The 57,671-nt window shown below is 51.0% G+C and carries 40 protein-coding genes (2 of these 40 only partly in view); 27 read left to right on the top strand and 13 right to left on the bottom strand.

Annotation, left to right across the window (positions count from 1 at the left end; genetic code table 11):
* From FJM74_RS04605 to FJM74_RS04585, 6 genes are all read right to left on the bottom strand, one after another.
* Nucleotides 1-299, bottom strand: the 5' portion of a protein-coding gene (locus tag FJM74_RS04605) for a hypothetical protein (protein ID WP_187261391.1). Its footprint begins 391 nt before the window's first position; 299 of the gene's 690 nt are visible here — the first part of the coding sequence; it begins with the start codon at nucleotides 297-299; its stop codon lies beyond the left edge, outside the window.
* A gap of 713 nt (nucleotides 300-1,012) precedes the next feature.
* The gene (locus FJM74_RS04600; protein ID WP_187261390.1) at nucleotides 1,013-1,744 is read right to left on the bottom strand and encodes a hypothetical protein; all 732 of its coding nucleotides are present in this window, start codon (nucleotides 1,742-1,744) and stop codon (nucleotides 1,013-1,015) included.
* A gap of 177 nt (nucleotides 1,745-1,921) precedes the next feature.
* Complete coding sequence (locus FJM74_RS22320; RefSeq protein ID WP_013631656.1) at nucleotides 1,922-2,128, bottom strand: GDCCVxC domain-containing (seleno)protein; 207 nt, start codon at nucleotides 2,126-2,128, stop codon at nucleotides 1,922-1,924.
* On the bottom strand, nucleotides 2,125-2,724 hold the full coding sequence (merTP, locus tag FJM74_RS04595) for a mercuric transport protein MerTP (protein WP_013631655.1): 600 nt from the start codon (nucleotides 2,722-2,724) through the stop codon (nucleotides 2,125-2,127). Before merTP ends, FJM74_RS22320 begins: the two co-directional genes overlap by 4 nt.
* Before the next feature lie 421 nt (nucleotides 2,725-3,145).
* Nucleotides 3,146-7,255, bottom strand: a complete 4,110-nt coding sequence (locus FJM74_RS04590) for a chemotaxis protein CheB (RefSeq protein ID WP_187261389.1) — start codon at nucleotides 7,253-7,255, stop codon at nucleotides 3,146-3,148.
* A gap of 214 nt (nucleotides 7,256-7,469) precedes the next feature.
* Nucleotides 7,470-9,005 carry a GAF domain-containing protein gene (locus FJM74_RS04585; RefSeq protein ID WP_187261388.1) on the bottom strand — a complete coding sequence of 512 codons (1,536 nt, stop codon included), beginning with the start codon at nucleotides 9,003-9,005 and terminating at the stop codon, nucleotides 7,470-7,472.
* A 944-nt stretch (nucleotides 9,006-9,949) separates the two neighbouring features.
* Here FJM74_RS04585 and FJM74_RS04580 point away from each other — a divergent pair.
* The 14 genes from FJM74_RS04580 (at nucleotide 9,950) to FJM74_RS04515 (ending at nucleotide 26,420) form a co-directional block, all read left to right on the top strand.
* Complete coding sequence (locus FJM74_RS04580; RefSeq protein ID WP_187261387.1) at nucleotides 9,950-10,381, top strand: CBS domain-containing protein; 432 nt, start codon at nucleotides 9,950-9,952, stop codon at nucleotides 10,379-10,381.
* Nucleotides 10,382-10,651: 270 nt separating this feature from the next.
* Nucleotides 10,652-11,086: an NADH-quinone oxidoreductase subunit A gene (locus FJM74_RS04575; protein WP_317175536.1), complete on the top strand. Its 435-nt coding sequence runs from the start codon at nucleotides 10,652-10,654 to the stop codon at nucleotides 11,084-11,086.
* 316 nt (nucleotides 11,087-11,402) lie between these two features.
* The gene (locus FJM74_RS04570; protein WP_187261386.1) at nucleotides 11,403-12,041 is read left to right on the top strand and encodes an NADH-quinone oxidoreductase subunit B; all 639 of its coding nucleotides are present in this window, start codon (nucleotides 11,403-11,405) and stop codon (nucleotides 12,039-12,041) included.
* Nucleotides 12,042-12,243: 202 nt separating this feature from the next.
* Complete coding sequence (gene nuoC, locus FJM74_RS04565) at nucleotides 12,244-13,986, top strand: NADH-quinone oxidoreductase subunit C/D (RefSeq protein ID WP_187261385.1); 1,743 nt, start codon at nucleotides 12,244-12,246, stop codon at nucleotides 13,984-13,986.
* A 291-nt stretch (nucleotides 13,987-14,277) separates the two neighbouring features.
* The gene (gene nuoE, locus FJM74_RS04560) at nucleotides 14,278-14,742 is read left to right on the top strand and encodes an NADH-quinone oxidoreductase subunit NuoE (RefSeq protein WP_187261384.1); all 465 of its coding nucleotides are present in this window, start codon (nucleotides 14,278-14,280) and stop codon (nucleotides 14,740-14,742) included.
* An 18-nt stretch (nucleotides 14,743-14,760) separates the two neighbouring features.
* Nucleotides 14,761-16,056, top strand: coding sequence for an NADH-quinone oxidoreductase subunit NuoF (gene nuoF / locus FJM74_RS04555; protein WP_187261383.1), 1,296 nt, complete (start codon nucleotides 14,761-14,763; stop codon nucleotides 16,054-16,056).
* Nucleotides 16,038-18,773: an NADH-quinone oxidoreductase subunit NuoG gene (gene nuoG, locus FJM74_RS04550; protein ID WP_187261382.1), complete on the top strand. Its 2,736-nt coding sequence runs from the start codon at nucleotides 16,038-16,040 to the stop codon at nucleotides 18,771-18,773. The genes nuoF and nuoG overlap by 19 nt, the downstream gene beginning before the upstream one ends.
* Entirely contained in the window at nucleotides 18,743-19,705 is a 963-nt protein-coding gene (gene nuoH / locus FJM74_RS04545; protein WP_187261381.1) for an NADH-quinone oxidoreductase subunit NuoH, read from the top strand. Before nuoG ends, nuoH begins: the two co-directional genes overlap by 31 nt.
* A gap of 446 nt (nucleotides 19,706-20,151) precedes the next feature.
* On the top strand, nucleotides 20,152-20,667 hold the full coding sequence (nuoI, locus tag FJM74_RS04540; protein ID WP_187261380.1) for an NADH-quinone oxidoreductase subunit NuoI: 516 nt from the start codon (nucleotides 20,152-20,154) through the stop codon (nucleotides 20,665-20,667).
* Nucleotides 20,668-20,671: 4 nt separating this feature from the next.
* The gene (gene nuoJ, locus FJM74_RS04535) at nucleotides 20,672-21,202 is read left to right on the top strand and encodes an NADH-quinone oxidoreductase subunit J (protein ID WP_187261379.1); all 531 of its coding nucleotides are present in this window, start codon (nucleotides 20,672-20,674) and stop codon (nucleotides 21,200-21,202) included.
* The gene (gene nuoK / locus FJM74_RS04530; protein WP_187261378.1) at nucleotides 21,199-21,507 is read left to right on the top strand and encodes an NADH-quinone oxidoreductase subunit NuoK; all 309 of its coding nucleotides are present in this window, start codon (nucleotides 21,199-21,201) and stop codon (nucleotides 21,505-21,507) included. Before nuoJ ends, nuoK begins: the two co-directional genes overlap by 4 nt.
* A gap of 5 nt (nucleotides 21,508-21,512) precedes the next feature.
* Complete coding sequence (gene nuoL, locus FJM74_RS04525; RefSeq protein ID WP_187261377.1) at nucleotides 21,513-23,399, top strand: NADH-quinone oxidoreductase subunit L; 1,887 nt, start codon at nucleotides 21,513-21,515, stop codon at nucleotides 23,397-23,399.
* Nucleotides 23,396-24,973 carry an NADH-quinone oxidoreductase subunit M gene (nuoM, locus tag FJM74_RS04520; protein WP_187261376.1) on the top strand — a complete coding sequence of 526 codons (1,578 nt, stop codon included), beginning with the start codon at nucleotides 23,396-23,398 and terminating at the stop codon, nucleotides 24,971-24,973. The genes nuoL and nuoM overlap by 4 nt, the downstream gene beginning before the upstream one ends.
* A complete protein-coding gene (locus tag FJM74_RS04515; RefSeq protein ID WP_187261375.1) occupies nucleotides 24,960-26,420 on the top strand; it encodes an NADH-quinone oxidoreductase subunit N in 1,461 nt (486 codons plus the stop codon). The genes nuoM and FJM74_RS04515 overlap by 14 nt, the downstream gene beginning before the upstream one ends.
* Before the next feature lie 376 nt (nucleotides 26,421-26,796).
* Here FJM74_RS04515 and FJM74_RS04510 read toward each other — a convergent pair whose 3' ends face one another.
* Nucleotides 26,797-29,826: a PA14 domain-containing protein gene (locus tag FJM74_RS04510; RefSeq protein WP_187261374.1), complete on the bottom strand. Its 3,030-nt coding sequence runs from the start codon at nucleotides 29,824-29,826 to the stop codon at nucleotides 26,797-26,799.
* Between the two features lie 766 nt (nucleotides 29,827-30,592).
* Between FJM74_RS04510 and FJM74_RS04505 the strand changes: the two genes are divergently transcribed.
* Nucleotides 30,593-32,029: a M48 family metalloprotease gene (locus tag FJM74_RS04505; protein ID WP_394353895.1), complete on the top strand. Its 1,437-nt coding sequence runs from the start codon at nucleotides 30,593-30,595 to the stop codon at nucleotides 32,027-32,029.
* A gap of 176 nt (nucleotides 32,030-32,205) precedes the next feature.
* Here the strand turns inward: FJM74_RS04505 and yiaK are convergent, their stop codons facing one another.
* Entirely contained in the window at nucleotides 32,206-33,192 is a 987-nt protein-coding gene (gene yiaK, locus FJM74_RS04500; protein WP_241738946.1) for a 3-dehydro-L-gulonate 2-dehydrogenase, read from the bottom strand.
* 435 nt (nucleotides 33,193-33,627) lie between these two features.
* Here yiaK and FJM74_RS04495 point away from each other — a divergent pair, with 435 nt between their 5' ends.
* On the top strand, nucleotides 33,628-36,204 hold the full coding sequence (locus tag FJM74_RS04495) for a phosphoenolpyruvate carboxylase (protein ID WP_187261372.1): 2,577 nt from the start codon (nucleotides 33,628-33,630) through the stop codon (nucleotides 36,202-36,204).
* A gap of 179 nt (nucleotides 36,205-36,383) precedes the next feature.
* On the opposite strand, the gene FJM74_RS04490 is transcribed toward FJM74_RS04495, so the two are convergent.
* Nucleotides 36,384-39,350, bottom strand: coding sequence for a PAS domain S-box protein (locus tag FJM74_RS04490; RefSeq protein ID WP_187261371.1), 2,967 nt, complete (start codon nucleotides 39,348-39,350; stop codon nucleotides 36,384-36,386).
* A 781-nt stretch (nucleotides 39,351-40,131) separates the two neighbouring features.
* Here FJM74_RS04490 and FJM74_RS04485 point away from each other — a divergent pair.
* From FJM74_RS04485 to FJM74_RS04470, 4 genes are all read left to right on the top strand, one after another.
* Nucleotides 40,132-40,746 (top strand): DUF3347 domain-containing protein, encoded by a 615-nt coding sequence (locus tag FJM74_RS04485; protein WP_187261370.1) that lies wholly within the window; start codon nucleotides 40,132-40,134, stop codon nucleotides 40,744-40,746.
* A gap of 403 nt (nucleotides 40,747-41,149) precedes the next feature.
* Nucleotides 41,150-42,037, top strand: coding sequence for a prephenate dehydrogenase (locus tag FJM74_RS04480; RefSeq protein ID WP_187261369.1), 888 nt, complete (start codon nucleotides 41,150-41,152; stop codon nucleotides 42,035-42,037).
* 490 nt (nucleotides 42,038-42,527) lie between these two features.
* On the top strand, nucleotides 42,528-43,412 hold the full coding sequence (locus FJM74_RS04475) for a T9SS type A sorting domain-containing protein (protein ID WP_187261368.1): 885 nt from the start codon (nucleotides 42,528-42,530) through the stop codon (nucleotides 43,410-43,412).
* A gap of 251 nt (nucleotides 43,413-43,663) precedes the next feature.
* Nucleotides 43,664-44,377, top strand: a complete 714-nt coding sequence (locus FJM74_RS04470; RefSeq protein WP_187261367.1) for a T9SS type A sorting domain-containing protein — start codon at nucleotides 43,664-43,666, stop codon at nucleotides 44,375-44,377.
* 227 nt (nucleotides 44,378-44,604) lie between these two features.
* Here the strand turns inward: FJM74_RS04470 and thrA are convergent, their stop codons facing one another.
* Nucleotides 44,605-47,055, bottom strand: a complete 2,451-nt coding sequence (thrA, locus tag FJM74_RS04465; RefSeq protein ID WP_187261366.1) for a bifunctional aspartate kinase/homoserine dehydrogenase I — start codon at nucleotides 47,053-47,055, stop codon at nucleotides 44,605-44,607.
* A gap of 661 nt (nucleotides 47,056-47,716) precedes the next feature.
* On the opposite strand from thrA, the gene purU reads away from it, so the two are divergent.
* Nucleotides 47,717-48,553, top strand: coding sequence for a formyltetrahydrofolate deformylase (gene purU / locus FJM74_RS04460; RefSeq protein WP_187261365.1), 837 nt, complete (start codon nucleotides 47,717-47,719; stop codon nucleotides 48,551-48,553).
* 133 nt (nucleotides 48,554-48,686) lie between these two features.
* Here the strand turns inward: purU and FJM74_RS04455 are convergent, their stop codons facing one another.
* Entirely contained in the window at nucleotides 48,687-50,336 is a 1,650-nt protein-coding gene (locus FJM74_RS04455; protein ID WP_187261364.1) for an ABC transporter substrate-binding protein, read from the bottom strand.
* 88 nt (nucleotides 50,337-50,424) lie between these two features.
* On the opposite strand from FJM74_RS04455, the gene FJM74_RS04450 reads away from it, so the two are divergent.
* The 6 genes from FJM74_RS04450 (at nucleotide 50,425) to lepB (ending at nucleotide 55,312) form a co-directional block, all read left to right on the top strand.
* Nucleotides 50,425-51,105 (top strand): metal-dependent hydrolase, encoded by a 681-nt coding sequence (locus FJM74_RS04450; RefSeq protein ID WP_187261465.1) that lies wholly within the window; start codon nucleotides 50,425-50,427, stop codon nucleotides 51,103-51,105.
* A 7-nt stretch (nucleotides 51,106-51,112) separates the two neighbouring features.
* Nucleotides 51,113-51,895 carry a ParA family protein gene (locus FJM74_RS04445; RefSeq protein WP_187261363.1) on the top strand — a complete coding sequence of 261 codons (783 nt, stop codon included), beginning with the start codon at nucleotides 51,113-51,115 and terminating at the stop codon, nucleotides 51,893-51,895.
* 12 nt (nucleotides 51,896-51,907) lie between these two features.
* On the top strand, nucleotides 51,908-52,822 hold the full coding sequence (locus FJM74_RS04440) for a ParB/RepB/Spo0J family partition protein (protein ID WP_187261362.1): 915 nt from the start codon (nucleotides 51,908-51,910) through the stop codon (nucleotides 52,820-52,822).
* Nucleotides 52,823-52,900: 78 nt separating this feature from the next.
* Entirely contained in the window at nucleotides 52,901-53,476 is a 576-nt protein-coding gene (locus FJM74_RS04435; protein WP_317175535.1) for a DUF5683 domain-containing protein, read from the top strand.
* A gap of 1 nt (nucleotide 53,477) precedes the next feature.
* Nucleotides 53,478-54,191, top strand: coding sequence for a 4-hydroxy-tetrahydrodipicolinate reductase (gene dapB / locus FJM74_RS04430; protein ID WP_187261360.1), 714 nt, complete (start codon nucleotides 53,478-53,480; stop codon nucleotides 54,189-54,191).
* A gap of 14 nt (nucleotides 54,192-54,205) precedes the next feature.
* A complete protein-coding gene (gene lepB, locus FJM74_RS04425; protein WP_187261359.1) occupies nucleotides 54,206-55,312 on the top strand; it encodes a signal peptidase I in 1,107 nt (368 codons plus the stop codon).
* A gap of 744 nt (nucleotides 55,313-56,056) precedes the next feature.
* Here the strand turns inward: lepB and leuB are convergent.
* A complete protein-coding gene (gene leuB / locus FJM74_RS04420; protein ID WP_187261358.1) occupies nucleotides 56,057-57,181 on the bottom strand; it encodes a 3-isopropylmalate dehydrogenase in 1,125 nt (374 codons plus the stop codon).
* Nucleotides 57,169-57,671: the 3' portion of a 3-isopropylmalate dehydratase small subunit gene (gene leuD, locus FJM74_RS04415; RefSeq protein ID WP_187261357.1), read on the bottom strand. Its footprint extends 94 nt past the window's final position; only the last 503 of its 597 coding nucleotides appear in the window; its start codon lies off the right edge, out of view; its stop codon occupies nucleotides 57,169-57,171. Before leuD ends, leuB begins: the two co-directional genes overlap by 13 nt.

The raw sequence follows: 57,671 nt of genomic DNA, 5'->3' as shown, positions 1-57,671 counted from the left end.
TTCCTCAACTCAACCTGTGCTTCTTTCAATGTCGCTTCATCCTGATTCTCCCGTCCTGTCAAATAATAAGTTAAATAGTTCCGCTTAGGATAAGGTCTAATAGGGTCTAAACCATAGAAGTGACTTAAAGTATCCGATACAATTATATTCCCAAACTCGGGAGTATTCATGTTAAGCTCAATGACTGCTTTCTCTTTTGCTTTAATTCGATTTTTTAAATAAATGAAGCAAATAGGAAAAAGCACTATCAATGATAATAGCCCAGGTGTATACAGAAGCCTTCTTTTAACTTTACCCATTAAGCGTTATATGTCTAGACTTTATTCAATGATATTACAGCCAACGGTTAGTACAGGATGCGAATGAGGCGTAGCCGAGTATGGAGCCTGTGCCGTGTTAGCTGTGGGTATTCTACTTTAGTTTAACAAGCTTTCCCTGATTCACGGTAATATGAAGATTCCCGCTATATGTGGTCCTAAACTCCAACGTGTCATTTCCTGACTCTTCGAACTCAATTTGCGTATTCCCAAAGGAATTATGTATCAGACCATCTAGATGTCCTTGGGGAGTATACCCGCCATTATCACTCAGGTGGACTGTCTTAGAGTCTTTGATGTAGTTTGATAATCGACTAATCTTACCCGTAACCCTTTTGCCGCTTTTAAAGCTTTTGATGTAGGTGCTATCGCTAAAAGTAATAATGTAATTTGAGTTCTGTACATCAGAAGCAAATTCTGTATCAAGAATTACCTTATAGTTACCATTCACTCTGTAGTTATCGGATTGGTTTAATAGTAGAACCGTTAATAACACCAAGTAAACAGTTAATTTCATATCTAAGCTTATTGTTCTTAATAATTACACTCTCAGCTAACGTTTTGCCGCTTTGCGAAGGCGGGGATTTTTAGCACTAAACTTCATTAGATGCACAAAGCTTGAATTTAGCACTTTACTTTCATAGAAGCACGAAACCCCCGCTTTTGCAAAACGGCTGTTAGCACCAGTAAATCTTTCAGTCAAGTTGAATTCCATTTGTTTTTAAATAGTTTTCAAAGTTGTCGTATTCGTCTTGGTTTGCAAGATAAAGTGACCAATGCTTTGCGATTAGTTCCCATTCAGTCAAAACATTTTCCCATATATTCTTTGTGTCGCATTGTTGCCAGTATTGTCTAAAAGTCATTAACTCCTTGTCTAAAACGTCAGGGTCAACAAGAACACCAATTGGAACTTCGTGTGTATAATAGTTTATGTCCTGTGCAATTCTATTAAGTAATAATTCAAGTGTCTTTTGATTATTGTCAATGGAAAAAGATTTCTCAAAAAAATGTCTTGTTTCAAAATACCCTTCAATATCTAACTCTCTTAGAAAAGCTTGTGTTGTCGCAAAGTCAGAATAGAAAAACTGTTCAAATTGTCCAATCCATCTGATGTGTTTTGCACTGTCCTTTTTATATTGGTCTATTAGTATTGGCAGAACAATTTCTTTAAAAAGTGGATGTTGAATTCTTATGTCTTTGTCCGATACTTCTGTTCCGTTATTGTTTATTATTCTATCGTCAGCGTCCAATGTCAAACTACAAATATTGTCAACGAATATTTTGATGTCCTTTTCGTCTTGTTGTTTTAATAAGTCAATGTAGTCCCCCAAAAGTTTATTAGCGTTTTTTTTGTCGCCAGCCACTCTCACTTGGTTGTATTTGTCCCAAATGTCAGTCAATTTGTTATGTGTTGTTGTGTCTTCCATTTTATTGGTGCTAACGGTTTACGGCTTTGCGATGTGGCGGCATTTTAGCACAAAAGTTCAATAGAATTACTGATGTTGAATCTTGCACAAATGTTTCATAGTAGCACTTCACCCGCCATATTGCAAAACCGATGTTATGCGGTCGGCTTTCGATTTCAGTCAGTTTTATCATTGTCTTTAACAGCAATTTGTCCCGGCTTGAATGGATGGACATTTCACTGTTCCATAGCTACAAAATACACAACAGTCGCCCTGTTTTGGCTTTAATACCTTTTTGCAGCTTTCGCACTCGTAAAAATATTGGCAAGCGTCTGTCGGCATAGTTTCTTCTTTCTTATGTCCACATTCAGGGCAAGTGATAGTTGATTGCAGGATTATGTTCATTTTATTTCTTTTTTGTCGGTTACGGAATAGCCTGTTTTAGTTATGGCTTTTTCTATCTCTTGAATGTCGGTTTGAGTTCTATCAAATTCTATGATTGCGTTGCCGTTGTCGTAAGAAACATTCGTCTTAATTATTCCTGTCAGTTTATTTACTTCGTGATTTACGTTTTCTTCACAACCTGCACAAGTCATTCCGTTAATTGTAAATTCTGCTGTTTTAATGTTTGATTGGTCGGTTATGATTGTTTGACTTTCTGTCTTTGGAAAGAATATGTGGACATAACTTGGAAACGCAAGCATCAGTCCTGCAAAAACTGTTACGAAACCCAAAAACTTTTTTGTCTGAATAAAGGGTGTTTTTTCAGTTGTGTCGCAGCAGTCAATTTGTTTTTGAGGTTTCAGTTTTTGATACCAAGCAAACGCAAGAACCAAAACTGTCAAGCCAATTAAATATGGTCTGAATGGGTCAAGCCAAGAGAAAGTAGAAGCAAGTCCACTTGTTCCAGCCAACAGAGCCAAAACAGGTGTAATGCAGCATAGTGATGCCGAAATTGCTGTCAAAAGTCCAAGTCCTGCAAGTTTATTATCTGATTTCATTTTCTTACTGTCAATGTCGTTGGTTGTTGTCTTTTAAGCTGCCGCATAACTAATGTATATCAGTAATAAACATACGGTTCAGTAATAAACATACGGTTTATTGTCGAAATCTACAGATAACCGTAATCGGACTAACGAATATACTATATATTAAACAATATATATTTAATTCACTTTAAAACCCCGCCCTGGCCGCAAGGGCTGCAAAACCTCCAGAGGAACATTTTCATTTGAATAATCGATACCATGCAGCAGCAGGAGAAGGAGCAGCTCAGGAAGGCCAAAATCATTCAAATAATTTGAGTGTCTCCGGGTGCTGCGCCTGGTGCTCTTCCTACCTATCTTTTAACATTAAACCAACCTTTGTAAACCAATGAAATCTAAAGGAGCCACCATTTCTAATTTTTAATCTGGCGAAGCTTTAGTCCTGGTCTCTTCTAAAATACAGCTTGAACACCGTTCCTGCCCCTTCTTCGCTTTCCACCTCAATTCTGCCGCCGGCATTGTCGATCATGCGCTTTACGATGTAGAGGCCCATGCCGGTGCCATCTACATGCGAGTGAAACCGCTTGAAGAGCGTAAACATCTTCGTGAGGTTGTCCTGGCTTATCCCCAGCCCGTTGTCCTTCACCGACAGCAGCACATGGCCGTCTACCTGTTCTGTTCTCAGGTAAATCTCCGGGCGGCGTTCCGGCGAGCTGTATTTTACAGCGTTGCTCATCAGGTTGTACAGAATGCTGTACATGTTTTTGCGGGAGAAATTCACTTTAGCGGCATCCTCTATATCGATGTGCAGCGTTGCCTGCTCCTTCTCCAGCATGTCGTGCACGGTCAGCTTCACGTTTTCTATTACCTCACGCAAATCCACCGATTCCGCCTCGCCGTCTACATCGCGCTGTACCTTGGCAATGTCGGTCAGGTCCTTAATCACGTTTTTGAATCGGAAAATGGAGTCTTTGATCATATCGAACAAAGGCTGGGTAGGCTCCCCCGGCAGCGGGCCCGCCTCTTCCATCTGGTCCTCGAGCAGGAGGATCAATCCTTCTATGTTGGCCACCGGCGCCTTCAGGTCGTGCGAGGCAGTATACACAAAGGTGTCCAGGTCATTGTTCACTTTCAGCAGGTGCTCGTTGGTATCCTCCAGTTTCTCCTGCGTCGCCTTCAGGTCCGATAAGTCAATAAAAGACCCCAGCACCCGGTAGGGAACCCTGTACTCATTTTGCAGGATATACGCCCGGTTCGACACATAGGCATAGGAGCCATCGGCGCGGGCAATCCGGTACTCGTCGGCCCACTGGTCTTTGCCGTGGTTAATGGCCTTGTTCAGCCCCTTCATCATCCCGTCCTTGTCGTCGGGGTGAATTTTGTCGAACCACCCGTTTATGCCCTTTCCCATCTGCGCCGGGTCGTAGCCCAGCACCGTGGCCAGGCTTTCGCTCCACCACAGTTCATTGTCCACCAGGTTCCAGTCCCAGACCACATCGTTGGTTGCCATCGATACCAGCCTGAAGCGCTCCTCGCTCGCGGCCAGCTCCTTTGTCCGCTCAGCTACCCGCTTTTCCAGCTCGTTATTGAGCTTTATCAGGTTCTCTTCGGCTTTCTTCAGCTCATCGTAGGCGAGCAGTATCTTGTCTTCGCTGTTCTTCTTCTCCGAAATATCGGCCATCGTCACGGTAAGCCCGTCGCCCATTTTCACGGCTGCTATCTCGTACCAGGCCTTGGCATTGTTCACATCCAGCACCTGCTCTATGTGCAGGGGCTTGCCGGTTTCTACCACGCCCACATACTTCCTGAAAAGGCCGCTCTTCTGCAGGAAAGGCAACTCCGACAATACCCCCTGGTGCTGCAGCTGGGCGAGCGGCCTGCCTACAAACTCTTCCGCCTTCCGGTTCAGCAGACTCCAGGAGAAATCGATGATCTCTTGCTTCTCGTCGCGCACCGCCTCAAAGGCCATAATACTGTTCAGGGAGGAGTCGAGCACCCCCTGCACCACGTTCGTGAGAGCCTTAAGAGTCGTTACATCCACAAAGCTGAGCACCACGCCATCTTTATTGCCGTCGTGCTTCAGGTACGGTATAATGCGCATCAGAAAACACTTGCCTTCGTTGGTCTCCAGCTCCTGCTCCACTTCAGTCGAGGTATTGTTCACCTGCATGATATCCTCGAGCAAATTGGCATAGCGGAGCTTGTGCGACAGGTGATGGATGGGGCGCCCCACATCCCCCTCTATGATGTTGATGATCTCCTTCACCGTTGGGGTGAATTTCCGGATAACCAGGTGATGATCAATAAAGAGTTGCCCGATGTTGGAGCTCCTGATGTAATTGTCGAGGTCTTCGTTGAGCTCCTGCAGTTCCTTGATCTTGAGCTGGTGCTCTGAGTTAACAGTATGCAGCTCCTCGTTCAGCGACTGCATTTCCTCGTTTGAGCTCTGCAGTTCTTCGTTAGACGACATAAGCTCCTCATTGCTCGACTGCAGCTCCTCGTTGGCAGTGCTCAAGTCCTGCACCGTCAGGTGCAGGTTCTCCTGCGCCTCTTTCAGTTCTGACTCCAGGATGGATAACTGCCTGAATAAGTCCTTATCAGAAACAGACTCCAGCTCTATAACCCTTTCTGCCACCTTCTGGTCCTGGTTTACCGCCCCCACTTCCTGCAGAATGATCAGGATGATGGTAGGAAGGTTTTTCTCTGCTGCCACCGGCTTGATGGTTACGCGTACATTTCTGCTCCGCTTGCCGGTTTTTAAGGTAACCTGACGTGCCACTATCTGCTGGTTTTGCTTTATGGCCTTCCTGATGCCTACACTAAGCGTTACGGCCAGCTCCTCGGGCACCATTTTGAGCAGGTTAAAGTGCAGGCGCTTGCCCGGAAACTTCAGGAACTGGTTTATATCGCCGATGCCGTGCAGGAGTTGGTAATTCTGGTCAATATAAAGCCCTGTAACTTTCAGATCTTCGGACACGGCATCTATAAACAGGTCGTTGTACTGGTTCATCTGGCTGTTCCGTAAGCCCGAGGCACTGCCCGACGAAAAAGCAGGTGTAATGCCAGAAGTGCCGTAGCTTGGCTTAACCAGCTGACTCTCCTTTATTTTCTGGTACAGCTTCCACTTCCGGTTCTCCTCCGAAAAGTAAGTACCCATTTCACCTATGTGCTCGCTGGGCCCTAAGAGTAGGTAGCCATTTAAATTGAGGGCATACGGAAATAGGGACAGCACCTTTTTCTGCAGCGAAGCCGACAGGTAAATCAGCATGTTGCGGCAGGTGATCAGGTCTATCTTACTGAAAGGCGGGTCTTTCTGAAGGTCGTGTTGCGCAAACACCACCAGCTTCCTGATTTCCTCGCTGACACAATACTTGTTGCCCTTCTGTACAAAAAAGCGTTGCAGCCGCTCCTGCGACACATCTTTGGCAATAGAGGCGGGATATATGCCCTTGGAAGCCTGCGAGATGGCCTGCATGTCGATGTCGGTGGCAAAAATCTTTACGGATGGCTCGCGGCCCATGCGGCCGTAGCACTCCGTAAAGAGCATGGCCAGCGAGTAGGCTTCTTCGCCGGTGCTGCAGGCGGTTACCCACACCTTTACCTGCTCCTCCGCATTTCTGGAGGCCACAATGTTCGGAATCACATCTTCTTCCAGAATATCAAAAACCTCCTGATCACGGAAAAAACGGGTCACATTGATCAGTATTTCCTGGCAAAGCTGCTTTACTTCGGCCGGGTTCTGGTGCAGGTAGGTCAGGTAATCCTGCAGGTCCTTCACTTTCAGGCTGTCCATCCGCTTTCTGATTCTGCGGAAAATGGTGGCCTGCTTGTACTCCCTGAAGTCGGTCTGGGTGTGGGTGCAGATCAACTCGAGTATCTCCTGCAGAAGGACTTCCTCATTCTCTTCGGCGTTCCGTTCGGCCAGCGACTTTACCAGGGGTACTTTGCGGGTATACTCCATGATCTCCTGCGGGATCTGCTCCGGCGACAGCACGAAATCGCCTAAACCGGCATCGATGGCACTGCGGGGCATGCCGTCGAACTTGGCCGAGCCGGGGTCCTGCACCACCACCATGCCGCCTGCCGCCTTTATGGCTTTGGCGCCTTTGGTACCGTCGGTGCCCGTGCCGGAAAGGATGACGCCTATGGCATAGCGGCCACGGTCTTTGGCCAGCGACTCATAAAACACATCAATCGCGAAATTGGGTTCTTTGGTTCGGGTCTTGTCTGCCAGGCGCAGGCGGCCGCCTTTGAGCGTCAGCTGCTTGCCGCTGGGCAGCACGTACACACAGTTGGGTTTTGTGCGCATGTTGTCTTCCGCCTCCTGCACCTGCATTTGGGTATGCTTAGAGAGCAGCTCTGCCATCAGACTTTTGTGGTCGGGCGAGAGGTGCTGGATAATGACAAAAGAGAAGCTGGAGTTGCTCGGAAAATGATCGAACAACATATGGATGGCTTCCAGGCCCCCGGCCGAAGCCCCGATACCCACCAGATAGTGATCTGCAGGTTGTGTAATTTCTTCTTGTTGAGAAGCTTTAGTTTTCATAATAATTAAAATACCACCTCGCTCTGCCTGATTATAACAGCTGTTTCTGGTTCACTGAGCTGCCATTATAAACCTGCCTTGTGCTTCGCCGAATTAAAAATTCAAAATTAGAAATGATGGCAGATATGCTAACCGGTAGCCTTATGTGCCCTCAACCTTGCTGAAAATCAAATGGGACGGGTACCAGAACAAAAAGGCAGATTTATCCAATTTATCAGGCTTTGTCTCTTACTATTTTACTCAGCACAGCACTTCTCAACGTCTCAGCAACCTCTAACTCTTCGGCAAGCCATGGCAGCGAAGTATACTTCACTGTCTCCTGATAAGTTGCAAAAGAATTCCTGGGGTGGTACGTCTTTCCGTCGGGCTCCAGCTCTATGGCCTGGTTCGGATTACCGCCCCAGTTCACGGTCTGGAGCACTTCTCCCCGGAAACCCAGTATATATTCTCCCTGCTCGGCATTAATGGGCAGCGCAATAAGCCCGCTGGCTACATCCTTGTATTCTTTGCTTTGTACAAATAGTTTGGGCAGGTTCGCCGTCGAGAATAGCTGAGTCGTTTTATTTCGTCTCAGCCACGAGAGGAGTTCTCTCATTTCCTGCGCATTTGGCGTATCGCCAATGGCCCAGGTGCCGCCTTCAAATACAACGGCCGCTCCATTTAAGCTGAGCAGTTCCAGCAGGTTGGTTGTTCCCATCAGCAGGCCGTCAGCAAAATTCTGGGTGGTGTAGAGCTGCTCCATCAGTTTAGCCTGAACACCCTGCAGCCCGGCCCGTATCAGAATGGTCCTCTCCCTCTCTTTGGCCGCGAGCTGGGCCGCCACTATATCTGAGAGCAGCTCCAAAGCCGAGCGCACCTCATAGCTGGGGTACAGGGCTGTTTTATGATGGCAGGAAATCAGCCCCCACAGATTGTTGCCGATAATAAGGGGCAGCGACATGGAGGCTGTGATGCCGAGGTTCTGGAGGTACTCCAGGTGCACCGCTGCCACGCTCCGCAGGTTGCAGTCGGAGAGGTTGGTAAACCGCTGAGTTATCGGGTTTATAATTGGAAGAAGGCGCACCGGGGTATAGGTGCGGTCTGGTATGAGCCGGTATGGGTTGCGGAAGTACAGGTCGCGGGCCTGTTTGGGAACATCCGATGCCGGGAACCGCAGGTGCAGGTAATCCTCCATGTCTTCTTCGCGGGCCTGCGCCAGAACCATACCGTTCCACTGCGGGTCGAACTGGTACACCAGCACCCTGTCGAAGCCGGTCAGCTTCTTTATCTCGGTGGCCGCAATGCTGGCGATGTCGGCAATAGAGCCCGCCTGCTTGAGCAGCGAAGTAATGTGCTTGATGCGTTGGTAGAACCCTTTAAAAGTCTCCTCGGCAGCCGTCGCATTTGCTTCCAGCTCTATCAGCACATACGCTTGCTCCAGGTGGATGAGGGCCGTGAGGGGCACCTGTTTCCGGCCTGCTAAAAAAGAAAGGCTGTAAGGGATTTTGTCCTGACTGCTCTGCCCGCTGAGCCTGGCAGTTAAATCGCTGTACTGGTCGGCCGGGAGGTACTGCGAGAGCGGCTGCCCCAGCACGTCCTCTGCTGCCAGGCCTACCACCTGCCGAGTATTTTCGCTGGCCTGCACGATGTGTAAACGCTCCTTGTCGAGCACCAGCAGCATGCCGTGCGGCTGTATCAGGTTAACCAGGTGAAGCGGAATGCTGCCGCAAAAATCGGAGTCATAATTCTTATCGAGGGTAGTTTGATCCATGGTCGGGTGTTAGGTATAAGACGTAAAAAAGCCCTGCTGCCACGGCAGGAACAAGAAGCCGGAGAAAATGTTGAAAATATCAGAAGCAAACCAGTTCGCAGCAAGCCGGAGCAGCCACAGCTACTGTAAAACAGGAAGGGCAAAAGCTATGTGCACGATACATGATTGCCTGGGGGGTATCAGGGCAATTATTCAAATCAAAATCACCCTCCGGAGAACTTTGCTGCTGCTGCTGCTGCTAAAGCCCCGGCCGTTAGTCCTGTAGGCGGCACTAATGTTCCGGTATCTTTCCGCTAACAAAGAAGCAAGCCAGAGAAAGATTAAGCGGGGCGGTGGATTGGGTTTGTGGCATCATCCGGTAAACAAACTATGTCTTTTAACTAGCATCTCTGCATTAACAAAATTCTGGCGCCAGTGTTTACAAAAAAACGTGCAATGCCAAACGACTCAAATATACTTATTTTCCGTTTTCGATTCAATAAAAAACACGGTGCTAATTCTTGCCGCAGCACGTTAAACCGCAGAAATCCTTATCCTGCCAGCATGGCTACAGGCTTCTGCTGGTCAGCCGCTTACCCAGGCAGACAGATCTATTGTTCCGGCAGCTGAAAATTTGCATCGACCTGCAACACTATGGGCAGTTTGCCAGCAGCTATTGCCGAATGCAATCTGTATACTTTTTGGCTTTGCAGGCTCAGCGGCTTTATCAGCAGCAGCAGAAGTAGCCTGTGGAGGCTACTTTTGATTAGAATAATCCGTTTGGGAAGGAATATCTTCCTACTAAATTCATACCTGCCAGCCAGCATCTGCCGCCTCCTTCTTTTACTAACTAACATTAATTATTAATTTTTCAGTTTTTTCTTTAACTTAAGATTTCAATTCCGTATATTGCTATTAACCAATTAAATATCATTTTACTTACCTACTCAACAAAGGAGGCCGCTATGGGAACCGTAAGACACATTTTACAAAAGAAAGGTCACGCTATTCTGACCATAGAGCCCACCTCCACCGTTTACCGGGCACTGGAAATGATGGTTGAGAAGAACGTAGGGGCGCTTCTGGTAATGGAAAACGACAGGTTTGCCGGTATTTTCACAGAGCGGGACTACGCCCGTAAAGTAATCCTGAAAGGCAAGGCTTCCAGAGAAACGCTCGTCAAAGAAATCATGAGCGAGCATCCTGTCTCTGTCACTCCCGACAACACTGTGGAGGAATGCATGAAGCTCATGACCCAGAAATATATCCGGCATCTGCCCGTGTTGGAAAACCAGCATCTAGTCGGCCTTATTTCGATAGGCGACGTTGTAAAATACCTGATCGAGGAACAGCAGTTTATTATCGAGAACCTGGAGCATTATATTACCAGCCATTAAGCAAAAGTCCGCTCACCGGATTTTGTGGCCGGCGCTGCGGAAGATTTAAAACAGGTGCTGCCCCGAACAGGTATACGAATTTCTATTTTCAGTGAGTCTGCAACAGCGTAGTTTCCCAGACATCTGGAGCAAGCCAGGCGCAAGCTTCCATGGTCTGTTCCTGGTAGCAGCCGGGTTTTAAAGTGGTTTTCAGGCACTTGCCTGGTAGCCAGTTTCGCATATTTTTTCTTTCAGTTTCATAAGTTGATGCCGCAGGGAGGCGGCTACCATGTGAATACCGCAACTGAAACAACAACCGTACTTTGGCCCCTACTCGTGTATGGCGCCATTGTCGTAAGTCTGGCCATCTTTATCCTGGGGCTTTCCCACCTGCTGGGCGAGCGAAAACACGACCGTGCCAAAGGCGAGCCCTACGAGGGCGGCATCGTGAGCGAAGGCTCAGCACGCCTCCGCTTCTCCTCTCAGTTTTACCTTATCGGCATGCTCTTCGTTATTTTTGATGTCGAGACGATCTTTATTTTCTCCTGGGCCATTGCTTTCCGGGAGTTGGGATGGTATGGTTATGTAGGCGTACTCTCCTTTATAGGCCTGCTGGTGGTGGTGCTGATATACGAGTGGCGCAACGGTGCCCTCGACTTCGGCCCCGACGGCAAAAAGATTCTGCAGGCCTACAAACGCATGACCCAAAAGCCAGGCACAGCCTAGTGCAGCACCAAAGCCTGCATCATTTATAGTCTTCAGCCGCAGCAGTGCGCAGGCGGCCAGAGGGCCATTTTCATTAGCATAATTGCTGTTGCGGCAACCATGGCACCAGCAGCACAACCATAGGCCCCCGCCTGCCATAGGATTAGGGGCCAACCGCACCCAACTGCAGCTAAACCAGCTGAGGCCAGGGCCAACAGCCCACATCGCACGCCACCCTTAGCATGTCCGCATGCCGCTTACACCCTGAAGCAAGCACCGCAGCACCTGGTGTATAACACGCTGCACACTTAAAAAACGATACAATTTTCAGCAGCCTATGAAGTGGTGGTTAACAAAACCAGACGACCCTGCCGCAACCGTGAAGGGAACTGGCTCCTACGAAGAATCGGTAAAGCAAAGCATCATGCTCACCACGGTGCAGGACCTGGTAGCCTGGGGCCGGAAAAATTCCCTGTGGCCCTTTCACTTCGGCCTTTCCTGCTGCTTTGTGGAAATGGCCACCAGCATGACGCCAAAATACGATGTAGCCCGGTTCGGGGCCGAAGTTATTCGCGGCACTCCCCGCGAGGCCGATGTCATGATCATTGCCGGTACCGTGTTCATTAAAATGGCTCCCATCATTAAACGGCTGCACGAGCAGATGATGGAGCCGAAATGGGTGATCTCGATGGGCTCCTGCGCCAACTCCGGCGGCATGTTCGACATCTACAGCGTGGTGCAGGGCGTAGACAAGTTCCTGCCTGTAGATGTGTACGTGCCTGGCTGCCCGCCCCGCCCCGACGCCTTCATGGAAGGCCTGCTCCTGCTAACCGACTCGGTAGGCAAAGAAAGAAGGCCGCTCAGTTGGACCATCGGGGAGCAAGGCATCATCAGGCCGGAAAAAGCAGACGTGAGAATCAGAAGACAGGAAGCCCGCGCTAAGATGACGGATTTCCGGTCGCCGGACGAGGTGTAAGTTGGTTGGTGATTGATAGTTGCTGATTGTTATTTAGAAGAGCAACAGAAGCAGAGACTCCGGAAGGGCATTTTCATTAGAATAATTTGAATGGTGATTAAGTAATGGATCAAAGCCTGATGGTATTTCTTCCTTTTAGCAATATACAAGCAGCAACCAATAATCAACAAGTCGCTTTTTCAATAATTCAAAACTGAATTCAATGGAAAACATTAGTGGCATAGTAGAGCAATTGCAGGCGCGGTTCGGCGAATCCACCTTTAAGCCGCAGACCACCAAGGATGAGATTCTCACCCTCTGGATGCCGCTTGAAAAAATTAAGGAGGTTCTCTCCTACCTCAAAAAAGAAGCCGCATTCCCGCTCCTCTTCGACCTGACCGCCATCGATGAAAGAACCCGTAAGCGAGACAACGGCCACACGCCCTACGCCTTCACCATCATCTACCATTTACTTTCGTTCGAGCGCAACGCCTTTATCAGGCTAAAGGTAGGCCTGAAGGAGGATTTCCCGACCGTGCCGAGCATCAGCAGCCTCTGGGCCAACGCCAACTGGTACGAGCGCGAAGTGTACGATATGTTCGGCATCCGGTTCGAAGGGCACCCGCACCTGTCGCGCATCCTGATGCCGCGCACCTGGGTGGGCCACCCGCTCCGCAAGGAGCACCCCGCCCGCGCCACCGAAATGGGGCCTTTCCAGCTCTACGACGACAAAATTGACCTCGAGCAGAGCGCCCTGCAGTTTAAGCCCGAAGAATGGGGCCTGGCGCGGCAGAGCCAAGACACCGATTTCATGTTCCTCAACATCGGTCCGCAGCACCCCGGCACACACGGCGTGCTCCGCATTATCCTGCAGCTCGACGGTGAGGACATTGTAGATGCCATTCCCGACATTGGCTTCCACCACCGGGGAGCCGAGAAAATGGGCGAGCGCCAGTCCTGGCACACCTACATCCCCTACACCGACCGGGTGGATTACCTGGGCGGCGTGATGAACAACCTGGCCTACCTGCTGGCCGTGGAAAAACTGGCCGGCATACAGGTGCCGGACCGGGTGAAGGTGATCCGGGTGATGCTTTGTGAGCTCTTCCGTATTGCCAGCCACCTGGTGTGGTACGGCACCTTTGCGCAGGACGTGGGGCAGCTCTCGCCGGTGTTCTACATGTTCTCCGACAGGGAAAAAGTATTTGAGATTGTAGAGGCCATCTGCGGCGGGCGCATGCACCCCAACTGGTTCCGCATCGGCGGGGTGGCGCAGGACCTGCCCATCGGCTGGGAAAAACTAATCCAGAACTTCCTCGATTACTTCCCGAAACGGCTGAAGGAATACGACAGCCTGGTGCTGAAAAACACGCTGTTCAAAGCCCGCACCGTGGGCATAGGCATTTTCACGAAAGAAGAAGCCATCGAGTGGGGCGTAACCGGACCTAACCTCCGGGCCTGCGGCTATGACTGGGATTTCCGCAAAAAGCAACCCTACTCCGGCTACGACATGTTCGACTTTGAAATACCCACCGCTGTCAACGGCGACTGCTACGATCGGGCCCTGGTGCGGGTGGCGGAGATGCGCCAGAGCCTGCGTATTATTGAGCAGTGCCTCAAAAACATGCCCGAAGGTTCTTACAAAGCAGATCATCCGCTCACCACGCCACCCTTAAAGAAAAATACCCTACAAGATATCGAAACGCTCATTACCCACTTTCTGGGCGTGAGCTGGGGTCCTGTGATCCCGCCAGGCGAGGCCATGAGTTGCATCGAAGCCACCAAAGGCGCCAACGGCTACTACCTCACCAGCGACGGCAACACCTCGCCCTACCGGGTCCGGATCCGCACTCCCTCGTTCCCGCACATGCAGATGCTGCCTTACATCACCAGGGGTTATACCGTAGCCGACCTGCTCTCCATACTAGGCGCCATGGACTATGTACTGGCCGACATTGACAGGTGATCATGATCTGGGGAGTGGGGATTTTTTAAAAAAACTCCCCTTTTGAAGGAGGTAAGGAGATGATAATCGTGCTGAATAATAATGGAAGCAACTTACAATTTAACCCCTTCGCTAGTGCGAGCTTGCGGCTCATATTTTCATCTTTGATTACATGAACGTGAGTTGCCTCAGGTTCTCAAATTTTAATCTTTGGAATAAAATAGTGGTACGAGCTGCAAGCTCGCACCAGCATCAAATCAACATGAACAAAAAAGTCTACCATCTATAATCTAGCATCTAACATCTAAAAAAATGCTGACCGCTGAGGAAAAACATCAAATAGAGCATGAAATCAGCCTGGTGCCTACCCGGAAAGCAGCCTGTATCGAAGCGCTGAAGATTGTGCAGCAGAACCGGGGCTGGATCTCCGACAGCAGCCTGGCGGAGGTGGCGGAGTTTGTAGACATGTCGCCGGCCGAGCTAGACAGCGTGGCCACCTTCTATAACCTTATTTTCAGAAGGCCGGTGGGGCGGCACGTCATTCTGCTTTGCGACAGCATCAGCTGCTATGTGATGGGCTACGAAATTATCCGCGACCACCTTTACAATACCCTCGGCATCAAGTACGGCGAAACAACCGGAGATGGCCGCTTCACCCTGCTACCAAACGCCTGCCTCGGCACCTGCGATTGCGCCCCTGCCCTGATGATCGACAACGATTTGTACCGGAACCTGACGGTAGAACAACTGGAAGAGATTTTGAACAAGTATACCTAAACCCAAAAGAGGCCCGTGATGGAAAAACCTCTCACCCAACACATTGTCCCAGGCCGGAAACCGCTCAACCTGAAAGAGTATGAAGCTGTGGGCGGCTACGCCTCCGTCAGGAAAGTGCTCAAAGAGCTGACGCCTGCGGAGGTGCAGAATCTGGTGAAGGACTCCAACCTGCGTGGCCGCGGCGGGGCTGGCTTCAACACCGGCCTGAAATGGAGTTTTGTGCCCATGGGACCAGACGCACCCGCCACCAAGTACCTCGTGGCCAACGCCGACGAGATGGAACCAGGAACCTTTAAGGACCGTGTGCTCTTGGAAGGAAACCCGCACCAACTCCTGGAGGGAATGATCGTGGCGGCCTATGCCATTCAGGCAAACATCTCTTACGTCTTTTTAAGGTGGGCCTACAAACTAGCGGCCAAAGAAATAACCCAGGCCATTGCAGAGGCTTACGAGGCAGGATATTTAGGCAAAAACATTCTCGGAACCGGCTATCACCTGGAAATGCACCTGCACACCGGGGTAGGGCGCTACATGTGCGGAGAAGAAACTGCCCTGCTGAATGCGCTGGAAGGCAAACGGGCCAATCCACGGGCTAAGCCGCCTTTCCCGCAGGTAAGTGGTCTTTTCGGAAAGCCTACCATCGTAAACAATGTGGAAACGCTCTGCTGCCTGCCCCACATCATCAACAACGGAGCCGAGTGGTTTAAAGGCCTCGGCAAAGGACCGGATGCGGGCACGAAGCTTTACGGGGTGAGCGGCAGGGTAAAATCCCCTGGCTGTTGGGAACTGCCAATGGGCACCCCCATCCGCGAGATTCTGGAGGAACATGCCGGAGGCATGCAAGACGGTTACCTGTTCCGGGGACTTTTGCCAGGTGGGGCTTCTACTGATTTTCTGGTAGAAGAGCATCTGGATTTGCCGATGGATTACGGTTCGATTCAGGCAGCCGGAAGCCGGATGGGTACGGGCACCATGATTATTCTCGACGACCAGACCTGCCCGGTTGGGTTTGTGCTTAACCTGCAACACTTCTTTGCCCAGGAGTCCTGCGGCTTCTGCACCCCCTGCCGCGACGGCCTGCCGTGGGTGGAGCGGCTGCTCCTGGCCATCGACAAAGGCGAAGGAAGACCGGAAGACATGCAGGCACTGGAATTCCATACCAAATACCTGGGTCCCGGCAACACCTTCTGCGCCCTTGCCCCCGGCGCCATGGAACCTCTGCAGAGCGCTCTGAAATATTTCAGAGAGGATTTTGAACAGCATATTGTAGAACATCACTGTCCCTGGAGCACTGTATGGCAACCATCTATATAGATAACCTTCCTTATGAAGTAACAGCTGGTAAAAACCTGCTCGAAGCCTGCCTCACCCTGGGCTTCGATTTACCTTATTTCTGCTGGCACCCGGCCATGGGCTCCATCGGCGCCTGTCGCCAGTGCGCCGTAAAAGTGTACCGCGACGAGAACGACAAAACGGGCAAGCTGTTCATGTCGTGCATGGAGCAGGTGCGCGACAACCTGCGCGTTTCCATTGCCGATCTGGAGGCCAAAGAGTTCAGGGCCCACGTCATTGGCTGGCTCATGACCAACCACCCGCACGACTGCGCCGTCTGCGACGAGGGCGGCTCCTGCCACCTGCAGGACATGACCGTGATGACGGGCCATAACTACCGCCAGTACCGCTTCGACAAAAAAACCTACGTGAATCAGTACCTGGGCCCGTTCCTGAACCATGAGATGAACCGCTGCATACAGTGCTACCGTTGCGTGCGCTACTATAAAGATTATGCCGGTGGCAAAGACCTCGACGTGTTTGCGGCTCACAACCACCTTTACTTTGGCCGCCACGAAGACGGGGTACTTGAAAGTGAGTTCAGCGGCAACCTGGCCGAAGTGTGCCCCACCGGCGTTTTTACCGACAAAACCCTGAAACAGCACTACACCCGTAAGTGGGATCTAACCACCGCCCCCTCCATCTGCCACCACTGCAGCCTTGGCTGTAATATTGTGGCCGGCGAGCGCTACGGCTCCCTCCGCAACATCACTAACCGCTACAACGGCGAGGTGAACGGCTATTTTCTCTGCGACAGGGGTCGATTTGGGTATGAGCATGTGAACAGCATGAGCCGGATCAGGAAATCACTTGTTCGAACACAACTGCCCGAAGCAACAGACAAGTACAAAGCCCTGCAAGCCGCTTCCATTTCTTTGAAGGGTGGAAGAGTAATTGGCATAGGCTCTCCCCGCGCCTCGATGGAATCAAACTTCGCGCTCAGAACACTGGTGGGCGAAGACAAATTCTATCATGGTGTGTCGGATGTGGAACACGACCTGGCAGCTTTGGCCTTACGCATTCTCAGAACAGGAGCAGCCAGAACCCCTTCGTTAATAGATGTAGAGCGTGCCGACGCTGTTTTTATCCTGGGGGAAGACCTGACCAACACTGCTCCCATGCTGGCCCTGGCTGTTCGGCAATCCGTTAGGCAACAGCCAATACTGGAGCAGGTGTCTAAAGCCAAAATTCCGGTTTGGCAGGATGCGGCAGTGCGGGAGTTGCTGCAGACGGAGAAAGGTCCTCTGTTCATTGCAGCCTCTGCCGAAACCAAGCTCGATGAACTGGCCACCAAGTCTTATTACGACTCGCCAGATGCTATTGCCCGCCTAGGTTTTGCGGTAGCCAGTTTCATTCACGAAGACTCACCTCCGGTAAGGGGCTTGTCGGACGAAGAGGAGGCACTGGCCCAGCAGATTGCCATGGCTCTGCTGGCAGCACAGAACCCGCTGATAATTTCCGGCACCTCCAGCGGCAGCGACCGTGTGCTTAAGGCAAGCGCGAATATAGCCGATGCGCTTTGTGCACAAGAAAAGGGCGCAGGTATCGTACTCACCCTACCTGAATGCAACAGCATGGGCCTGGCCATAATGGGAGGCCACAAGCTCGAATCAGCTTTCCAGGCTATCCTGAACGGCTATGCCGACACGGTTATTGTCCTGGAGAACGATTTGTACCGCAGAGCGGGCACAGAGGCTGTAGATGCCTTCTTCCAGGCTTGCCAGCAGGTTATCGTGCTCGACCACCTGCACCATGCCACCACTGAGCAGGCGTCTATATTGCTGGCTGCAGGTGCCTTTGCAGAGGCAGACGGTACACTCATTAACAACGAGGGGCGGGCACAGCGGTTCTACCAGGTTTATCCTACCACAGAAGATATTCAGGAAAGCTGGCGGTGGCTCGGCGAGCTGGGGACAATTGTCGCCCACGATGAAATTGTAAAATGGGAGGGGTTTGAAGATATCCAGAAGGCGATGGGAAAAGAGATTCCCGAACTGGAAGGTATAAAGGCAACCGCCCCTCCTGCCGATTTCCGCATTGCCGGACAGAAGATCCCGCGCGCGCCGCACCGCTTCAGTGGCCGCACCGCCATGCTGGCCAACATCAACGTGAGTGAACCCAAGCCGCCCGAAGACCCGGATAACCCCATGACCTACACCATGGAGGGCTACCGCGGGCAACCACCTTCTTCCATGATTCCTTTTTTCTGGGCACCGGGCTGGAACTCGGTACAGGCTACCAACAAATATCAGCAGGAAGTGGGCGGCCCCTTGCGTGGCGGAGACCCGGGCGTGCGTCTGATCGAGCCAACCGCGTCTTCGGAAGTAATTTTCTCTACAGCTATACCACAACACTTTCAGCCTCTGGCCGATCACCTGTTCATGCTGCCACTCTACCATATCTTCGGATCGGAGGAGCTGAGCGCAAAATCACCCGCTATAATAGAGCGCATCCCAGAGCCGTATGTAGCCATCAATCAGGATGACGCTGTGCGGCTGAAGCTGGAAGAGGGGCAATTGCTGTCTTTCAGAATAGAAGGACAAGCCTTTGAGCTGCCCGTAAAGATAAACCCGACCATACCGACCGGTACCGCAGGTCTGCCCATTGGCCTACCTGCCACCCCTTACATAGAACTACCTGCCTGGGCCATTTTAAACGGACAAATTCAATGGAAGCAGCAGCACCAAACTACTTTCTAATCATTGGCGGCATCCTGTTCGCGCTCCTGAACCTGGCAGCCGCGCTCATCTGGATTGAGCGCCGCATGCTGGCGCTCTGGCAAGACCGCTACGGACCCAACCGGGCCGGCCCTTTCGGCTTGCTCATTGTGGCCGCAGATTCGCTCAAGCTTTTCTTCAAGCAGGACTGGATTCCGCCGTTCGCCGACAAGCCGGTGTTTGTGCTGGCTCCTGCCATTGTGTTTATCACGGTGCTGATGAGCTTTGTAGTCATCCCGTTCTCACCTGAAATTGTGGTAGTAGACCTGAACATCGGGCTGCTGTTCTTCCTGGCCATGTCGTCGATGGGGGCGTACAGTATTATTCTGGGTGGCTGGGCCTCTAACAACAAGTACTCGCTGCTGGGTGCCATGCGGGGAGCTGCCCAGATGATCTCTTACGAAGTGTTTATGGGGCTGGCGCTGATGGGCGTAGTGCTGCTGGCGGGCTCCTTTAATCTCGGCGACATTGTGGAAGCGCAGCGTGGCCTGTGGTTTTTCATTCCGCAGATCATCGGCTTTTTTATCTTTTTCATAGCCGGCATCGCCGAGACCCACCGCCTGCCTTTCGATATTCCGGAGGCGGAAAGCGAGCTGGTGGCTGGTTTCCACTCCGAGTACTCGGGCATGAAGTTCGGCATGTTCTTCATCGGCGAGTACATCGGCATTACCCTCATCTCCTGCATGGTGGTAACGCTGTACTTTGGCGGCTGGCTCGGCCCGGATTTTCTGCCTCCGATCGTGTGGTTCATCCTGAAGGTCTTCTTTTTCCTGATGATCTTCATCCTGCTCCGTGCCTCCATGCCCCGCCCCCGCTACGACCAACTGATGGAATACGGTTGGAAAGTCCTGCTCCCCCTCACCCTGCTGAACCTGCTGGTAACCGCCGGCATCGTGCTGTGGATGGGATGGTGAGTTTTGAGTTTTGAGTTTCGAATGAGTGAATGAGTGAATTCTGATTTTTGAATGAATGATTAAGTGGAATAAATAAAGCCCCAAAGACCTCGCAGTATGCGCAGCTCCTGCGAGTGTCTGGGCTACGGAGCAGGTTTGTCTGAATCTTTATATAGGGCCCCTACCCCAAGTATTTACAGAATGAAATAATGTACAGAATTAAAGATATTTCCTTCAGCAGCAGGAGTAGCAGCAGTTCCGGAAGGGGATTTTCATTAGAATAATTTAAAATCTATTTAATCCGAGAAATCCGGTAATGCAACATCCTAGAAATCCTTACATCCTGTAAATTCTGATTCAGACAAAATGAGCAGCACCAACAGCAACAGAGCCTCCGAAGGGCCATTTTCATTAGAATAATTTGACAAGCAACAAATAACAACCATCAATCTAAAAAAGGAGCCGATATGTTTAGTTTACTGCGCAGTATGTGGATCACGTTTCTGCATGCGTTTCATAAGCGTGACACCATCCAGTATCCGGAGGAGAAGGTGAAACTGACCACGAGGTGGCGCGGCCGGATTGTGCTGACCCGCGACCCGGACATGGGCGAACGCTGTGTGGGCTGCTACCTCTGCGCCGCCGCCTGCCCCGTGGACTGCATCTCGCTCCAGGCCACCGAAGACGAGAACGGCCGCCGCTACCCCGAGTTCTTCCGCATCAATTTTTCGCGCTGTATTTTTTGCGGCTTCTGCGAAGAGGCCTGCCCCACCACCGCCATCCAACTCATCCCCGACTTTGAAATGGGCGAATACAACCGCCAGAACCTGGTGTATGAGAAAAAGGACCTGCTCATAGACGGGCAAGGCAAATACCCCGGCTACAACTACTACAAAGTGGCCGGCGTGGCTACCGGCGTGAAAGGAAAAGGCGAAGGCGACAACGAACGCCCTCCTGTCGATATTAAAAGCTTAATCCCCTGATCTTATGGAAGCAACATTTTACATAGCCGGTGCGGTTGCCGTTATCGCCACGCTGCTGGTGGTGATGAGCTATAACCTGATCCATGCGCTGCTGTACCTGGTAGTTTCGTTCCTGGCGGTGGCGGTCGTTTTCTTCACGTTAGGGGCTCCGTTTATGGCGGCGCTGGAGATAATTATTTATGCCGGAGCCATCGTGGTGCTGATCATCTTTGTGATCATGATGCTCAACCTGACTTATGAGGATGTGCAGCAGGAAAAAAGCTGGCTAAAACCTTCTGTCTGGATCGGACCTGCCATCCTCTCGCTGGTGCTGCTGGCGGAACTGGTGTACCTGGTGGTGGCCGTGGAGGCTCCGGGCACCGTGAGTGTGTCAGTAGAGGCGGCGGCGGTGGGCATGGCCCTCTACGGGCCCTACATGTTGGGCGTGCAGCTTTGCGGCATCCTGCTGATGGCCGGCATCGTGGGCGCTTACCACCTGGGCAGGCAGAAAAAGAAAATCGTGCACCGGTTTCTGGAAAGGAGGGCCGCCTCATGAGCAGTATACCCATGGAAGCCGGCTTACTGCTGGCAGGCATTCTCTTTGTGATCGGCATGGTCAGTGTCATGATCCGGCGCAACGTCATCTTTATGCTTATTTCGGTGGAGATCATGCTCAACGCGGCCGGCCTGGCTTTTATCGTGGCTGGCAGCCACTGGGCGCAACCCGACGGGCAGATCATGTTCATCTTTATCCTCACCATGGCCGCAGCAGAGGTATCGGTTGGGCTGGCCCTGATCCTGCAGCTTTACCACCACCTGAAAACCCTCGACAGTGACGCAGCAAACTTTATGAAAGGATAAATGCTATGGCCGAACTACTCTGGTTAATACCTGCTTTGCCCTTTGCTGGCGCTCTCCTGCTGGTGCTCCTGGGCTCCCGCCTACCCCGCGCGCTGGTAACAACTATCGGCGTAGGTAGTGTAGGAATATCGGCGGCTGTTACGCTGCTGCTCGGTATCGAGTATCTTTCTGAAAGCCCCGCTTTTTACCACCAGGTGGTGTGGAACTGGTTTAACGTGGCCGGCTTCAGTCCATCCGTTGCCTTTCACCTCGATGCGCTCTCGATGGTCTTTATCTTTGTCATCACCTTCGTGGGATTTCTCATACATGTCTACTCCACCGAGTATATGGCCCATGACCCCGACTACGCCCGCTTTTTTGCCTGCATGAATTTGTTTGTAGGCTCCATGCTGGTGCTGGTGATGGCCGACAACCTGCTGCTGCTCTACCTCGGCTGGGAAGGGGTGGGGCTGTGCTCTTACCTGCTCATCGGGTTCTGGTACAAAGAGAAAGCAAACGGATACGCCGCCCGTAAAGCCTTTATCATCACACGTGTAGGCGACACCGCCATGGCCATCGGACTCTTCATGCTCTTCCAGACATTCGGCACGCTGCACATCCAGACTATCTCTACAGAGGCCGTGCAGGTCTGGGATACCGATGCTCGGATGGCCGTTATTATTGCTTTTCTGCTCCTAGGCGGAGCGGTAGGTAAATCGGGGCAGCTGCCGCTACAGACCTGGCTACCCGATGCCATGGCCGGACCTACGCCTGTGAGTGCGTTGATACATGCTGCCACCATGGTAACGGCTGGTGTGTACCTGATCGCCCGCATGCATGTTATTTTTGAACTGGCTCCTGGGGCCATGATGGCGGTGGCTGTGATCGGGGCTATTACGCTGCTGCTGGCTGGTTGCGCCGCCCTTACCCAATACGACCTGAAAAGGGTGCTCGCCTACTCTACCATCAGCCAGATCGGCTACATGTTTCTGGCCCTGGGAGTGGGTGCCTGGTCGGCGGGTGTGTTTCACTTTATGATACATGCTTTCTTTAAGGCGCTGCTATTCTTATGTGCGGGGGCCATTATCCTGGCGCTGCACCACGAGCAGGACATGCGCCGCATGGGTGGCCTCCAGAAAAAGCTGCCGATCGTGTTCTGGACCTTTCTGATCGGGGCTGCCTCGCTGGCCGCTGTTCCGCTGGTGTCGGCTGGTTTCTACAGCAAAGACCAGATCCTGTGGCTGCAACTGGCTGGCGAAAACGGTAATATCTGGCTGTACCTGGCTGGCCTACTCGGTGCCTTCATCACCTCCATCTACACCTTCCGGATGGTGTTCCTTACCTTTTATGGCGAGAGCAAAACCCATGTGGGCCATCAGCCAACTATGGCCATTAAGCTGCCGCTGATTATTCTGGCAGTGCTGTCGCTGGTGGGTGGTTTTATTGAATTGCCGCACAACTTCGGGCACGTGGTGCTATTCTCCGATTTCCTGTCGCCGATCCTGCCTACAATAAGTGTTGTACCCGACTTTAACCGGTATGAGTGGATGCTGCAGCTGCTGGCGGCAGTTGTGTCGCTGAGCGGCATCTTTATCGCCTACCTCATCTACCTCAAAAAACCCGACTTGCGGGCCAGCCTCCATCGCTCCGAAACAGCCATGGCAGTGCACCGTTTCTGGCATTCCGGCTGGGGCTTCGACAAGTTGTACGACACGCTGCTGGTACGGCCCTACGTGTTCCTGGCAAAAGTGAACAAAGACGATGTCATCGACAGCTTTTACACCTTCCTTACCCGGTTGGCGGAGGCGTTTCATGACCTGTTCTCTGATTCCCAAACCGGACTCGTGCGCAACTACGTGATGGGCATTGTGGTGGGGGCTATCATGATCTTAACCATAACCATATTCCTATGATACTGCTCTGGCTTATCGTGCTGTTGCTGGCAGGCGGGCTGCTGGCCTGGATTGCGCAGCGGTGGCACCCTTCCGCCCCCCGCTGGATTGCGCTGTTTACGGTGCTGTCGTCGCTGCTGCTGACCATGCTGCTATGGGTAAACGATGGGGCTTCCCCCACCGATACGGCTTGGCTCATACGGCTGGAGCAGCCCTGGATTCCGCAGTGGGGCGTTGGCTTTAGCCTTGCCCTGGACGGGCTGAGCCTGCTCCTGCTCCTGCTCACCTTCTTCCTGGGCCTGCTGGCGGTGCTCATTTCCTGGCGGGAAATCCAGCACAAAGTGGGCTTTTTTCATTTCAACCTGCTCTGGGTATTGGCCGGCATTTCGGGTGTTTTCCTGGCCATGGACCTGTTCCTGTTTTACTTTTTCTGGGAAGTGATGCTCATCCCGATGTACTTCCTGATCGGGATCTGGGGGCACGAGAAAAAACGATACGCGGCGTATAAGTTCTTCCTGTTCACGCAGGCAAGCGGGCTGCTCATGCTGCTGGCCATCCTGGGCCTTTACTTTATACATGGCAACCAGACGGGCACCTATACCTTCAACTATTTTGAACTGTTGAATACGACACTGGCACCTGTGGCTGCCCGTTGGCTCATGTTCGGATTTCTGGCGGCTTTCCTGGTAAAGCTGCCGGTGGTGCCTTTTCACTCCTGGCTCCCCGATGCCCACTCGCAGGCGCCTACGGCTGGCAGTGTGATTCTGGCCGGGCTACTCCTGAAAACCGGGGCTTACGGCCTGCTGCGCTTCGTACTTCCGCTCTTCCCCACGGCCACCGTTGAGTTTGCTCCCTGGGCCATGCTGCTGGGTGTGATCGGGATTCTTTATGGCGCCATCCTGGCCTATTCCCAAACAGACCTGAAGCGCCTGGTGGCCTATACCAGCGTGAGCCATATGGGCTTTGTAATATTGGGCGTGTTTGCCTTTAACGAATGGGCGCTGCAGGGCGTAGTAATGCAAATGATCGCACACGGCCTCAGCACAGGTGCATTGTTTATACTGGCAGGTTTCCTGTATGAGCGCCTGCACACCCGCGATATGAACAAGATGGGCGGCTTCTGGACCACGGCTCCGAAAATGGGTGTGATGGCCCTGGTCTTCGTGATGGCTTCGCTCGGCTTGCCGGGTTTAGGAAATTTCATTGCAGAGTTTCTGACGCTTGTCGGGGCCTGGCAGGCCAACAACTGGCTCACGGTTTTCGCCACCATCGGGCTGGTACTGGCTACGGCCTACTCGCTGCGGATAATGCAAAAAGTATTTTTGGAGAGGAACCTGAAGCAGCAGGTGCTGCCGGACTTAACCTTCCGCGAAATGCTGATCGCCGCCCCCATGGTAGTGCTGATGCTGTGGCTGGGCCTTTACCCACAGCCTGTGCTGGACCTGGCGCAACCAGCTATAAAGCAGCAACTGCAGGCCTACACACCAGCTGTGCCGGCTGTTACATCGCCAGCGCCTCAAACAGCCTTTTACCCGCCAGCTACAGATTCTACTTATTTTCAAAAAATGAAGGGAGAAACTTATGAATTCAAATGACTTTCTTCACCTGATGCCCCTGCTGATCCTCACTTTTGGGGCCATCATCAACATGCTGGTCATATCTGTCTGGCGCAATCACAAAATCATTTATGTGATCACGGCACTCTCTATGCTGGCAGCATTCGGCTCTTTGCTGGAGCAGCGCACTCTGGGGCCACACCATATCGACCCGCTCTTTATCATAGATGGGTTTGCTGTGTTTTATATGGGCATTATCCTGCTCACAGCCCTGCTCATCAGTATGCTCTCGTATGCCTATTTTGAGCAACGGGAGGAGCAGAAAGAGGAGTATTACCTCCTGCTGATCCTATCTACGCTCGGGGCCTGCGTACTGGTGTTGAGCAAGCATTTTGCCTCTCTCTTTCTCGGTCTGGAGATTCTGAGTGTGGCCCTGTATGCCCTCATTGCTTACCTCCGCAAAAGAGAACGATCCGATGAAGGCGGCATCAAGTACCTGATCCTGGCGGCCTTTTCTTCGGCGTTTCTGCTCTTTGGCATGGCGCTCGTGTACGCCAGTGCCGGCACCATGGAGTTTGCTGCCATCGCCACGGCCATAGCTTCCGCTGGCGGACTTTCACTCCTCATGCTGACCGGCTTCGGCATGATGATCGTGGGTGTTGGCTTTAAGCTGGGCGTGGTTCCCTTCCATATGTGGACACCGGATGTGTATGAAGGGGCACCTGCACCGGTTACCGCTTTTATTGCCACGGTCTCCAAGGGCGGCATGCTGGGGCTGCTGATCCGCTTTTTTATGGAGGTAGATGGTTTCCGCTACCCTGCCCTGGTGCTCATTTTTACGATTATTGCCGTGGCCTCTATGTTTGTTGGTAACCTGCTGGCGCTTATGCAGCGAAACGTGAAACGAATACTTGCCTATTCCTCTATCGCGCACATGGGGTATTTGCTGGTGGCTTTCCTGGCCGGTAATGAGATGGGGGTGCAGGCCATAACGTTCTACTTGGTGGCTTACTTTATTACCACCGTGGGAGCCTTTGGCATAGTGGCCATGCTCTCCGACAAGGTGCGCGACGCCGAGTTGCTCAGCGATTACAAAGGCCTGCTCTGGCGCAGACCCTGGACGGCCACCATCTTCACCGCCATGCTGCTCTCGCTGGCCGGCATCCCGCTTACCGGCGGTTTTGTGGGTAAGTTTTACATTCTGGCGGCTGGCGTAAACACAGGGCTTTGGCTGCTGGTGGTAACGCTGATCATCAACAGTGTGATCGGCCTCTACTATTACATCAAAATTATTGCCGTCATGTTCCAGCAACCTGATGCTGCTACGGAGGCTACCGCCAGACTACGCCCTGCCATTTATGTAGCCAGTATGGGAACGCTCACCATTTTAGCGCTTTTGTTGGTTGGCATTGGCATTTACCCCACTGCCCTCCTGAATCTTATTGCTACGGTGCTGGATTCTTATAGTACCGTAGCTTTTAGGTGAACGGGTGGCTGGGGGAGCCTGCCTGGCCGCAGCAGAACCTCCGGAGGGGCTTTTTCATTAGAATAATTGTTGGTCGATGGTTGGTTAATTGCTGAATTGTTGATTTGCTGATTTGAAGATGATAAGATTCGGAAATAAATGAACAGCGCAGGTAATGATCACCATAACTCTTAACTATCAGAAAAAAGTTCTGCCGTTGGTGTCCTTTCTAAAGGGCACCAACGGCAGAACCTCTGGAGGGGCATTTTTATTCGAATAATTGGTGATTATCTAATTCCAGGCAAAAGAAAATCCTCCTTATGCTGACTGTTTTTGAGGGTCGGCATAAGGAGGATTTTCCTTAACAGGGAGCAGCCGGCATGGCAGGCAAGAGCCCTTACTGCACTACCACCTTGCTTGTCCAGGACTTGTCTGCTGCCACCACTTTAATGCCATATAGCCCCCTGGCTATGTCCGGAAGCCTTAACTGCAGCTGCTGCCCGTCCTGGAACTCCCTTGTCAGAATGGCTTTGCCGGTACTCAGGTTGTAAACCGTGATGAGGACTTCACCATAACTTTCCTCCAGTGCCACCTGCAGTACTCCTCCCGAAACCACCGGATTGGGGGAAACGGTAAATATATCAGCCTCCAGATCAAGAACATGAGTGATAGCCACAAGTGGTTCAACTGCAGATGAGAAATCGTAAGGCATCAATCTGCTGCCACCAATCGGCCGCTCCATCTCGCCGCCAGGCAGCTGCCACCCCACGGCCAGGTTATCGCTGCCGCCCTGCTCCTTGTGCAGCGCCTCGATGTAATAGCGCTTACCTGCCTCCAGCCGTATGGCAACCGACTGCTGTGCCTCATATTTTGTCCACTCCCTGGGGTAGGTCCATCGGGCCACCCCGGCAATCTTCTGCTTCTGGGCTGGATCTTCGGAGTTGCTCAGCCACAGCTCCGCCACATCGTCGGCCGCGATCCAGAAGGTATAAGAACCTGTTTCCGGTGCCCGCACATATCCCCTTACCCGCTGCCCATAATTATTGCCTGTGTTAGCCGGAGTTTCGAACAATTGCAACTCGCTCTGACGGGTGGGCTCCTTATCCAGTGGAATATTGGATATACTGCTGCCGTAAACACCTGCCCAGAAAGCATGCGAGATGGTGCCGGTGCCGTCGTATGGCATCAGCCTGTTGCCTCCTATGGGGCGCTCCATTTGGCCGTCTGGCAATTGCCACCCCACTGCCAGGTTATCGCCGCCGCCCTGCTCCTTGTGCAGCGCCTCGATGTAGTACCGCTTGCCCGCCTCCAGCATCACTGGGGCCGACTCCTGTGCCTCATATTTTGTCCACTCCCTGGGGTAGGTCCATCGGGCCACCCCGGCAATCTTCTGCCTGGCGGCTGGGTCTTCTGAGGTGCTCAGCCATAGCTCTGCCACGTCGTCGGCTGCTATCCAGAAGGTGTACTCTCCTGTTTCCGGTGCCTGCACAAAGCCACGAATGCGTTGCCCGTAATTGTCGCCGATATTTGCCGGAGCCTCAAATGATCCTAATTCGCTGGTGTTAGAGGGTTTTGTGTTTAGCGGGATGTCAGAGATGCGCGCTCCATGCACGTTTGTCCAGCGCTCCTGCGTTATGCTTCCGGAGGCCGGGCCCGGCCGCACATGAACCGTAACTGACGAAATGTCCACTACACCCTTTCTGGGGTCTATGGCCAAAGCTGAAATATCGTAAGTACCTTCCCTCACCCCGCTCCAGGTACAAGAGAAAGGCGCCGTTCTATCCAGGGCCAGATCCTCGCCATTGACCCGAAACTCCACCATAACTAAATTGGGGTAGGATGCTAAATGGGAGGTGGTGATTTCGATGGTGGCAGGGGCTGTAAAGATGTCGCCATTTTTCGGGGAGGTAATAGTTATAATCGGGGTGGTGGTATCATTTAAGGTGCCGGAAAGCGTGTAGAGCCCTAAGGAAGAATAATCAGATGGAGCCCCCATGTTTCCTCTGGTACCTTCTACGTGCAGGTAGTACGTGCCGGCAGGCAGCATCCTTTCCAGGTGAGCCGACATGCCAGCATTGTCTGCCCTGGCTACGATGTTACTGGCGGCATCTTTCAGGGTCAGCAGCACATCCAGGTTGGGCTGATCGGGGTGCGGCGCTGCCGACAGGGACACGGTGCTGCCATTTGTGGTAAAAGAGAAGACATCCACATCGTGGCGGGTGGTTATAATTCCCTTATTTAAGGTTGCCGAAACAGCTCCGGCTTCGTCCACGGCAAGTGGTGTCGCCCGTTGCGGGGTGTTGCCATGATCGTCGGCCCTGAAGCCAAGCCCATGGAAGGCGGCCATTATCTCCAGGTCATCCTCAAAGTTATTGGCATTAGGGTAGTCGCCCCTGCTCCATTGCACCAACGGCACATAATACCCCGTCCCCATAATAGGTGCCCAGTTCTCATGCCCATTATAATATTCCGTGTCGGGATGTGCCAGGCCATCGTGCTGCAAACTCAGGGTATGCCCCACCTCATGCGAGCCTGCCTCACCCGCATACTTCCCAATATAGGAGTTCCAGACCCAGCACGGTGTTTCGCCATAAAAGGAGCTGCCCCAGGCAAACGAACCGATATAGGCAACTCCTCCCCAACCAGGGAAAAAATAATTAGTGGGCGAAAAAATAACTCTCATTCTCCGATCTGCCGCTGCCCTGTTAAAAACAGCCTCGCTGGTGGTGACATTAAGCCCGAGAGGCCGGAAATCCTCGCTCATAATGTTCCAGGTCACCAGCATCTCCTCTACAGACAAGTTGGCCGGAGCAGCCTCTATGGGCTCTCCGTTCGTGAAGCTGTAATTCCAGAGCGTGTTGGTTACCGTGTGCCCATCGAAATCCAGAAATACGACTGCTCCGGCCTCCGGCAGGCTTTCCAGTTCCGGAAGCGACGGTACTTCCTGCCCGCCTTCTTCTGGAGGAGGCCCCGGCGTGTCGGGAGCCTGCTGATACCCTATACAGAGCACGGAGTCTATGTCTTCTTCCTGCAGATAAACGAGCCGTTGTTTTGTGGAAAAATAGCGGAACAGTCTTTTTTGATCTGGTATCAGAATAGAGCCGGCCGCCACATCGCCCACGAACCTCAGATGAAACTTACTGTTTGGGATGGCACTTACTTCGCCAAAATAGGTTTCTGCCTCCCCCTCTTGCTTAATCGACTGAACAGTGACCACGAGCGGGGCCTGGCCAGGCAGGTAGTGCGTGATCTGATGGTTTGCAGCAGACCGTCTCCTGGCGTTGGCCTGTGATGCCTTTGCCCCGAAAGCAGCCTTTACTTCAGAAACCGTTCCCAGCAGCATGGCCTGTTCTGACTGGGCAAAAAGTGGCAGAGACCACCCTAACCAGAGGACAATCGCTGCTAAAACACAGTAAGTTTGTTTCATATAATAGGTTTACTTAGATGCACGAACACACCAGGCCCATGGCCAGAGAACCAATGGTGGTTGATAATAGTCTCTGTCAGGCTTCGAGCAATTATTCTAATGAAAATACCCCTCCAGAGTTCATGAACCCTGCTGCTTCAAACCGACCAAGGGCTCTTTAGGCTGCATTAGCCACAATTGGCCGGAAAGCAGTTGATAGGCTTCATCAGGCGACCTGATAAAACCATACACATATCGTTTCTGCAAAGAGTGCCGTAGCCGAGATAGCCGGTACTAAGGAGCGGTAGCAAAGGGATCCCGCCGGATTAATTGTTAAAACCTGGCAAGCTCCTTATCCGTGAAAGAAGCATCGCTGCAGTGGTTTTCCAATAATTCATAATTATTCATGCTATTTTTATATATGTATGTTTTAAAAAATAAGTTACCGACAAGGCTCATAATATTTGTTAAAGTATAATTTTACTTAGTTAAAGTATTTTCAACATGGCTTCTGCTCACCTTACTACAGCCAATAATAAGTGCAACGGCTAAGCAGGCTGCCCTAAAAAACTGGGCAGAGGATTTCCCCTTCCAGGTAATGCCTGTACAGTTCCTAAGCTGTTTAAAGGCCGCTTTCGTGGCGAAACGCCCGGACCAACGGTGTGTGCCGTGAGGCATAAAATGGCTACTCCGGCAGCTATAACAACCATTTTAGGCGGGTACCGTTGCTCAGATGTAGCAGCCTTGGCTGTTATTAGTTTGTTTCACCGTAATGCTTAATAAAATGATGAAAAAATATATACTGGCCGGCGTGCTGGCCGGAAACATGCTGCTACTGAGCTCCTGCGCCACAAACCCGGTAACAGGTAAACGGGATGTTATGTTTATGTCTGAAAGCCAGGAAATTGCCATGGGTCAGGAAACAGATCCGCAGATTGTAGCGCAGTTTGGCCTGTACGAGGACCCTGCCCTGCAGCGGTTTATCAACGAGAAGGGCCAGCAGATGGCCGCAGTCTCTCACCGTGACCACCTGAAGTACGAGTTTAAAATTGTAGACTCCCCTGTGATTAATGCGTTTGCTGTGCCTGGCGGGTATGTTTATTTTACAAGGGGCATTATGGCGCACTTCAACAACGAGGCGCAGTTTGCAGGTGTCCTGGGCCATGAAATCGGGCATATCACGGCCCGCCATTCAGCCCAGCAGCAAAGCAAATCTATTCTGGCACAGGTGGGCCTTATAGCCGGCATGGTCATATCTCCGCAGATAGCGGAGATGGGCGAGATGGCCTCACAGGGCTTAGGCTTGCTGTTCCTGAAGTTCGGGCGCGACGATGAGCGGGAATCGGACCGGCTGGGCGTAGAATACTCCACTAAAATAGGTTACGACGCCAAAGAAATGGCCGACTTTTTCACGACTCTGCAACGCAAGCAGGGGGAGAATGGCCAGGCTATTCCAAATTTCATGTCTACCCACCCCGACCCGGGCGACCGCTATACCACCGTTAAACAGCTGGCTTCCGAGTGGCAGCAAAAGCAAAACCTGACGAACCTGCAGGTAAACCGCAACAGCTACCTAAAGATGATCGATGGCATGGTGTATGGGGAAGATCCGAAACAGGGTTTTGTAGAGAACCAGGTCTTTTACCACCCAGTCCTGAAATTCCAGTTCCCGATACCAACAGCCTGGGCACACCTCAACTCTCCGCAGCAGGTACAAATGGCTCCCCAGGATGGCAAAGCCATGATGATGCTAACCCTGGCCCCTGGCAAAACCCTGGAAGAGGCAGGTCAGCAACTGCTGAAGCAGTACCAGCTCCAGTTGGTAGAATCGAAGCAGGTCACTGTTAATGGGCTGCCCGCCCTGGCCATGATAGCTGATCAGAAGCAGGAACAGGGTGTAATCAGGGTGCTTTCTTACCTGATTCAATATGGCGGCAATATCTACAACATTCTGGGCGTGACCTCAGCGGCTGACTTTAACAGCTATGCTCCCATCTTCTCCAGCACCATGCAAAATTTTAAGCAGCTGACAGACCAGGAAAAGCTGAACAGGAAACCGGATAGAGTGAGGATTAAAACGGTGCCACAAGCTACCACACTCGCCCAGGCGCTTCGTTCTTTTAAGGTGCAGGACAGCAAACTGGAGGAACTGGCCGTGCTAAACGGCATGCTGCTGACAGACAGGGTGGAAAAAGGGATGTTGATTAAGGTGGTGGAGCAGTAGCAGCAAAAAACATACTGCTTTGCCAGATTAGAAATGTTGGCAGATTCTCTTTCTGGTAGTTTTACAAGCCTTAAGCCTTCCTGAAAATCAAATTGGAGGAGTACTCCGTTTGCAAGCGATTCAATATTAAAAAAGGTACGGCATTCTGATTCCGTACCTTTTTTTTGCCTAACCCACTACAACGCCAGCACCTGCTGCCAGATTTCCTCATTTACTGGTATCCCCTCCTGCTCGTTCCGAAGGCGGGTGGCCAGGGTGCTTTCGCCAGGGTAGCGTATTTCTTCACCTGCTGCTCCCACAGGGCTGCTTTTGGCAAACCGGATAATCTCATCACTAATGGCCGGGTCCAGATTTTCTGCCTTGATGCACAAAAAGAACTGCGACACACCGGCCTCTGTCCCTTCGGCAGTGACCTGAGACACCGTACGCCCACCACTTAGCGACGCCACCAGCACATCGATCATCAGCGACAAGCCCGACCCTTTCCAGAACCCGATGGGCACCGCCCGCCCACTTTCGCGGATAGCAGCCGGATCTGTGGTCAGTTCGCCGTGGCTGTTGTAACCACCGCTTACATGAAGACTGTTTCCCTTAAGCTCGTACTCCTGCAATTTGCCAAAAGAGAACTGCGTCATGGCCATGTCCAGCACCAGCGGCCCTTCCTGCCGCGGAACGGCAATTACCAGCGGGTTGTTACCAAGCCGTGGCGCTGTTCCTCCCCAGGGAGGCATGTTGGCAATAGTGTTGGTGGCGCATATGCCTACACAGCCGGCTGCCACAGCCTGCCAGCCATAGGTGCCGCCCCGCATCCAGTGATTGGTATTTCGTACTGCTACAGCGCCCAGGCCATGTTTTTTGGCCAGGGCAATGGCCCGGTCCATGGCCAGGGTGGCGGTATACATGCCTGGTGCCCGTTGGCCATCCCAGCGCTCTATGGCTCCGGTCTGCTCCAGGCAAGCCGGCTCCGCCTGAGGCCGGACATAGCCATCCTTTACCATCTGCACAAACACCGGAAACCGGTTAAGGCCGTGAGAGTAAACGCCATCTCGGCTGTTCTCTGCAAAAATACGGGCACAGAGTGCTGCCCGCTCCACTTCAAAGCCGGCTTTCAGCAATACATTTTCGAACTGGGCCTTCATCTGGCCAAAAGTTATTCTCATCATTTACAATATCAGCATGAAAGATTAAGTAAATAAAAGCTATAAAACGGTTCCTCCCTCGGCCATGTTAACTTTACAGTACAGGCAGCTACAGACCACACCAGATGCGCAACACCTGCCAGATTCTTTACCCGTTGATTCTGGCCTATCAAACTTCCCGGATCAGCAGGAGCAGCAGCAGTCTTTAAATGCTTCGGAGGGCCTTATCCATTCAAATAATTACCGGCTCCAGCAGTTGTTTTCAGGCTGGGCGTCTGCAGCATGTTGCCTGGTCTTATCCAACAGCACAGCAAGTGCAGCAGAATAATCACATTTTACTTTATATACAGAACAAAAAAGCACTACTTCAGGCAAAATCTTATGAAAATTTGAAAACAATATACATTTTTTTGTATCAAGTGCTTAAAAAAAGGCTATTATTGCAAAAAATATCAATTTATGGATTCTTCTGCCAATACCACCTTACAAATCTACAACAAGCAGGTAGGTCTTAAATTTCAGCTCTACAACAGCCTGTTTACAGCTCTGCCTTTCCACAGGGTTGAGAAAACCGGTGTTTTACTTTCCGTTTTCCTGATTCACTGCGAAGAGGGCTTTAGTAAAGAACAAAGCCCCAGCGATGTCATTAACTCCTTTGTGAAACAGTATACCACCTACGGCACCGAGCAGGAAGTGCTGGATCTGCTGTTCCGCTTTGTGCAGTATGCCGAGCGCCAGGTAGTGCTGTTCGACGCCCTGGAAGATGCCGCTTACCGCGACATTCATGACATGAACGGGATCGGAACGCTGAAACACCTGCAATCGGAGGTGCTGCATACTAATTCGCAGGAAAAGCTGGCTGAAAAGCTGAAGGACTTTTCGGTGCGGCTGGTACTCACCGCCCACCCCACACAGTTTTACCCCAGCGAAGTACTGGGCATCATCAACGATCTCTCCAAGGCACTTCTCAACGACAATACCTCGCAGGTAAACAGTTACCTGCGCCAGTTGGGGAAAACGCCTTTCTTCAAAAACGAAAAACCGACGCCTTACGACGAAGCCATGAACCTGATCTGGTTTCTGGAGAACGTATTTTACCAGTCGGCAGGCAAGATCATGACGGACCTCTACGGCCAGTTTTCGGGCGAGATAAACCGTAAAAGCCCGCTGATACACCTGGGCTTCTGGCCTGGTGGCGACCGCGATGGCAACCCCTTTGTAAACGCCCCCATTACCCTGAAGGTGGCCGACGCCCTGCGCGGAGCCGTTATAAAATCTTATTACCAGGATGTGCGCCGCCTTAAGCGCCGCCTGACTTTTAAGGGGGTGTCTAATGTGCTGGTATCGCTGGAAGAAAGGCTTTACAACAACCTGTTCGTGCCAGGCTATAACCTCGACCTGACCAGGGAGGAGGTACTGCATACGCTGCAATACATACGCGAGAAGCTGGTGAATGAACACAACAGCCTGTTCCTGAACATGGTAGACACCCTGATTCATAAGGTGGAGCTGTTCGGGCTGTTCTTTGCCTCTCTCGACATCAGGCAGGATAGCAGCATACACTCAGAAGTACTGAAAGCCATAGCCGAGACCACCGCTGCGCTTCCGGACAACTACGACGACCTGACGGATGCTGAAAAATTAGAAGCCCTGCAGCAGATAAACGCTACGGTAGCCGCCTCCACACTCGAAAACGACCTCTACAGCGACACTATCGCATCGATGGAGGCCATTAAAAGCATACAGGAGCATAACGGCGAATATGGCTGCCACCGCTACATTATCAGCCACAGCACCAAGCCACTCGATGTGATGGAGGTGTATGGCCTGTTTATGCTGAGCGGCTGGAAACCGGAAGAACTGACGGTGGACATCGTGCCGCTTTTTGAAACCATAGACGACCTGAAGCATGCCGGCAGCGTGATGAAGGCCCTGTATGAGGACAAAACCTACAGCCAGCACCTGAAAAGAAGAAACAACATACAAACCATTATGCTCGGCTTCTCCGACGGCACCAAAGACGGTGGCTACCTGATGGCGAACTGGAGTATCTACAAGGCCAAGGAAGAACTCAGCTTCCTGTCGCAGCAGTACGATGTGCAGGTAGTGTTCTTCGACGGCCGTGGAGGTCCTCCGGCCAGAGGAGGCGGCAGAACGCACCAGTTTTATGCTTCTATGGGGCAAAATATCTCCAACAAAGAGATTCAGCTGACGATACAAGGGCAGACCATCAGCTCTAATTTTGGCACCCCGGATGCGGCGCAGTACAACATAGAGCAGCTGATGCACGCCGGAATCAGCAATGCCCTTTTCCATACAAAAGAGACCACCCTTACCAAGGGCGAAGAAGAGCTGCTGATGCGCCTCTCTGAGGAGAGTTTTGAGACATACAGCACCCTGAAGAACCACCCGAACTTTCTGGAGTACCTGATGTATGCCAGCCCGCTACGTTATTATGCTGAGGCCAACATCGGCAGCAGGCCATCTAAACGCAAACCTGGCAAAATGAACCTCAACGACTTGCGGGCGGTGCCATACGTTGGCTCCTGGAGCCAGCTGAAGCAAAACCTGCCAGGCTACTACGGAGTAGGCACGGCCATAGAGAAACTGGAGGCGGAAGGCAAGTGGGAGGAAATTAAGGCTATGTACAAGCACTCCCTGTTCTTTAAAACGCTGATGGACAATTGCGAGATGGCCATGACCAAGTGCTTCTTCCCGCTGACCGCCTATCTGGCCAAGCACCCGAAATACGGGGAGTTGTGGAACATGATCTACCTGGAGTTTGAGCGCACCAGAAACTGCCTGTTACGCATGGCCGGCACCACTGCCCTGATGGAGGACAAGCCCGTAAACCAGCTTTCTATTCAGATGCGCCAGCGCATTGAGTTGCCGCTGCTTACGATTCAGCAATACGCCCTCACCAAAATCAGGGAGATGGAGGAGCAGAAGCTGGAGGCAACCAGCAAGGCCAAATACGAAAAACTGGTTATGCGCTGCTCGTTCGGCATAATTAACGCGGAGCGTAACTCAGCATAAGGCAGCAAGATTAACCGGGCTTCCAGCTCACCTCCTGCCCGGAAAGGCAGGTGCAGCAGCAGGAGCAGCAAGTCCGGAGGGCCCTTTTTATTAGCATAATTCCTTCCGCAGAGTAAAACGAAGGCGGGATCTGCAGCAGCCACAGCGGCTGAAGCAGATCCCGCCTTCGTTTTGCCCCTTTAACAAAATGTGGCGTGCTCTCCATACTTAGCCTGCAGCACTTCCTCTGCCTCAAACTCCAGCGTAAAGGTAGTGCCCTTGTTGTCTTCGCTCTCCACACTAATGCGGCCACCCAGTATCTCTACCTGCGTTTTTACCATAAACAAACCCATTCCTTTTCCTTCGGTATGGAAATGGAACCGCTTGTACAGTCCGAAAACCTTGTCGCCGTATTTGGCCAGGTCGATGCCCAGGCCATTGTCCTGGAACACCAGCCGCACTTTGTCTCCAGCCACCTCGCCTGAGATGGTGATCACCGGGGGCTGATCCGGCTTACGGTATTTTATGCTGTTGGAGATAAGGTTATAAAAGATACTGTACAGGTAACTCTTCAGGGTATACATCTTATCCAGCCGCTTAAAGGCAGTATGGATCGTGGCCTTTTCATGCTGAATCCTGTTACTCAGGATCGCCTCCACATCGTGTACCAGCTCTGCCAGGCACACATATTCTTTGGCCTCGTTTATTTCCTGCCGTACCTGCAGAATGCTGTTCAGGTCCTTGATTACCTCGTCGAGCCGCAGCACTGAAACACGGATACCGCTCAGGCAATCTAAAAACTGCTGGCTGCCTGGTGCCAGATTGTTTATAAGGTTGGTGAGGCCTAATATGTTCACAACAGGAGCCCGGAGGTTGTGCGAGATAATGTAGTTGAACTGCTGCAGGTCCTTGTTGCGCTCCGTAAGGTCTGCCGTCATCTTGTCTTTTTCTTTCTGAGCCAGAATCTGCTCCGTCAGGTCCTGAAAGATGCCATTCCACCGGACCACGTTCTGCTGCTCGTCCAGCACTACCTCGTATTCGACAGACAGGTGCCGCTCCACCCCATCTTTCCGGATAATCCGGCAGATAAAAGAAGAGTCGGTCAGGTACTGCGAAAGCTGGTCAGTTAGTTCCTGCACATACGGCAGATCGTCCGGGTGGACCATGGCTATAAAAGCTTCCGGAGAGGGCGCCGTCTCCTGGGGGGAGGTTCCCAGTATCCGGAAAGTTTCGTCTGACCAGCTATATTCGCCTGTACCGAAGTTATAATCCCAGCTACCCATGTGCGCCAGGGCCTGCGCTTCTTTTAGCCGGTTCGCACTCAGTTCCAGGTCATGCATGGCCTGCAGCAGGGCGGTCTCCCCTTTCTTTTTATCCGAGATGTCCCACTGGATAGACAGGAACTGGTAGGGCTGCTGCTGCTCATCCAGAAAGGGCACTATGGTGGTGTCGGTCCAGTAGGAGGATCCGTTTTTGGCCATGTTCTTCACCTCTCCTTTCCATATCTTTCCGAGGCGCATAGCCTGCTCCATCTCGTAAAGCAGCCCCTGGGTGTGCGTGGCCAGGTCAATTACCCGGTGCTCCCGCCCGATCAGTTCTGCCCGGCTGTAACCGGAGATCCGGCAAAAGTTATTGTTTACGTGGCGAATGTCGCCAGACTGGTCGGTGATCGCCACGATAGCCGACTGGTCGAGGGCATATTTGTAGTCTGATATCTCCTTCGTCCGCTCCTGCACTTTCTGTTCGAGGGAGGCATTCAGCCTTTTTATCGTGGCTTCAGCCCGCTTCGACTCGGTAATATCTACAAAGGCGCCTACCATGCAAGCCTTACCTTTTAGCTGCAGCTGCTCCCCATGCAGCAAAATGTAACGCAGTTCACAATTTTTCTTTCTCACCAGAAGTTCCATATTGGCTTCCCCGGCTCGCTGCAGGTTAGCCGTCAGGAGGCTTTGCGCTGTTTCGTCGTCCCATATCTGAAGCTCCGCTGTTGTTTTGCCGAGCACTTCTTCTTTGCTGAGATCGAAGAAACTCAGGAAATTCTCATTTACATCGACCAAAATGCCGGTAGCCGTTTCGCTGATATAAAAATTGACCGGACTTTTATAGAACAGGGTCGAAAACAGCTTTTCGCTCTCCATGAGCTTCTGCTGCGACAGTATTTTATCTGTTACATCGGTATAGGCCAGCAGCAGGTAAGATTTGCCTCTCAGGTTTATTTTATCGATGCTGTAGCTCATGTATTTCTCATCCCCGTTGGCCATCATCATCTTAATCTCGAAATCTTTTACCCTTGCATGCTGTTCCAGGCATCTGCTCATCTCCTGCTGATCCTCCGGGTCCAGCGAAATGGGAAGCTCCTCCGGCACCTTGCCAATTACATCCTCTTTGCGGTTGTTAAAAAATTGGAGGGCCGCTTCATTTACGTCCACTATTTGGCCGGTTACGGCATCCATCAGCGTCATCATGACCGGGCTCTGATAAAAAAGAGACGAGAAAAGCTGCTGGTTCTCCTCCAGCGCCTGCCCGTTTTTCTTCCGGTCGGCCAGGGTTTTCCTGATCAGCAAAAAGTTGAACACGAAAAAAACGAACATGCCCGCTGCAAAAAAGATGAGCACCTGCAGCGCCTCCTGCGTTTCCTGCTTGCGCTCCTGGTCGTTTGCGTCGAAATTTTGCCGCTCCTGCTCTTCGATAAGCCGTACAAAATTACTGGCCTCCTCCAGCAGTTGTGCTTTCTGTTCCAGCCAGAGAGAGTCAGGCCTGGCCACACTGGCAGCAGAAGTTACGGGCAGGTTTTGCTTCAGCAAGCTCTCGTAGGCTTCGGCCGATCTGATAAACTGCTGAAGCCAGTACCTTCCCTGGCGATCTGCCAGGCTGACATCCTGCAGTTGCTCCAGATGGAAGGAATATTGGGTTAAAGCCTGGGTATAGGCATCGAGGTGCTCTCTGTTGCCGGTAAGCAGGTACGTATGGTAGCGCTCATTTATTTCGTGCAGGTTGTTGTTCAGCTGGCCTACCGACTTTAAAACCCGGAGGGTCACCACTTCATTATCTGCCCGCAGATAGGCCCGTTTTAGCTCCAGAAAAGTTTTGGCTGCAAAAAAGGTAGTAACCATAAAGGTTACCAGGAAGACAAAAAAGATGGTATGCTGTATCTTATCAAGTTTCATTATCAGGAAGCTTTCAAGTGGACAAACTGGGCGCGCATGAAAAGTTTTCTCCACCACCGGCAGATATTCTATTAAAGCAGCGAGCCCGATTGTTTGGATTATATAGCGTAGGTAACTCGGATTCCTGATCAGATGGCTGATGTGCAATCCTAATGTGAATGGATTTTAACAGGCTTGGTTAAATAGACAAAACCTGAATCTTCCTTCTGTGCCGGTACCCCCTGCCGGGGCGGAAGCAAAGAGTCGGATAGTTTTTGAGAGCGGGTGTTGTTAGCCCGGCAAGCATGTAACTTTAAGCAGGTGCCAGGCCCTCCGTTAGCAGCTTACCTGAAATCACACTTAAGAACTGAAAAAAACAGCGTAGCAGGCCGTTATTGTTACTAATAAATATGTAAATGTAATATATAAAACAATTGTACACTTTCATACAATTTTAATACACAAATTATATTGATAACACAGGTCAGAAGACATGTGCTGAGTTCTTTTATAAATCAGGCGGACCTGGCCTTAAAGCAATTGATTATGTTTGTAGCCACAAAACATAAAACACTATAAATCAACCAATTGAAACACAATAGATTTAACCAAATCAGTTGGATTACCCTTCGTTGCTGGAGGCAGCAGGTATGGCGGGATAGGTGCACAACGTCTTATCTGAAAAATGCAGGGTATTTATTATTTCCCTATTAGGCACTTATTCCTAACTTTGCGGCTTTACTACATTACCGGATTCATCTGAATCCCAATCTATACATTCAAAAAAGTTCAATTTTAAGATATGAAGAAGACGATCGTATACGCAGCTGCTCTGGCAATATTTACCTTCAGTGCCTGCTCCGACAATAAAACGGAAACAGCACACACCCATGAACACGCTTCCGATACAGACACAGAAACAGCAACAGGCAAGGTAGTGGTAGAAACCCCTTCTTTCTCGTCGGTGGCAGATCCTTTTAAAACACAGGTTTCGGCACTGCTGGATGAATACCTGAAGGTGAAAGACGCCCTGGTGGCCGAAGACGCTAAAACAGCCCAGAGTGCAGCCTCCGAAATAGAAAAACTGGCTGACTCCATGCCGGTGGCGACACTGCAGGAAGATCAGAAGCAGTTTGCGGAGGAGCAACGGGATAAAATTAAGGAGAGCTCAGCTGCCATGGCGAAAGCTGCTGACCTGGCTGCCCAACGCAACGAACTGGAGCAGCTTTCAGAAGCCACCTTCGCGCTGACAAAAGCATTCGGTGCCGCTAACGCCGACCTTTACTACCAGCACTGCCCCATGGCCTTTAACGACAAGGGCGCGTACTGGCTCAGCTCCGAAAAAGAGATCCGCAACCCGTATTATGGCAAGAGCATGCTGAAGTGCGGCACCAACGAAGAAATTTATAAACAATAAGAGCAGAGGCAGTTAGAGGAAACTTCCCTCAGCAGCAGCAACAGCAGCAGCAGCTCCTGAGGGCGGTTTTCATTCCAATAATTGCCGGCCTCTGTTGCGGCAGGCTTCATCTGCCTCCCGGGTTATCTACCTGAAGCCAGACTTCCTTAAAGCAGGGGCGCAGTGTAAAAGCTGCCTCCTGCTTTTTCTGTTATAGCCACTGCCCTTTTTTTGATTTGGCGGTAACGCATCAGGAGTAAAATAAGTCGGCAAGCCCAGGGGCTGGCTAGAATATTCCCATTAATTTCCGTTCTTTTGCTTTCTGATTTAATTTTAAGGCAGGCAATTATTTTGCTTTATTATTGAAAGCAGCGGATAGTTGGTAGCAGCAAAGGGAAGCCCTGCCGTATTTATTTTTAATTGTATGAAAGTAGTTACCATAGTAGGATTAGGCCTGATAGGCGGCTCGATGGCAAAAGACCTGCGAAATGCCGATCCTTCGCTCACGTTTATAGGCGTGGAGCGAAACCCGGCCAATGCCGCCAGGGCGCTCGAGCTGAAGCTGGTAGACTCTGTTTTACCGCTTAAAGATGCCGTAGCTGCAGCTGATGTTATTTTTCTGGCTATTCCGGTTACCGCCATCCGACAGTTGCTGCCCACCATCCTGAACATCATTCCGACTCAGGCGATTGTCATAGACCTCGGTTCTACCAAAGGCCAGCTATGCCAAGCAGTGGAGCACCACCCCAACAGGCAGCAGTTTGTGGCAGCGCACCCGATTGCCGGTACTGAGAACTCCGGGCCTGAAGCAGCGCTGGAAGGACTGTACCAGGGTAAGATGAACATCATCTGTGAGCGCGAAAAGTCTTCTGAGGAAGCCATTGCCAAAGCCCTGCAAATCTTCGAGACCGTGGGCCTGAACACCATCTTTATGCAGCCCGAGGAGCACGACAAGCATGTGGCCTATATTTCGCACCTCTCACACGTGAGTTCTTTCCTGCTGGGCCTTACGGTGCTGGATGTGGAGAAAGATGAAAAAAACATTTTCACCCTGGCTGGCAGTGGTTTCGCCTCTACCGTACGCCTTGCCAAAAGCTCCCCGGATATGTGGGCTCCTATTTTTGAGCAGAATGCACACTTCCTGAGCCACGCCCTTGGCGAATACATCTTTTACCTGCAGCGTTTCCAGCAATACCTCCAGAACAACGATCAGGAAAAAATGTATGAGATGATGCAGCAGGCCAACAAAATACGCCCCGTGCTCGATGGCATTACGCAGGCGGCAGAGGCGGCGGCTGCAGAAAAGTCTTAAGTAGAAATTATTCTAATGATTTTGTCCCTCCGGAGGCTTTTTAGGCTCTGGAAGGCATAGGGCGGGTCTGCTGTTGCAGCCGCCCTGCCTGCAGGCGGTATGAGCGGAAAGTATAACTCCCAGCCACTGTCCTGCTATCGCAAAAAATTGTTTGCCGATAAATTATTAGCAGCTACTCAGAAGGCTGTTTGAGCCAAGCTCCCCCACTTCTTCAGATAGTTTTGTGATTGTTTCGTTTCTTAAACAGCACAATGGCCTTTGCAATTCGAAGTTCTATTTAGTATCAAAGAGGTAATTTACCAGGATAGAGTCGCTGCTGAACATAAGAGTAGTTATAAGCGAAACCCCGTTTCCAGGCAGCTGGAGGGGGTGCCGGTTTTGGTATTTTGAAGGGAGCAGAAACTTATAGATGGTTTCTTTATTCTTTAAGTTCTATATTGTATATTCGCTATTCCGTTTATACCATAGTTAAGGTGGAAAATCAATAATTATGAGAAGAATTATTTCACTTGCTGCGTTTTACATAGTTCTCAGCTCTTTCTCATTTGGGCAGGGCTTTGGATCACTTGGCTCCCAGTGGTATTACAGCGCACATGGTAGAGATATGCATTCAGAATATATTCATTTACAGAGTGTTGCAGACACTGTTATTCTTGGCAAATCGAGCCATAAGATCACGCAGACCTACTATAGGGATAACGGGTCTGTAGAATCCCTACCGCCTATATTTGTATATGAAAAGTCGGACACGGTGTTCATGTACAGTTCTGAAAGAAAGAGGTTCCTTTCACTCTACATCTTCAATGCCGCCCAGGGTGATGTTTTGACACTGGACGTGCCTGAGCCCTCAGTTTTAACCAAGGATACCACTTACAGGCTGGTGATAGAGCAGGTGGAAAACGTTGTCGTGAACGGGGCGACCCTTAAAAAATACAAAACCAGACCTCTGGATAGATTCACGTTTATGAATGACGGCGGATACTTTATGGACAGGATTGGAGGCCTTGACTGGTATGTGCCGCGGGAAAGGATCATCCCGGAGGCAGAAGGACCGCTCAGGTGCTATTCAGATGCGCAGCTATCCATCAAATTCCTGGACCTGGCCTGTGATGACAAGTTATTGGTGACCTCGGTCCAGGAACAACCGACCTCAAAGGTGGAGGTATTTCCGAACCCGGTACATGACTTGTTCTCGGTTGAGGCGGACCAGCCGATTGCCAGAGTTGAAGTTTCCGATCTAACCGGAAAGCTTATGCGCACAGCTACAACCAATGCAGTTAAATTGGACGGCTTGGAGAACGGGTTTTATATTGCCACCATCTTTTTTGAATCGGGAGAGAAAACCATAAGAAGAATAGTGAAAAGATCCCTATAGCAACTGTAATAGACAGTAGCTTAATCCTGTTTATCAGAAGCCGCAATTATCTGCAAAAATTTAGCCGGGTTGACACAACCCTACAGCCGCCATAGTGCTATCACTGCAGCGTTGGTGTCGAAACAGCAGAAAAAGTTGTCGTGTGGTCATTCCTGAACTAAAAGCAATTTCCACGCAGTCCCTGCAAAAGAAATAGACGCGCAGACAGTGCAGGAGGAAGAAAAAAGAATTTTTCCGAAGCACGTGCAGGAATGAAAGAATTCGTTGGAATTACCCTAACCCAGCACAGCCAAAACCCTTGCTATGCTTCGGCTGTAATAATACCTTTGGGCAAAAGTGAATTTAAAGGAAACAGGGAAATAATGAGAGCTGTATTGCTGATTTTACTTGCTTTTTGCTTTAGCTGCCAAGATGAGGCAAAACCGAGGCTTCCTGACATCAAAGTAGCAATTAATGATACAAGTGAAATTGCCCTTTCGGATTCCATCTACTTTATCACAGCCGATACCCTTCCTAATGTAGTTACTGTTATCTCGGGAGTTTCAAACCCTAATATTTACTACTCAGTAAATAACTTAGCAGCTAAGTTGGGAACAAGCGAGCCTATAATTCTCCAGAAGCAGGACACTGTTTTTCAATTCTACCTTACTAAGGGAGGCTACGACAACTCAGAACTAAAAACGGTCATTTTACAGCCGCATTCGGAAAAGTTCTTAGACAAAGTAGATATTAGCAGCCCAGTTTCCGAATCGAATCTTACCATTAGCATGAATGACAAATCCAGAGGAATGGTGGAGATTGAAATATATAATGTTACTGGACAAAGGCTGCTACACCGCAGCCATCTGAAAAACGCCGATTCTTTTATGATAGAGTATGCCCTTGCTGAATATCCAAGAGGAATATATGTAGTGTCTGCTACTTATGGGGAGAGCCAGAAGGTGTATAAATTCATAAAGACATAAACACCAATGTCTAACACGCCACATAAAGCAAGCTTCGGCTACGCCTCGCTTGCTTTATGTGCCAACCGTTGCCTCTCTATTAAACATAATTTCGCTTATCAGACTTTGCTTTACCTATTACAGCTTACCTCTTCAAAAACAAGCAGCCCCGCCATCTGAAGTAGATGCCGGGGCTGCTTTCTTATACTTACGGCAGAAGCCATTAAGAGCTTAAACCGTTCAGCAGTTTAGTGCGTTCCCACATTCACGATATCAGCGAATACACCGGCAGCTGTTACCTCGGCACCTGCGCCGGGGCCTTTCACAACCAGTGGTCGGTCTTTGTAACGCTCGGTGGTGAAGGAGATGATGTTGTCGCTGCCGGAGAGTACAAAGAACGGGTGGCTTTCGTCTACCATCTGCAGGGTGATCTCTACTTTTCCGTCTTCTAACTTACCGATAAAGCGCAGCGCGCGGCCACTCTCCTCGGCCTGCTCCTTCAGCCTGTTGAAATAATCGTCGGCTTTCTGCAGCTCCTCATAAAACTCCGGCACCGACTGCGCGTGCATGCACGACTCCGGCAAAATGTTCTCGATCTGCACATCGCCAGCTTCCAACGGGTAGCCTGCATCACGGGCCAGAATCAGCATTTTGCGCATAAAGTCGGTTCCGTTCAGGTCATCGCGCGGATCTGGTTCGGTGTAGCCTTTCTCCTGCGCCATCTTCACCACATCGTGGAACGTAACATCGCCCTTAAAATGGTTAAAGATGAAGGAGATCGTGCCCGACAGTACCGCCTCTATCTTCAGCACGCGGTCGCCACTCATCATCAGGTCCTGGAGCGTGCGCACAATCGGCAACCCGGCGCCCACGTTTGTTTCGTAGAAAAAGTCGACGCCATGCGTGTGTGCCGTGTCTTTGAACAAGCGGTACTGGCTGTAAGACGATGAATTACCGATCTTATTCGAGGTTACAATTGATACATTGGAGCTGAAAATCTCTTCGTAATACGTGATCGGTTTCGGGCTGGCGGTATTATCCACGAACACACAGTTTGGCAGGTTCAGCGATTTCATCTCAGAGATAAACAAGCCCAGGTCAGCCGGTTTCCCCTGCTCATCCAGCTGCTGCTGCCAGCTATCCAGCGGAATACCGTCCAGATCGAACAGCATTTTGCGACTGTTCGACACGCCGATCACTTTTACCTGTATGCCATTGTGCTTCTGCAAAAATTCGCTGTGGTCGAGCAGCTGGCGGAACAGTGTTTTACCGATGTTGCCGGTACCGAGGCAGAATACATTCAGTGTTTTCTTGAGGTCAGTAAAGAAGGCATCGTGCACAGCATTCAGCGCCTTTGCCAGGTCCTGCTGCGATATGATCACCGAAATATTATGTTCCGAAGAACCCTGTGCAATGGCCCGCACGTTCACCCCGTTTCGGCCGAGGGCAGAGAACAGCTTGCCCGAAATGCCAGGCGTCTGCTTCATGTTCTCCCCCACTATCGCCAGCACCGACAGGCCTTCTTCGATCTCCGGTTTTTCCAGTTTCTCGGCCTTCAGTTCCAATTCAAACTCACGTTCTATCAGTTTTTTGGCTCGTTCGGCGTCTTCGGGTTTAATGGCAAAAGTAATGCTGTGCTCCGAGGAACTTTGCGTGATCATGATGACGCTGATCTGCTCGTGCGCCAGCAGCGAAAACAACTTTCCGCTGAAACCGGCCCGGCCTACCATGCCGCTGCCCTGCAGGTTAATAACGCTGATCTTGTTGATAGACGAAATACCTTTGATCGGCAGGTCGGACTCTCCACCCGAATGGCTGATTACGGTGCCCGCAATGTCGGGCTTCAGCGTATTTTTAATGATGATCGGAATTTTCTTGAGGAAAGCCGGAATCATGGTGGGCGGGTAAATCACCTTCGCCCCGAAAAACGACATTTCCATGGCCTCGTTATACGAGAGGTCGGTCAGGGTAAAGGCCTTTTTCACCCATTTGGGGTCGGCGGTCATCATGCCGTTCACGCCTGTCCAGATCTGGATTTCGGCGGCGTTCAGGGCGGCTCCGATAATGGCGGCCGTATAATCGCTGCCTCCCCGGCCGAGGGTAGTGATTTGCCGCTGCATGTCGCTGGCCACAAAGCCGGTTATAAACAGCAGTTTGTCTTTATGGCTGTTGTAAAAGGCGTTTACCAACTGGTCTGTCATTTCCGTATCTACCCGGGCGTTGCCGAAATTGCTGTCGGTCTTGATAAGCTCCGACGATTCCACAAACAGGGCCTCCGGAAAAAACTGCGAGGCGATTTTGCTGATAAGCAGGGTGGAGCATTTCTCGCCGTAGCTGATCACCAGGTCATGTGTTTTGGGGGTGCACTCCTTCAGGCTGCGGATAGCGTTGAGCAGTTGCTGTATCTCGCTGAAATACGACTGCAGCTGCGCCTGTACAGGCTCCTGCAGCTGGCTGGGCAGCATCTGCTCCACAATAGCGGTGTGCTTTGCCTCCAGTTTCTCCATAGACGCTTCGAAGTCCTCTCCTGCGGCGGCATCCTGGGTCATTTTCAGCAATAAATTCGTGATCCCGCTCATAGCCGAGAGCACCACCACAGGCTTCGTTCCTGACTGGGCTTCTTGTCTGATGATGCTGAGTAAGTTTAAGATACCTTCAGATGATCCTACTGAAGTGCCTCCGAATTTTAATACCTTCATATAGTTTATGATAAAAAAAACGCCTTCCTGTTCAGGGAAGGCGCTTACTGGTTATTGTTCTAACTCTAAACCAAATAATCTCCTTCCCCATGCATTGTACCAATGATGGTGTTGATTATAGAGATGATAATGGTTGTTCCTGTTGCTTTCATATATTGCCGACGAAGTTATATATTAAATTTTTAATTCTAACAAAAATCAGCGCTTTTTTTAAAATATTGTGGCTAATCTTAGAAAATCGGCATGAAATGCGAATGATCGGTGCTGTAATGGCAGGCTGCTGCCCCCGCTTCAGCCGCCACGGAATTATTCGAATGAAAAAGGCCTTCCCAAGGCTATTTAAAAGACACAGGAGGCAAGACGTAAGACTTTTCCAAAGTTAAGAGTTATGAGTTATGAGTTAAAAGTTGCATTTTGTTTTGTGGTTCCTCCTCAAATTAATTCCCTCGTCAACCCTTTAACAATGTAGCTATTAAACAATCAACAACTAACAACCGGCAACCAAATTATTCTAATAAAAACGGCCCTCCGGAGGGTGTTTCCGCTGCCCTCCTGTGCCTGCCTACCAGGCAGTCCAGCAGATTTCGGCTAGCAAAAGCAGCAGATATTCGGCAGTTATGCTTAATTTAACGCCCTTATCCAACAAATTGAATAGCGCCTGATGGTTTCGCACGTACTTTTGATCAACTGCCCCGACCAGCCTGGTCTGGTTTTTAAAATTACCGGTGTTCTGTATCACTACAACCTGAATATTATCAGCAACGGTGAATTTGTAGAGAGAAGCTTTAATTACTTTTTCATGCGCACCGAGTTCTCCGGGAATTTTGACCGGGAAGCGCTGCTCAAGGACCTCACGGATTTGCTGCCCGAAGGCGTGGAGATTAAGCTGACAGACAAGCGGAAGAAGAACATCGTGCTGCTGGCCACCAAGGAGCACCATTGCCTGAGCGACCTGCTGATTCGCCATGCTTTCAATGAGCTGAATGCCCACATCCTGGCTGTGATCAGCAACTACGACGTGCTCGAGGACCTGACCCGCAAATTCGACATCCCGTTTCATTTTATCAGCCATGAAGACAAGAGCCGCGAGGCGCATGAGCAGGAAATCCTGGAGGCTGTGCAGCAGTACGAGCCCGAGTTTGTGGTGCTGGCCAAGTACATGCGTATTCTTTCGCCTGGTTTCGTCTCGCAGTACTCCAACAAGATCATCAACATTCACCATTCCTTTTTGCCTGCCTTTGTGGGGGCCAGCCCCTATACGCAGGCCTACGAGCGCGGCGTAAAAATTATAGGTGCCACGGCCCACTTTGTGAACGACCAACTAGACGAGGGCCCCATTATTGCCCAAAGCGTAATACCGGTAGACCACACGCAAAGTGCCAAAGAGATGGCCCAGGCCGGTCGCGACGTGGAGAAAATCGTACTGGCAAAATCGCTGCGGCTGGTGTTTAACGAGCAGGTGTTTGTATACCGCAACAAGACCATCATTTTTGAGTAGGTTCGAGCGCCAGGGGGTTCAGGAGAATAAATTATTTGAGTGAAAATGGCCTTTTTATCTGAATCAGAACTTCCTGTTGTATGAATCAGAATTCTTTACTTCCTGTCAACAATCAGCCATTAACAATCAGCCACTACTCCTTCCGCACGCGCTCCAGGTTCAGCGTGTTCATAGGGTTTGGCATTAGCCCCTGCACATTGTTCTGCGTCAGTCGCACCACCTCGTCGTAGTAAAGCACGATCACCGGCGCTTCCTCCACAATTATCTGGTCCATCTGCTGGTACAGCGCCCAACGCTTTTGGGCATCACGCTCCAGCTTGGCCTGCTCATACAGGCGGTCGAACGCCGCATTTTTGAAGTGTGTTTTGTTCGGACCGGCCGGTGAGAAGTTCTTGCTGTAGAACAGGGCCAGGTAATTCTCGGCATCAGGGTAATCGCCGAGCCAGGACTTCATGAAGAAAGGAGCGCGGCCGTTGTCTACCGTTTCCTGGTGAGCAGGGGCCTGGTTAATGTCTATCTGCACCTGCACCCCCACCTCGGCCCACTTCTTCTGCATGTACTCAGCCAGCTCCTTGTGCTCCGACACGGTGCTTAGCCGCAGCTTTAAGGGGTTCCGGGCCGAATATCCTGCCGCCTGCAGCAGCTCCATCGCCTTCTTTGGTTCATAGCTGTAGCCCCGCACCAGGCTGTCGTTGTAACTTGGCAGCGAAGGCGGCACGATACCTGAGTGCCCCGGAATGCCGATATTGTTCCGGAAGTAGGCCAGCATTTCTCTTTTGTTGATGGCATAGCTCAGCGCCTGCCGCACGCGCTTGTCCTGCATGGCCGTGTTCGGGTCTTTCAGATTGGTGGGGTCCAGCTGGAAGCCAATGTACTCAGTGTTCAGGTAAGGCACCTTCTGCACCCTGAACTTACCGGCAAAATCTTCCTGCACCGTGCCGTCGTTGTTCAGGATCATGTCGCGAGAGCCTTCGGTTATGCTCGACAGAAAATCGAGCTTGCCCTGCACGAAAGTCAGAAACTCCGATTTGCGGTCCGTGATAAACGAAATCTGCACGGCATCGAGGTACGGCAGCTGCCGCCCCTGCTCGTCGCGCCGCCAGTAATTCGGGTTCCTGTGCAGCACAATGGCGTTGCCTTCGTCCCACAGCCTGAAAACGAAAGGCCCTGTGCCTACCGGGTTCGCCCGGAAATCCTTTCCATATTCCGCCACCGCCTCCTGCGGCACCACATAGGCGTAGGGCATGGTCAGAATCTCCAGAAAAGCGATAAACGGCTCGTTCAGGTAAACTTTGAAGATAGTGTCGTTCACTGCCAGGAAAGCCGTGTCCGAAATTGCCCCGGTGGCATCTGTCAGCACCTTGTCGTTAAACACCCAGGCGCCGGTGCTGGCAGTTTTGGGGTCTACAATACGTTTAAAGCTGTACTCAAAATCCTGGGCGGTTACTTTGCGTCCTCTACCACCCGGAAACACTTCGTGGTCGTGAAAAAACACGCTGTCGCGCAGGTAAAAGGTATAGGCGCGGCCGTCTTCCGACACATCCCAAGCACTAGCAATGGCCGGGCCAATCTTTAGCTCCCCATCCAGCTCCACCAGGCCATTGTACAGCTGCGTAGCCGCCCAGATGTTGGCCTGGTTCCGGGCAAAAGCAGGGTCCAGGGAAGAGAGCGCGCCGGGTTGGTTATACTTAAAAACTTTTTTGCCCGTTCCGTCACTAGGGCCTTCGCTACACGACAAAAGTACCAGCCACAACAGGTTCAAAAATATAAAGGGTCTTTGCATTGCGAACATCTTAGTTGGCTAAAATAATGTATCTTTGTGGAAGTTTAAGGTATGCTGTGTAGATATTAAAGCATTTTTCAGTCTTATGATAGAGATCACGTATTACGGCCAGTCTTGCTTTTCATTTAAAATCGGGCAACACTACGTCTTGTTCGACCCCTTTATTTCCCCGAATGAATTAGCCAAAGGCATTGATGTAGACAGTATTAAGGCTGATTATATTCTTCTCTCACACGGCCACCAGGACCACGTACACGACGCAGAGCGGATCGCCAAAAATAATAACGCCACGCTCGTCGCCACCTTCGAAATTGTGAACTGGTTCAGCAACAAAGGTGTTGAAAAAACGCACCCCATGAACACCGGCGGCAAGGTAACATTGCCCTTCGGCACGGTTAAAATGGTCAATGCCGTTCACTCCAGCTCCCTGCCCGACGGCTCCTATGCCGGCAGTGCAGCAGGCTTTGTAGTGGAAACCGAAAACCAGGCATTTTATTTTGCCGGTGACACAGCCTTGACCTACGACATGAAGCTGATTCCGGAACAGTTCGACCTGGATTTTGCCCTGCTCCCAATCGGCGACAACTTTACCATGGACATACACGATGCCCTGGTAGCAGCCGATTTTGTGCAGGTAGATAAATTTATTGGCATGCACTACGACACCTTCCCTTACATTAAAATAGATAAGGAAGAGGTAAAAGAAGTAGCGCAGATGGCGGGCAAGGAAGTAATTTTGATGGAGATAGGCCAAACGATAAACCTATAATTTTAGAATGGGAAAAATAATTGCGGTTGCTAACCAAAAAGGTGGGGTAGGCAAAACCACCACTGCCATTAACCTGGCAGCAAGCCTGGCAGCCTTAGAATATAAGACACTACTGGTAGATGCAGATCCGCAGGCAAACGCCACCTCCGGCCTCGGCTTCGACCCGGCCAGCATTACGGCCAGCATTTATGAGTGCATGGTAGAAGAAGCCAAGGTAGAAGACATTATTCTGGTGTCGCCTAACCTGGAGTTTCTGCACCTGATCCCCTCCCACATCGACCTGGTGGGGGCTGAGGTGGAAATGATCAACCTTCCGGACCGCGAGGAGAAGATGCGCGAAGTTTTAGCGCCCTTGCGCAATACCTACGACTTTATCATTATTGACTGTTCGCCCTCGCTTGGCCTTATCACGGTAAACTCCCTTACGGCAGCCGATTCGGTGGCCATACCCGTGCAGTGTGAGTATTTCGCCCTGGAAGGACTGGGCAAATTGCTGAATACGATCAAGATAATCCAGTCGAGGCTGAACACGGAGCTGGCCATTGAAGGTATTCTGCTCACGATGTACGACGTGCGCCTGCGCCTGAGTAACCAGGTGGTGGAAGAGGTGAAGACGCACTTCCAGCAGATGGTGTTCGAAACCATTATTCCAAGAAACGTGAAGTTGAGCGAGTCGCCCAGCTTTGGCATTCCGGCTATTCTGCACGATGCAGAGAGCAAAGGCGCCCTGAGCTACCTGAACCTGGCCCGCGAGATTGCAGAGAAGAACAGCGTAGCGCTGGCGAAATAACTTATTGTTTACATGTCTGATAACAAGAATTCAACAGCAAAACGTAAAGGAGGCCTCGGAAGGGGCCTGAACTCTCTATTGGAGGGGAATAAGTACACCGGTAAAATCGATTCAACCACTTTAAACTCTGTCAATACCATCGCAGACATAGCTATTGATCAGATCCAGACAAACCCGTTTCAGCCCCGCACGCATTTCGATCAGGCGGCGCTGGAGGAACTGGCTGAATCTATTAAGATACAAGGCATCATTCAGCCTATCACGGTGCGCCAGCTCGACCAGAACAGCTTTCAGCTGATTTCAGGTGAGCGACGTTACCAGGCTGCGAAAATTGCCGGGCTGACGACCATTCCAGCCTATATCCGCAAGGCCGACGACCAGCAGATGCTGGAGATGGCCCTGATCGAGAACATCCAGCGCGAAAGCCTGAACGCTATTGAGATTGCTCTCTCTTACCAGCGCCTGCTCACGGAGTGCAGCCTGAAGCAGGAAGAACTAGGAGACCGGGTAGGTAAAAAACGCACCACTGTAACCAACTACCTGCGCCTGCTCAAACTTCCCCCAGATATTCAGATCGCCCTTCGCGACAACCTGATTACCATGGGCCATGCCCGCGCCCTCATCAACATCGACACCATTGAGAAACAGCTCGACGTGTTTAAAAAGGTGGTGGCCGAAGAACTGTCGGTGCGGAAGGTAGAGGAGCTGGTTCGGAACCTGCAGAATGCCAACAAGAAGCCTGACCCGCAGCAGAAACTGCAATTCAACAAATACGAGGAGGAAGTAAAGCAGGTAGAATCGCGCCTCTCTACTCAATTCGGCACTAAAATCATGGTGAAGGCGAATAACGAAGGCAAAGGCGAGATAAAGATCCCGTTTGTGTCGGTGGAAGAGCTTAACCGTATACTGGAAATCTTAAACTATTAAGGCCGCATGAGGTGTATCTGTTGCTTTGCTGGTCTATTGCTACTGCTCCTACTTTGCCTGCCTTCTGCAAAGGCTCAGGTGATTACGGAAGGGCAGGATTCGGTAGTGGTAAACGTTCCGGCCACTGTGGCGGCTGCAGATACGACCAAAGAAAAAGGCTTCTTCCTCGACCGCTGGGACCGGCCCGCCAAAGCTGCTTTTTACTCCGCCATATTGCCCGGCCTGGGGCAGGCCTACAACAAAAGCTACTGGAAAATTCCTATCCTATATGCGGGCTTGGGCACCATCGGATACTTCCTGATAGACCACAACAAAAATTACCAGGATTTCAGGACTGCCCTTATTGACCGATCAAATGTTGATCGAACAGATAAGTATATTGATCACCCAATACTAGGTAAAAATAACCCGAACGGCAGCGCGAACCTGCGCCGTGCCCGGGACCAGTATCGCCGGTGGCGCGACATGAACGTGCTGCTGGCCATTGGCGTTTGGGGCCTGAACATTGCCGAAGCGCATGTGCACGCACACCTTAAAGATTTTGATATCAGCGATGACCTGTCACTGCGGGTGCAGCCCGGCTTGCTGCATTCTCCTACGCTTACAAACAATGCCCTCACCCCGGGCTTCACGCTAACATTATATTCCAGATAAGATGAAGATTTTATTGATTGGCTATGGCAAAATGGGCCAGACCATCGAAAAAATGGCTCTCGACAAAGGTCACCAGATAGCCGGTATCATAGACCAGCACAACACCCACGAACTGGCAGATTATTCAGGTGCCAACGCAGATGTAGCCATTGAATTCACACACCCCGAGGCTGCTTATGGCAATATTTCTTATTGTCTGCAAAACGGTATTCCAATCGTTTCGGGCTCCACAGGCTGGCTGGCAAAGTTTGAGGAGGCAGCAGCGCTTTGCAAAGAGCAAGATGGCGCCTTTTTCTACGCTTCCAACTACAGCGTAGGCGTGAACCTGTTCTTTCATTTTAATGAGTATATTGCCAGTAAAATGAAAGATTACCCTGAGTACCAGGTGGCTATACGCGAGGTGCACCACCTGCAGAAAGTAGATAAGCCAAGCGGCACCGGCATTACCACTGCCGAAGGTATTCTGGCCAGCTACCCGAACCTATCAGGCTGGTCGAGCGACGAAGAGGTGGAGAACAAAATAAACATTATATCGGAGCGTGAGCCGGATGTGGTGGGCACGCATATCGTAGAATATCGCTCCGCTATCGATAAAATTGAGCTGGGCCACATTGCCCATAGCCGCACCGGATTTGCCGGAGGCGCCCTGATGGCCGCTGAATGGCTGAAAGACCGCAAAGGAGTTTACGGCATGAAAGACATGCTGAACCTGTAACAATAGTGCAAGGCATGAAAGTTAAATTCTGGGAGACAAAACCAACTAAAAAAGAACCCAAAAAGAAAAAGAGCGTGGCCCGCGAATGGGGCGATGCCATTCTTTTTGCCGTAGTGGCCGCCAGCTTAATTCGCTGGGCTACTTTTGAGGCCTATACCATCCCGACTCCATCCATGGAAAAATCGTTGCTGGTGGGTGATTTTCTTTTTGTGAGCAAGCTGCATTATGGTCCTCGCACGCCAAAAACGCCGCTGCAGGTGCCGCTTACGCACCAAACCATCTGGGGCACCAACATTCCCTCCTACTCCGACCTTATTCAGCTGGATTCGTACAGGCTGCCCGGTTTTTCGGAAGTGAAACGAAACGATGTGGTCGTGTTTAACTATCCGCCGGAAGATGAGCACCCTGCTGACCTGCGTACTAATTATATCAAGCGCTGCATCGCCATTGCCGGCGACTCTATAGAGATACGCAACATGCAGGTATTCGTGAATGGCCAGGCGGCGGAGAACCCGACTCAGATGCAGTACAAGTACCTGATCATGGCCAAGAACCACCTCTCCCAAAAGTTCTTTCAGGACCGCAACATTAACCTGAGCGATGTGTATACGGCCCAGGGAGGATATGTGGTAGATGCCTCACCAGAACTTGCCCAACAGATAAAAGAGCTGGACTTCATAAACGATGTCATTCTGTTAAGTGCAGAAAAAGGAAAAGCAGACTCCCAGATTTTCCCGCATGTGCCCAGCAAATACGAGTGGAACCACGACAACTTTGGCCCTGTGTACGTGCCTAAGGAAGGCGCCACTGTCGCTATCACGCCAGAGTCGCTACCTTTTTACGAGAAGGTGATACTTGATTATGACGGGAATGAGAATGCGGAAATTCGTGATGGCAAACTTTTTATTGATGGTCAGGAACAAACGGAATACACCTTTAAGCAGGACTACTATTTTATGATGGGCGATAACCGCCATAACTCCATGGACTCACGTTTCTGGGGCTATGTGCCAGCCGATCATATTGTAGGCAAAGCCGTGCTCATCTGGATGTCAACGAACGTGGAAGGCAGCTTCCTGAACAAGATACGCTGGAACAGGCTGTTTAATACCATCGATTAAAATCATACTACCGATACATAAAACAGGCCAGCCACGAACAACGTGACTGGCCTGTTTTGTTTTACTTCAGATTCATGTATACGTCGGCAAGCCTTCTCTCCCCTATCTCCAAGCAGGAACTGTTTAGTAGGTGGCACTTATTTTCTGATGTTACGCCCCTTGATCAATAGCTGCCTTCTCAGGCAATTATTTGAATGAAAAAGGCCCTCCTGAGGTTTCTGGTGCTGCGCTGTAGCGGCTTTACAAGGTAACGCTGTTGGTAATGAACCAGTTATGCCCCATGATTGGCTACACACGCAAGCTCCAATAGATTATGTTAAGTTCGACCGGCTTCGGCGTTACAAGGTAACGCCACTACAGCAGGGCTTTAGGCAAACTGGTGCGTAACAGCAGTATTGATCAACAATCAAATTATTCCAATTAAAAAGGCCCTCAGGAGGCGCTGCTGTACACGATCAGTTCACGAATTATTCTAATCAAAACACCCCTTCAGAAACAATACTGGCTACTGCTGCTCAACCCTCCTGTGCTCAAATTCTATACAAGCGTTGTGTTCAAATCCTTCCTTCCCGTTCTACAACTCCTTATGTGGTATAGCGCACAAAATTTACCTTTAGGCACAAAAAAAGGACGCGCTCTACTGAACGCGTCTTTTTTGGTTTGGAAAAAACTACATCTACAATCGTACTCAAACTAAATTAACTTACTCATGTTGAGCAAATCACAAAATCTATATGATAGTGTCTATATAATAGTGCTTAAGCCTACTTCTATATTATTCTTATCAGGCATAACTTCTATACCGTGCATCACAAAGTAAGCGATAAAATTACCTACCTGCTCAGTGGTGTAAGGCGAAGCCGCATTCAGCTCCGGTGTCAGCACCTTTTTATCTAAGGCGTTGTGCACTGCCTTCTTTACCAGATCTGCTTCTTCCTGCAGGCCAAAATGCTCCAGCATCATGGCAGCCGACAGGATGGTGGCAATCGGGTTGGCGATCTTCTTACCTGCTCCTTGCGGGAAAGACCCATGAATCGGCTCAAACAAAGCCACTGAGTTGCCTACAGAGGCGGAAGGCAGCAAGCCCAGCGAACCAGCGATCACAGAAGCCTCATCCGAAAGGATATCGCCAAACATGTTCTCCGTCAGGATCACATCAAACTGTTTCGGGTTCAAGATAATCTGCATGGCGGCATTGTCCACGAACAAGAAGTCCAGCTCCACACCAGGATATTCCGGAGCAATCTCCTTTACCACTTCGCGCCACAGCCTGGAGGTTTCCAGCACGTTGGCCTTGTCTACCAGCGTGAGCTTGTTACGGCGTGTGGTGGCTGCCTGAAAGGCCAGGTGCGTAATGCGCACAATCTCGCTGCGGTCGTAGGTGCAATGGTCGTAAGCGCCTTCGCCATCTTCGGTGCGACCTTTGTCGCCAAAATAGATACCGCCGGTCAGTTCGCGGTAGATGAGCATATCAGCTCCTGCTACACGCTCATTTTTGAGCGGGGAGTGCTCCAGCAGCACGTCGTAGGCCGTAACCGGACGGATGTTGGCAAACAGTCCCAGCGACTTGCGCAGCTTTAGCAGCCCCTGCTCCGGACGCACCTTGGCAGCAGGATTGTTGTCGTACTTCGGATCACCGATGGCGCCTAGCAAAATAGCGTCTGCCGCAAAGCAGCCCTGTAGTGTTTTATCAGGCAATGGTTCGCCTGTGGCGTCTATGGCGCAGGCACCCATTAAATGAGTCTCAAACTCAAACTGGTGACCAAACCTGTCGGCAACTGCTTCCAGCACCTTAATCGCTTCGTCACAAACTTCCGGCCCGATTCCGTCGCCGGGAAGTACCGCAATCTTTTTTCTTAATACGCCCATGGCCTGTTGTTCTCGTAAGCTTCTATAGCCTCTTTCTGATTCACTAAAAAGTCAATATCGTCGTAGCCATTAATAAGGCATTCTTTCTTGTACGGGTCGATCTCAAAAGAGACACGTTCCTCCCACAGCGGCACATAAAATTCCTGCGCCGGCAGGTCCACGATCAGCTCGGTGGTCGGGTCTTTCTCTATCTGCACAAACAAGCGCTGCAGCATTTCGTCAGACACCACCAATGGCAGCAAACCGTTGTTGAGGGCGTTGCCCCGGAAGATGTCTGCAAAATAGCTGGAGATGACTACCTTAAATCCGGCATCATAAATAGCCCAGGCCGCGTGCTCGCGGCTGGAGCCACAGCCAAAGTTTTTGCCGGCCACTAATATCTTTCCGGAGTAGCGGCTATCGTTCAGCGCAAAGCCCTCAATCGGGTTGCCTTCGCTGTCGTAGCGCCAGTCGCGGAACAGGTTTTCGCCGAAGCCCTCGCGTGAGGTAG

Origin of the sequence: Pontibacter beigongshangensis, assembly GCF_014332515.1 — a bacterium.
In the GTDB taxonomy this organism is placed as follows: Bacteria; Bacteroidota; Bacteroidia; order Cytophagales; family Hymenobacteraceae; genus Pontibacter; species Pontibacter beigongshangensis.
The sequence above is the reverse complement of the archived record's forward strand: the minus strand, read 5'-3'. Positions and strand labels throughout refer to the sequence as shown.

Coding starts and splice junctions, on each gene's coding strand:
- FJM74_RS04475 (WP_187261368.1), top strand. CDS start 42,528: ATGAGAAGAATTATTTCACTTGCTGCGTTTTACATAGTTCTCAGCTCT.
- FJM74_RS04480 (WP_187261369.1), top strand. CDS start 41,150: ATGAAAGTAGTTACCATAGTAGGATTAGGCCTGATAGGCGGCTCGATG.
- nuoC (WP_187261385.1), top strand. CDS start 12,244: ATGGAAAACATTAGTGGCATAGTAGAGCAATTGCAGGCGCGGTTCGGC.
- FJM74_RS04585 (WP_187261388.1), bottom strand. CDS start 9,005: ATGGATCAAACTACCCTCGATAAGAATTATGACTCCGATTTTTGCGGC.
- nuoJ (WP_187261379.1), top strand. CDS start 20,672: ATGGAAGCAACATTTTACATAGCCGGTGCGGTTGCCGTTATCGCCACG.
- dapB (WP_187261360.1), top strand. CDS start 53,478: ATGAAGATTTTATTGATTGGCTATGGCAAAATGGGCCAGACCATCGAA.
- yiaK (WP_241738946.1), bottom strand. CDS start 33,192: ATGATGAGAATAACTTTTGGCCAGATGAAGGCCCAGTTCGAAAATGTA.
- nuoE (WP_187261384.1), top strand. CDS start 14,278: ATGCTGACCGCTGAGGAAAAACATCAAATAGAGCATGAAATCAGCCTG.
- nuoK (WP_187261378.1), top strand. CDS start 21,199: ATGAGCAGTATACCCATGGAAGCCGGCTTACTGCTGGCAGGCATTCTC.
- FJM74_RS04440 (WP_187261362.1), top strand. CDS start 51,908: ATGTCTGATAACAAGAATTCAACAGCAAAACGTAAAGGAGGCCTCGGA.
- FJM74_RS04570 (WP_187261386.1), top strand. CDS start 11,403: ATGAAGTGGTGGTTAACAAAACCAGACGACCCTGCCGCAACCGTGAAG.
- FJM74_RS04590 (WP_187261389.1), bottom strand. CDS start 7,255: ATGAAAACTAAAGCTTCTCAACAAGAAGAAATTACACAACCTGCAGAT.
- nuoG (WP_187261382.1), top strand. CDS start 16,038: ATGGCAACCATCTATATAGATAACCTTCCTTATGAAGTAACAGCTGGT.
- FJM74_RS04600 (WP_187261390.1), bottom strand. CDS start 1,744: ATGGAAGACACAACAACACATAACAAATTGACTGACATTTGGGACAAA.
- nuoF (WP_187261383.1), top strand. CDS start 14,761: ATGGAAAAACCTCTCACCCAACACATTGTCCCAGGCCGGAAACCGCTC.
- merTP (WP_013631655.1), bottom strand. CDS start 2,724: ATGAAATCAGATAATAAACTTGCAGGACTTGGACTTTTGACAGCAATT.
- FJM74_RS04445 (WP_187261363.1), top strand. CDS start 51,113: ATGGGAAAAATAATTGCGGTTGCTAACCAAAAAGGTGGGGTAGGCAAA.
- nuoM (WP_187261376.1), top strand. CDS start 23,396: ATGATACTGCTCTGGCTTATCGTGCTGTTGCTGGCAGGCGGGCTGCTG.
- FJM74_RS04485 (WP_187261370.1), top strand. CDS start 40,132: ATGAAGAAGACGATCGTATACGCAGCTGCTCTGGCAATATTTACCTTC.
- FJM74_RS04455 (WP_187261364.1), bottom strand. CDS start 50,336: ATGCAAAGACCCTTTATATTTTTGAACCTGTTGTGGCTGGTACTTTTG.
- FJM74_RS04490 (WP_187261371.1), bottom strand. CDS start 39,350: ATGAAACTTGATAAGATACAGCATACCATCTTTTTTGTCTTCCTGGTA.
- nuoI (WP_187261380.1), top strand. CDS start 20,152: ATGTTTAGTTTACTGCGCAGTATGTGGATCACGTTTCTGCATGCGTTT.
- purU (WP_187261365.1), top strand. CDS start 47,717: ATGGTTTCGCACGTACTTTTGATCAACTGCCCCGACCAGCCTGGTCTG.
- FJM74_RS04580 (WP_187261387.1), top strand. CDS start 9,950: ATGGGAACCGTAAGACACATTTTACAAAAGAAAGGTCACGCTATTCTG.
- thrA (WP_187261366.1), bottom strand. CDS start 47,055: ATGAAGGTATTAAAATTCGGAGGCACTTCAGTAGGATCATCTGAAGGT.
- FJM74_RS04470 (WP_187261367.1), top strand. CDS start 43,664: ATGAAAGAATTCGTTGGAATTACCCTAACCCAGCACAGCCAAAACCCT.
- FJM74_RS04505 (WP_394353895.1), top strand. CDS start 30,593: ATGAAAAAATATATACTGGCCGGCGTGCTGGCCGGAAACATGCTGCTA.
- nuoL (WP_187261377.1), top strand. CDS start 21,513: ATGGCCGAACTACTCTGGTTAATACCTGCTTTGCCCTTTGCTGGCGCT.
- leuB (WP_187261358.1), bottom strand. CDS start 57,181: ATGGGCGTATTAAGAAAAAAGATTGCGGTACTTCCCGGCGACGGAATC.
- FJM74_RS04515 (WP_187261375.1), top strand. CDS start 24,960: ATGAATTCAAATGACTTTCTTCACCTGATGCCCCTGCTGATCCTCACT.
- FJM74_RS22320 (WP_013631656.1), bottom strand. CDS start 2,128: ATGAACATAATCCTGCAATCAACTATCACTTGCCCTGAATGTGGACAT.
- FJM74_RS04510 (WP_187261374.1), bottom strand. CDS start 29,826: ATGAAACAAACTTACTGTGTTTTAGCAGCGATTGTCCTCTGGTTAGGG.
- nuoH (WP_187261381.1), top strand. CDS start 18,743: ATGGAAGCAGCAGCACCAAACTACTTTCTAATCATTGGCGGCATCCTG.
- FJM74_RS04495 (WP_187261372.1), top strand. CDS start 33,628: ATGGATTCTTCTGCCAATACCACCTTACAAATCTACAACAAGCAGGTA.
- lepB (WP_187261359.1), top strand. CDS start 54,206: ATGAAAGTTAAATTCTGGGAGACAAAACCAACTAAAAAAGAACCCAAA.